Source organism: Lawsonibacter sp. LCP25S3_E2 (genome assembly GCF_052117285.1).
In the GTDB taxonomy this organism is placed as follows: domain Bacteria; phylum Bacillota; class Clostridia; order Oscillospirales; family Oscillospiraceae; genus Lawsonibacter.
On record NZ_JBQKJL010000021.1, the window covers coordinates 1 to 47,001 of the forward strand.

Below are 47,001 nucleotides of genomic sequence, written 5' to 3' on the forward strand. Positions count from 1 at the left end.
ACGAAATGATGCTTTTGTCAAGCCCTGTTTTGAATTATTACGAAAAAAATCCTCCTACCCTCTCATTTCTGAGGGTAGGAGGATTTGTCAGCTTAACTTACTGACATTGGGTCCAGGCCGCGGGTATTTTTTTAAAATTCATAGACAAGACAGGAATTGTTGTTATAATATAAATTGGGTTTGTATGGAAGCGGCCTGGCCGCTTTTTGATTCGGGGCCGCGCCTGGCGAATGGCGTTGATAGTTGATTGGGAGGCCTTGGATCACCGGTTTTACAGAAAGAAAGGATCGATCAACATGGAAATCAACGGACAGACCGTTGGCGAGAGCGCCCGCTATGATGAAATGGGCCTCTCCCCCGAGCTTCTGCGTGCCATCGGAGAGAAAGGCTATGTCACCGCCACCGCCGTTCAGACGGGGGCCATCCCCTATTTTATGGACTGGAAAGATGTCATTGCAAAGGCTCCCACCGGCACGGGGAAAACCTTTGCCTTTGGCATCCCCATGGTAGAGCACATTGACCCCCAGGATGACAGTGTCCAGGCTCTGGTACTGGCCCCCACACGGGAGCTGGCCATCCAGATTCAGGACGAGCTGCGGGACCTGTGTACCTTTAAAGAGGGTGTGCGGGTGGTGTGCCTCTATGGGGGACAGCCCATTGAAAAGCAGATCACCCAGCTGAAAAAGCGCCCTCAGATCGTGGTGGCCACCCCTGGGCGGCTGATGGACCACATGAAACGGCGCACTGTCCGCCTGGATAAGGTTCAGACCGTGGTACTGGACGAGGCCGACCGGATGCTGGACATGGGCTTTGTCCGGGATGTCACCCATATTTTGGATAAAATGCCCCAGCGTCGGAATCTGGGCATGTTTTCTGCCACCATCTCCCGTGAGGTGCTGGATATCTCCTGGGTCTACCAGCGCGACCCGGTGGAGATCACCGTCCAGGCCGATCAGGAAAACCGTCCCGACATTGCCCAGTATCGGCTGGATGTGGAGCGCAACGAGAAAGCAGACACCATGGCCCGGCTGCTGGAAATGGGGGGCTATGAGCGTGTCATTGCCTTCTGCAACACCAAGAACATGACCGACCGTCTCACCGGACTTCTGTCCATGCGGGGCATTCCTTGCCAGGCCATCCACGGAGACATTCCACAATCCTCCCGTGAGAAAACCCTGCAAAAATTCCGGGATGGCAAGCTCCGGGTTCTGGTGGCCACAGATGTAGCCGCCCGCGGACTGGATATTGACGACGTGGATGCCGTCTTTAACTATGACGTCCCCGATGAAAACGAATATTATATCCACCGCATCGGCCGCACTGGCCGGGCAAAGCGCCACGGGGTGGCCTTCTCCCTGGTGTCCACCGTTACCGAGGGGATTCGTCTGGATGACATTCAGAAAAATACCGGCAGCGACATCCGCACGGTCTACTTCAACGACAAAGGCGATCTGGTGTCAGCGGTGAAGAAATGAGACGGATTTCTCTCAAGGGCGGCTTCTGGCTAAACCTCTTCTCCTGTCTGCTCATCCCTGGGTATACCCTGTGGTTTGCCGGGAGCGTGGCATGGTTTCGCACCAACTTCTCCGTCATCGCCGTCACCGGTGTGGATAACTATCGCGGTTTTATTTACTGGGGCATTCTTTTGGGCGGCTACTTCTGCATTATGCTCACCCGGCTGTCTCTGGTCCTGCCCCGCTTTTGGCAAAGGGTGGCTCTGCGGCTCATCACGCTGGGCGCTTGCCTGTCCCTTGCCTATGCTCTGGCTATTCCCTACCTCCCGGCCTACTTCCCCAAATATGCCACTCTGCACGTGGTGTTGGCCGCCCTGGCCAGCGTACTTTTGATGGTGGCCCTTCTGCTGTGCCTGCTTTCCCTCCGGCGGGGGGAACGCGAAAAATACCGGGGACTGCTGCGGGCATGGGTCCTGATCGCCATATTCAGCGCAATTCTCTTCTGCATCCCGCAAATGGTCTCCTCGGCCCTGGAGGTATTCTTCTCCATCTCCTCTGTCCTCTTGACCCGAAAGCTTTGGATTACCTGCAATGCGGATCACCGACCTCACTCCCATTAAAATTTTTATCAATCTTTCATCTTCTCCCCATGGATTTTTTAACCCGGAAGGCGTATCCTGTTAGCAGAGGGAGCAAACGCTCCCTCTGTATACACGACATTTCATAAAGGAGTGATTTATATGGGAGGCAAGCGGCTCTACCGGACCGAATATCAATATAAAATGCTGTGCGGTGTATGCGGCGGGATTGCCGAATATTTTGATATCGACCCCACCCTGGTGCGGGTAGGCTGGGTCATTGCGGCGTTTATGGGCTCTCTGGGAATCTGGGCCTATATCATCTGCGCCATCATTATGCCAAAGAAAAGCGACATCTACCCCGGCTGCTAAGAGAAAGGAGGCCCTTTTATGCTCCTCACCCGTCCTTCCGTTCCCGATGACGTCCCTGCCCAGCGCCACCTGTGGCAGCTGGCCTTTGGCGATGGGGATGCCTATGTGGACAACTTCTATTCCTCCTATTACCGTCCCGAGCGGGTACTGGTTCTGGAGGAGGATGGACAGGTCCGCTCCATGACCGCTTGGTTTGACACCACCTTCGTGGTGCCGGGGAAAGGGGCATACCGGGCTGCCTACCTCTATGCGGTGGCCACCCATCCGGATTGCCGGGGACGGGGACTGGCTGGAAAGCTGCTCTCTGACGCCGACGCTTATTTTCAAACCCTGGACATTCCAGCCGTAACCACTGTCCCGGCTGAGCCATCCCTTCACCATTTTTTTGCCGCCAACGGCTTTGGGGAGTGCTTCCGCCATTTCGAAGGAACACTATCCCCCTCAGAACTCCCCCCGCCTCCCCAGACTGCTCTTCTTTGTGCGGCTTCCCCCATGGAATACGCTGCCACACGGGAACCTCTTCTGGCCGCAATTGCTCATATTGCCTATCCCGAAGATGCGCTGCGGTATCAGGTGGGCTGCTGCACCCTGGACGGAGGCGGACTGTTTTGTGCCTCCACCAGCGCCGGGCCGGTCTGTCTGTGCGCAGAGGGGGCAGGAGATGGAACCGTGATGGTCAAAGAGCTGCTGGGCAGCCCCGCTGCCTGCCGTCTGGCATTGGCAGACCTGCCTCGGGTCGCCCCGGCACAGCGCTGGCTGGTGCGCACCCCCCGGCTTCCAGAGGAGAGCGCCGCCAACTGCTCCAAGGGACAATTTGGAATGCTCAAGTGGCTTGATTCGTCGCTCCATAGGGCCTGGGATTGGTCCACCACCGGTTATCTTGGCTTAGCCTTTGACTGATTTCTTGCATATTGTCTAAAAACGGCTGTTTCTTTTTGTGGATTCAGCCGTTTTTTATGTTCCTCCCCCTCTGTTCCACAGCTTTTTCGTTGTGGTAACCTCCACAAAATAAATGCTTTACTCTGGGGCATTTTATGATATGATATACATATCAAAGCACAACAGAAGCTTTTCTGCTTGATTTACATCGGAAATATCAATTATGAAAGGTTTCTGTCAAAAAACCACCGAAATTATATTTAGGAGGAATGCTGCTATGAATCAGTACATCGAGAGAGTTCTGAACGACACCAAGACCAAGAATGCCAACGAGCCCGAGTTCCTGCAGACCGTTGAGGAGGTCCTCAGCTCCCTGGAGCCCGTTATCAACGCCCACCCCGAGTATGAGAAGGCCGCTCTGCTGGAGCGTATGGTCGAGCCCGAGCGCACCATCGAGTTCCGCGTGACTTGGGAAGATGACAACCACGTCTGGCACGTCAACCGTGGCTACCGCGTTCAGTACAACGCGGCCCTCGGCCCCTACAAGGGCGGCATCCGCTTTGACCCTTCCGTTAACCTGTCCATCATCAAGTTCCTGGGCTTCGAGCAGGTCTTTAAGGACGCTATGACCGGCCTGCCCATCGGCGGCGCCAAGGGCGGCTCCGACTTCGATCCTCGCGGCAAGAGCGACGCCGAGGTCATGCGTTTCTGCCAGGCCTTCATCAGCGAGCTGTATCGCCACATCGGCCAGGACATCGACTGCCCCGCCGGCGACCTGGGCTGCGGCGGCCGTGAGATCGGCTATATGTATGGTCAGTACCGCCGTCTGGTGGGCGCTGCTGAGTTCGGCGCTCTGTCCGGCAAGGCTGTCTGCACCGGCGGTTCCATCCTGCGTCCCGAGGCCACCGGCTACGGCGCTGTCTACTACCTGGTAGAGGCCCTGAAGCACGACGGCGAGTCCATCGAGGGCAAGCGGATCGCTATCTCCGGCTACGGCAACGTGGGCTGGGGCATCATGAAGAAGGCTGCTGAGCTGGGCGCCAAGGTCACCTACTTTGCCGGCCCCGACGGCTACATCCACGATCCCGACGGCGTGGACACCGAGGAGAAGCTCAACTACATCCTGGAGATGCGCGCCAAGGATCCTATGCACTGCCAGCCCTACGCCGAGAAGTTCGGCTGCGAGTTCGTGCCTGGCCAGAAGTGCTGGGGCGTCAAGGACGTGGACATCTACATGCCCGCCGCCACTCAGAACGACGTCAACATGGAGTGGGCCGAGAAGATCGCTGCTTCCGGCGTGAAGTACTACATCGAGGTCGCTAACATGCCCACCACCAACGAGGCTCTGGAGTTCCTGAAGAGCCAGAAGCACATCGTTGTCGCTCCCTCCAAGGCTGTTAACGCCGGCGGCGTGTCCGTGTCCGAGCTGGAGATGGCTCAGAACGCCGAGCGTCTGTACTGGTCCGCTGAGGAAGTCGACGCCAAGCTGCAGGGCATCATGAAGAACATCTATCACTCCTCCGTGGAGGTCGCCGAGCGCTATGGCCTGGGCTACGATCTGGTGGCCGGTGCCAACATCGTGGGCTTCCAGAAGGTTGCTGACGCCATGATGGCTCAGGGTATCTTCTAATTTCTCCCTCTTCTATACAACATAATGTCGGGGAGCTCTTCGGAGCTCCCCGACATTATTTTATCCTTTCGGCCATATGATTTTTCCGTCCTTAAAGGTAGCCGCCACCTGGATCTCCCGCAGCTTCTCTTTGGGGATATCCAATGGATTTTCGCTCAGCAGAACAAAGTCCGCCTGCTTGCCCGGCTCGATGGTTCCCAACCGATCTTCCCAGAAATACTGGTAGGCCGCACCTGCCGTTACAGCACGAAGTCCTTCCTGGACTGAGACACACTCCTGCGCGCCCAAGTGCACCCCCTGCCGGGTCATGCGGTTGGCGGCGCACCACACGGTCTCCAGCATGTCAGGCTGTATCACAGGAGCATCCTGATGGAATGTCACAGGAATTCCCCATTGCAGCGCACTGTGTACCGGGCTGATCTGCGCTGCCCGTTCCAGCCCGAAGTTGCGGATGTGAGTATCACCCCAGTGGTATACATGGGCTACAAAGAAGGACACGACCGCTCCCAGCTTTTTGACGCGCTCCAGCTGATCCAGCCCCAGCAGCTGTCCGTGAATGATCACCGGCCGAAGCTGGGCCAGCTCCGGGTGCTTGTTCTCCGCCTGTTCCAGACAGCGCAGAAACTGCTCCGCAGCACCGTCTCCGTTGCAGTGGCACAGCAGCTGTGTCTTGTGTGCCCAGGCAAACTCCATCGCTTCCAGCACCTGCTCGTCCGACATGGTACCGTACCCACAGTACTCTCTCTCCCCCATATAGGGTGTGCGCATCCAGGCAGTGCGTCCCTGGGGTGAGCCATCCAGAAAGATTTTGACCCCCCCGATTCTAAGATGTGCCTGGGGCGGCAGGCAGCCAAATTCCTCCATCGCCTTTTCATAGCAATCCGGAGAAGGATAGGCCACCAAGTCCAGTTTCAGCAGCTTCTGCTCCAACAGCATGTGGTACAGAGGAAACATCTCTTTTACCACCATCCCATCCTGCATGGTGGTAATACCGTGGGCGGCGTATTTTTCCTGTGCCTTACCGAATACCTCTAAAAGGTCCTTGGGATCTGGAGAAGGGATCTGCTTTAAACAGGCAATGAAGGCGTTTTCTTCCAAATAGCCGGTTAACTTTCCTTCTTTTACCTCGATTCTTCCCCCCTCCGGCACAGGGGTCTCCGGCGTAATCCCCAGCGCCTCCAGGGCCATCGTATTCATCAGCCCCATGTGTCCCGACTTATGGTGGATCACCAACGGGTACCCCGGCGCCATGGCATCCAACTGTTCCAACGTGGGATGCTTTCCTCCCGGAAGCTGGTTATGGTCATAATCCCGTGCCTGTACCCATGTGCCGGGCGCAGGCTTTGTCTCCAGCAGGAATTCCTTCACGCGCTGGCAAATTTCCTCTACGCTCTGGGTGCCGTTCAAGGACGCCTGAAGGCAGGCATATGCCATTTGAGAAAAGTGGCTGTGGGCGTCGATAAATCCCGGCATGAGCGTCCCCTGAAATTGGATTTCCTTACAGCCTCCGCCCATTTTTTTCAGCTCTGCCCCGCGCCCCACCGCGCGGATCACACCATCCTCCACCAGCACAGCCTCGGCATACATGGGTTCAGCCATGGTCAACACCTGGCCCAGATACAGCTCTCTCACGTTCATTCCTCCATTCTGTTAAATTGTCCGTTCCTTTTAGTCTCTTCCAGCTTGTTTTTTCTATACCATCCATATAAAACAGCAGAACCGCCCCCACAAGGGCGGTTCCTTTGTCAGTTCGTCTCCAGAGGCAGCAGCTTCTTTCTCTGGAACAGGAACAGCGTCAGTGTGGTGGACGAGGCCAGAATATCCGCCACTGGCTCTGCAATATAGATTCCCAACACATTGCCCATAGCCCAGGGCAGCAGCAGCGCCAGCGGGATCAGCAGGATCACTTTCCGCAGCAAGGCCAAAAAGAGGCTGGTTTTCGCCTGTCCCATGGCCATAAAAGCGGACTGGCAGGCCATCTGGGCACCAAAGGCCCAGATTCCGCCAAAGAAGATGGGCATCATCGTTCCGGTCAGTTCCACCAGCTCCGGATCATCACTAAAGATGAGGGCCAGCTGCTCGGGGATGAGGGAAACCACCAGAAACGCACAGACCGTCACTGTGAGGGTGACTTTCAGCAGCAATTTGAACGTCTTGCGCACCCGCTGGTAGTTTTGAGCCCCGTAGTTATAGCTCATCAGAGGCTGCACACCCTGGGTAATTCCCTGAGTAGGCATGACCACCATCTGCATAACGCTCTGCATAATGGTAAGGGTGCCCACATACAGGTCACCTCCATAGCGCTGAAGGCCCGTATTGAGTACCACGGTGACCAAACTCTCTGTAGACTGCATGATAAACGGCGCAACTCCCAAAGCTGCAATTTTGCTGATCACGCTCCAGTTGGGGCGCAGATTGGCTCTGCGGATGCGCAGTCCCGACCGTCCGGAACATAGGAAACCTACCACCCAGCAGGCACTGATCCCCTGAGAAATCACGGTGGCAATGGCCGCTCCGCGTACCCCCATGTTGAACGCAAAGATAAACACCGGGTCCAGAATAATATTCAGCACCGCGCCGATAAGCACGGAGCACATAGCCACCATAGCCTTTCCCTGGGCGCTGATAAAGGTATTGAGTCCCAGGGCATACTGGACAAAAATCGTGCCCAGCAGGTAGATGGAGATATAGTCCACCGCATAGCCGATGGTATCCGCAGATGCTCCAAAGGCCATGAGGACAGGTTCCTTAATGATGGAAAATAGCACCGTCAGCACCACTGAGGTGCACAAAAGCATGGTGGTGGAGCTGCCCAGAATCTTCTCCGCTCCATCCCGGTCCCCTGCTCCCAATCGGATGGATGCCAACGGCGCGCCGCCCATACCGGCAAAGGCCGCAAAAGCGGAAATCAGCATAATAATGGGAAAGGTGATTCCCAAACCAGTAAGGGCGGTCCGCCCCACCTCAGGAATATGCCCAATGTAGATCCGGTCTACAATGTTATAGAGCATATTGATAACCTGTGCCGCCACCGCCGGTACCGCCAGTTTTAGCATCAACATACCAATGGGAGCGCTGGCAAGGGCTTCCTCACTGCTGCGATTGATACGCGCCAACTTAGGTCCTTCCTCTCGTCAATTTTTGTGGTAAAAGGTAGTATATCACAGTTTCCCAAGTAAGAAAAGCGGAATTGTGTGAACACAATTCCGCTTACTCTTAAAATTTTGCGCCACCGAACTCCGCCAGCTTCAGACCCTTGTTCCGGTCCTGTACCCACTGGATGGACCACTGGGACGCAAACAGCAGCAGCTGGTTGCCCTTGTAGTCCTCCACCAGCTTTGCATCGTTGGGAAGAAGCAGGTCCTCTTCCTTCAGAAGAGGCGCGTCCTCATCCTCCCGCACGATCCACCGCAGGTACTCAAAGGGCAGGCCCTCCTTGTAGAGCTCCACATTGTATTCGCTGCGCAGGCGGTACTCCAGCACGTCAAATTGCAGGGTACCCACCACGCCTACAATGACCTCCTCCATGCCGGTGTAGGGGGTCTTGAAGATCTGGATGGCGCCCTCCTGGGCGATCTGTTCCACACCCTTCAAAAACTGCTTGCGCTTCATGGTGTCAATGGAGCGGATGCGTTCAAAGTGTTCCGGGGCAAAGGTGGGGATGGGGTCAAAGGCAAACTTTTTCCCTGGTGCGCACAGCGTATCTCCGATGGAGAAGATGCCCGGATCAAAGACACCAATGATGTCTCCGGCATAGGCCTCCTCAATGATCTCCCGCTCGGCAGCCATCAGCTGCTGGGGCCGGGACAGGCGGATCTTCTTGCCGCCCTGCATGTGGTAGACTTCCTTGTCCGCCTCAAACTTGCCGGAAACCACCCGCATAAAGGCGATCCGGTCCCGGTGGGCCTTGTTCATGTTGGCCTGAATTTTAAACACAAAGGCGGAAAAGTTTTCATCAAAGGAATCGATGACCTCATCCCCTGCCTTTCGGGGCAGCGGAGCGGTGGTCATGCGCAAAAACTCCTCAAGGAAGGGTTCCACACCAAAGTTGGTCAGCGCAGAACCAAAGAACACGGGAGACAGCTTCCCGTGGCGCACCCGGTCCAGGTCAAAATCACAGGAAGCTCCGTCCAGAAGCTCAATTTCGTCCACCAGCTGGTCCCGCTTGGATTGGCCGATCAGGTCGGCCAGGGCGGGGTCGTCGGGCTCAATCACCGTGGCAGTGGCCGCCTTGGCGTTGGTGTTGGAGGTGAAGTGGATGACCTTCCGGTTCTGCCGGTCGTAGACACCCTTAAATTCCTTGCCGCAGCCAATAGGCCAGTTCATGGCATAGGTGTCGATGCCCAGCTCATATTCCAACTCCTCACACAGCTCAAAGGGATCCCGTGCCTCCCGGTCCATCTTATTGATGAAGGTGAAGATAGGGATGTCCCGCATGGCACAAACCTTAAAAAGCTTTCGGGTCTGGGCCTCCACGCCCTTGGCCGCATCGATGACCATGACGGCGGAGTCGGCAGCCATAAGGGTGCGGTAGGTGTCCTCCGAGAAGTCCTGGTGGCCGGGGGTGTCCAGAATGTTGATGCAAAAGCCCTCATACTGGAACTGCATAACAGAAGAAGTGACCGAGATACCACGCTGCTTCTCGATCTCCATCCAGTCAGAGGTGGCTGCCCGTGTATTCTTCTTTCCCTTCACCTGTCCAGCCTGCGCAATGGCTCCGCCATAGAGGAGGAATTTCTCCGTCAGAGTCGTCTTACCGGCGTCCGGGTGGGAGATAATGGCAAAGGTTCTTCTGCGTTTGATTTCCGCTTCATAATTCGACAAAAGGGTCCACTCCCTTACATAGATTCAAATATAAGCATATTATTTTACCATAATAGCCCACCTTATCGCAAGTAAAACCGCAAAAAGAAAGACGGAAATCCGAAGATTTCCGTCTTTGTGTCAGAAAATCAATTAGGCCAGCTTGGCGCCGTTGACCTTGACGCCGGGGCCCATGGTGGCAGCCACGGTGCAGCTCTTGATGTACTGACCCTTGGCAGCAGCGGGCTTAGCCTTGATGATCGCGCCCATGATGGCGTTGAAGTTCTCGCTGAGCTTCTCAGCGCCGAAGGAGACCTTGCCGATGGGGCAGTGGATGATGTTGGTCTTGTCCAGACGGTACTCCACCTTACCGGCCTTGATCTCGTGGACGGCCTTGGTCACATCCATGGTGACGGTGCCGGCCTTGGGGGAGGGCATCAGGCCCTTGGGGCCCAGAACCTTACCCAGACGGCCCACAACACCCATCATGTCGGGAGTGGCAACCACAACGTCAAAGTCGAACCAGTTCTCCTTCTGGATCTTCTCCACCAGATCCATCTCGCCCACATAGTCGGCGCCGGCCTCACGGGCCTCGTCGGCCTTGGCGGCCTTGGCAAACACCAGCACGCGCTGGGTCTTGCCGGTGCCGTGGGGCAGCACGATGGCGCCACGGACCTGCTGGTCAGCGTGACGGGAGTCAACGCCCAGCTTCACGTGCAGCTCGACGGTCTCGTCGAACTTAGCGGTGGCGGTGTCCACCACCAGCTTCATAGCCTCGTCAGTGTCATACAGCGCGTTCTTGTCGATCTTCTTGGCGCTGTCCTGATATTTCTTACCTCTAAACATCTTCTACCCTCCTTACTCGCCCACCAGGATACCCATGGAGCGGGCAGTGCCGGCGATCATGCTCATAGCGGCCTCGATGCTGGCGGCGTTCAGGTCGGGCATCTTGGTCTCGGCAATCTTGCGGACGTCTTCCTTGCTGATGGTGGCAACCTTGTTCTTGTTGGGCACACCGGAAGCCTTCTCCAGGCCACAGGCCTTCTTGATCAGCACGGGAGCGGGGGGAGTCTTGGTGATAAAGGTGAAGGAGCGGTCAGCGTAGACGGTGATGATGACAGGAATGATCATGCCCACGTCATTCTTGGTCCGCTCGTTGAACTCCTTGGTGAAAGCGGCAATGTTCACGCCGTGCTGGCCCAGAGCGGGACCAACAGGGGGAGCGGGGGTTGCCTTGCCGGCGGGGATCTGCAGTTTTACATATCCAGTTACTTTCTGTGCCACGAAAGAGCACCTCCATTTGAAAAATGTGGTCGTTTGGCGGGACCTCTCCGGTCCCTCCCACGTTCATGCGGCAAACGCCGCAAGAGTTTTTTCGGTTGTCGCGCCGTTATCTTCCCTGCTCGGGAATTCGGCACTTCTGGTTGTCATGCCTCGCCTGTTCGCCACACGCGGCTCCCCTTCGCCTCGAGACATAAACATTCGGGCTTTGCCCTCTTTGGTTTATATCCCTCGCTCCGGTCCATCCGCGCTGCTCACAACAGCTCGGGCACTTCTTATTCATTAGCGGGCTCCACCTGGTCCAGCTCCAGCTCCACGGGGGTTTCCCGTCCAAACATGGACACCACCACGCGGACCTTGTTGTGATCCAGGTCGATCTCCTCCACAGTGCCCAGGAAGGATTCCAGGGCGCCGTCGGTGATGCGTACGGTGTCGCCCAGCTGATAGCTGACTACGATCTCCCGCTTCTCCACCCCAAGGGCGGCCACGTCGGCATCGGAGAGGGGGATGGCCTTGTTGCCCTCGCCCAAAAATCCGGTGACGCCGCGGATATTGCGCACCACATGCCAGGTCTCGTCGTTCATCACCATCTTCACCAGCACATAGCCGGGGAACACCTTGCGCTCCACTTCCTTGGGGCCATTGTCGGTGATCTCGGTGACGGTCTCCAGGGGGATACTGATCTCATGGATCAGCTCCTGCATGCCGCGGTTCTCAACGTACTTTTCAATGGTGGCCTTCACCGTATTCTCATAGCCGGAATAGGTGTGTACCACATACCAATTCGCATTGTCAGCCATCTGCTTCACCTTAGCCCAGCTTTGTGAGGATCAGCTCGATAGCCTGTCCAGCCACAAAGTCAAACAGCCAGATAAACACACCCACAATAACGACGCAGGCAATGACGATCAGGGTATTGTTGATGGTCTGCTTGCGGGTGGGCCACTGAACCTTCTTCAGCTCGCTCTTCATGTCTTTGAACCACTTAGCGGCGCGGGCGAAGAAACCGGGCTTTGACTTTTTCTCGGCCTTCTTGTCCTTTTTAGCCTGGACGGCCTGCTCTACCTTTTCGTTCTCAGCCATTATTACCCTTCTTTCATGTCAGCCTTCTGGGACAAATTACTTCGTCTCATTGTGAACAGTGTGCTTTCTGCAGAAGGGACAATACTTGTTCAGCTCCAGACGGTCGGGGGTATTCTTCTTGTTCTTCATGGTGTTGTAGTTTCTCTGCTTGCACTCAGAGCACCGGAGGGTGATCTTAATGCGAGCGCCGGCCTTACCTGCCATTTGTCGGCACCTCCTTTTTAATTTCCACAGGGTCTCCGAACGAATCTTTACCAAAAAGAAAACGCCGGACACGGCCTGCCTTTTGCCGAATCCAGCGCCCGCGGGCGCACTGGGACGCCCAGGGTCACGGTGAAGATTCGGCTTTTGTTTGCCTCCCTGTGTTCCAAGATTTGGTCCAGGGGATCGTGCGTCAAACACCGTAAAAATGCGCACGACAAATAAGCCCCTTTTCACAGGTATAGATACTATACCACTTCTTCCCTGCCGCGTCAAGCATTTTCTTTTTATATTTGTTAGATTTCCGTTAAAAGACAGAAAATAGATTTGCATTCCGCTCTGTGGTATGTTATACTCCTGACTAAAATACACATATCTCATGTAGTATTTTCCAGTTTTGCCCAAAAATATTTAAAAAATGGAGTTGATCGTTTCCTTATGGATCTTGACAGTGCCAGTATCGGAATGTTAGTTGCCCTTGTTATTTTGGTGGCCATGTCCGCCTATTTTTCCGCTACTGAAACCGCATTCACCTCTCTCAACCGCATCCGTCTGAAAAACAAAGCCGACAACGGCAGCCGCCGGGCCGCGAAAACCCTGGCCCTGGCGGAAGAATATGACAAGCTTCTCTCCACCATCCTGATCGGCAACAACATTGTCAACAACGTGGCCACCACCGTGGGCGCGGTGCTGTTTATCAAGCTGGTGGGCGAGCAGCGGGGGCCCGCGGTCTCCGCCACAGTGCTGACCATCGTGATTCTGATTTTCGGCGAGGTCTCCCCCAAGAGCCTGGCCAAGGAGCACCCGGAGCAGTTTGCCATGTTCTCCGCTCCCCTGCTGAAGCTCTTTATGATTTTGCTCACCCCGGCGAATTTCCTCTTTGGTCAGTGGAAGAAACTGCTGAGCATTGTGTTCCGCAACAGTGAGGATGATGGCATCACCGAGGAAGAGCTGGTGGGCATGGTGGACCAGGCGGAAACCGAGGGCGGTCTGGACGAGCACGAAAGCGACCTGATCCGCAACGCCATTGAATTTACCGACCTGGAAGTATCCGAGATCCTCACCCCCCGAGTGGATCTGGTGGCCGCCGAGGAAGACAGCTCCATGGAGGAAGTGGCCGCCCTGTTTGCTGAGAGCGGCTACTCCCGGATCCCCATCTATCACGAGACCATTGACAACATTGTGGGTGTCATCCACGAAAAGGACTTTTACGCCGCCCGCTACCGTGGGGAGACCATGGTGAAAAACCTGAAGTCCCCCGTCTTTTACACCACGGGCAACACCCAGGTATCGGAGCTTTTGCGTATCCTTCAAAAGAATAAAGCCCACATGGCCGTGGTGGTGGATGAGTACGGCGGTACCCAGGGTATCGCCACCCTGGAAGACATTCTGGAGGAGCTGGTGGGCGAAATCTGGGATGAGCACGACGAGGTCATTGAGACCTTCCAGAAGCAGTCTGACGGCAGCTACCTCATCGCCTGCTCTGCCGACCTGGACGATATGTACGACCTGTTCCAGGTAAAGGGAGAATGCGATGCCGCCACCGTCTCCGGCTGGGTGATGGAGCAGGTGGGCCGGGTCCCCGAGGTAGGCGACCACTTCCAGGCCGAGGGCCTGGATGTCACCGTTACAAAGGTGGAGCACCGCCGGGTGCTGGAGATCCAGGTGCGCACTCTGGAGGAGCCGGAAACCTGATTTTCCCATAAACATAAGGTCTGGGACCATACAATTTGTATGGTCCCAGATTTTTTATACCTTTTGTATTCACTCATTCCCCATTTACCGGGATATCCACCCCGCACACAGTCACATAGTCCACCTGGCTGGGGTCAATGATCCGGTCGGGCATGCCGTAAACCGGAATGGGCTCATACTCCATCCGCCGCTCCACATAGCACTCCCCGGCGTAGGCGTGGTCCTCGGTCTCAAAGCCGTCCTGGCATCTGGACAGCACTGCCGTCCGGGGCACAATGACCGTCCCGTCCTTCATGTGGAGCTCCACCTCCAAGGCGCCCCAGCAGTCCATCTCCCCATAGGCCGACCGCAGACCCTCCCGGATGGTTTTTCCCGCCTGAAGGTCCGCCTCTGTTGCCTCTACCCAGTGGTGCTGGTAGCAGGACCCCCCCTCCACTCGGGCAAGGGCCCGGAAGGGAGAGATCTCCAGCTGGGTCAGGGTGGTCGTGCCGTCCAGATAGGGAAGCTCCAGATCAGGGGTCAGGCGGATGGTCTCATTGGGATAGTTCAGCTCCACATCCTCAAATACCACATTCCCCTCCCAAAGAGGGAGCTTCACCCATTCCTCCTTTTCCCAGTTCCAGCCGTCCCATTGGAGCGGTTTCAGAACAATGTCCGCCGTCTCGCCCACCACCGAATTGAGGATAGGCCAGCCGGAGCAGTAGGTGATGGTCCTTGTCTGCTCATCCCAGGTGAATTTCGATGTGCCGCTGCCGTATATTCCCTCACCGTTCTCCGCCTCCAGGTCCCACTCGGTGTATAAATCAAGATACTCCTCCGGTGGCTCATAGACAAAGTCTTTGGGCGCCCTTATCTCTACCCAAATATAGAGCATCCTGTCGTCTCCCGCGCACCGGCTCAGGGTGACCTCCCAGCCATCCACGGTTTTGGTCTGCCCAATCTCACAGGTCAGCTTTTCCAGCAGCTCTTGTTCCTCTGAGGATTGGAAAGAAAAGAGTCCTCCCCAGGTTCCGTTCATCGCCGCAGCCAGGGCTCCCATCGTCAAAATCAGAGCGGCCGCAATGCCGATCACCACGCCCCGGCTTACTTTCTTTACCTTCCCCTTGGCTCCTTCTGTCATCGTTCCCTCCTGTTCCGCCGCCCGGCACAGCCGCTGGGCCAGCTCCGCCTGTTCCTCCTGGGTAAACCGGATGTTCGCAAAGCCCTCTTTGATTCCTTTCATCGTCCCACCTCCAGTTCTTTGGCCAGCAGCTTCCGGCTTCGGCTCAGCCGTTTTCGGGCCGCTGCCGGGGTGCAGGAGCACAACTTGGCAATCTCGTCCAGGCTGTATCCCTCATAATAAAAGAGGTACACCGCCGCCCCGTAGTGCTCCGGCAGGGCACGGATGAGCTCCATCAGCTCACCGCCCTCCTCCTCCGGGGCAGGTAAGCACTCCGCCTCGTCCATTGGGACCACCCGCCGCCGCCCCGCGCTCTTCAGCAGATTTTTACAGGCGTTGATGGCCATTCTTAAAATGTAGGCTTTTTCATGCTCCCGGTCTGCAAATGCCCTGTTCTGTTCCAACAGCTTGAGAAAAATCTCCTGGCAGATATCCTGGGCGTCCTCCCGTGTGAGGGAATAGGTTAGGCACAGACGCAAAATAGGGTTGGCGTAGTCCGCAACAAACCGCTGGGCCTCTGCCGGTGAATTCCACTCCATCTGTCCCTCGACCTCCTTTCACCCATAACACAACTGAGCACGGCTCATTGTGACCGTACCGTTTCGAATCACTTATTGAATAAGCCGGGACCATACATTTTGTATAGTCCCGGCTTATAATACGTTTTGTATCTGTTTTTTCGCCTGTTTATGCCAAATGACACTCCAGATAGGTGCCTTCCGGTGTCTCCAGATACACAGGGCCGTCCCAGCCCTCTCCGGCGATCCACAGCTGGCTGCCCAAAAACACATCGCCGTCGGTATAGGGGGCGTCCTCCCCCTGGGCATAAGTGCCCACCTGGCCCAGGCTGCGGCAGCCCTCGGGCAGGGTGTCCAGTACCTGGTCCTCCTCATAGCGGTGCTGGTAGGAATAGACCTCGTCCCCCGCCGGCACCATCAGGATGAGCACCTCACCACGCAAGCCGGAGGAAGCATTCCCGCTCCCCGCTTCTTCGGGGGCCGTAGCCGTCTCAGAGGAGGCCGGTGCATCGCCGCCGGTGTTTCCGGCCCAGTCCTCGGTGGCCGCACCCGCACTGGAACTTCCCGAGGAGCTGTTGGCACTCCACCATCCGTTCTGGACTACGCCATAACCGATGGTCAGCATAATGGCCAGGCAGGCCGCCAGAGAGATCCAGGCATCCCGGTTCCACTTTTTCCGGCTCACCGGCTCCTCTGCCTCTTTGATCAGGTCGTCATCTAACAGTCCCATAGCCTCCAGCAGATGTTCCCGTGTCATACAGCCACCCCCTCCCGCTCCAACTCCGCCTTCAGCTTTTTCCGCAGGCGGTGAAGCCTGGACTTCACCTGTCCCTCCGTCATAAAAAATTCCCCTCTCAGCTCCTCCAGGCTCTCCAAGTGGAAGTACCGGCGGATAAAGAGCTTCCGGTCCAGCTCCTCCTGGCGGCGGAGAAAGGCCGAAATGATGGCTGCCGTCTCCCTGGCCTCCAGGGCCTCATCCGGGCCGTGCCGGTCCGGCAGACAGTCCTCCAGCTCGTGCAGGGCGATCTCCACCTGGTTTCCGCCCCGTTTGGCCGCTCGGACCCGGCGCCACCGGTCCAGGGAGAGGTTGCGGGTGAGTTTTCCGAAGAAGGCAGATAACATGTTGGGCCGCTGGGGGGGCATGGCATTCCAGGCATGGAGCCAGGTGTCGTTGACGCACTCCTCCGCATCCTCCTCCTGCTCCAGAATCCGCCGGGCTATGGTGTGGCAGTAGGCCCCGTATTTCTCCTGACTGGCCTCAATGGCCTGTTGGGACCGGGCCCAATAGAGGTCGATGATCTTGCCGTCCTCCACCGCAAGCCCTCCTTTCCCTGTGTTTTTCTTCATTTTAATTCATTCCGAAATGCAATACAATCCCGCTCATCCACATAGACGCAAAAAAGCGCCGGAGGTTGCTCCTCCGGCGCTTAACATTTGCGCTTACTTCAGCAGCTCAAAATCGGAAGCGGGGTGCTTGCACAGGGGGCAGATGAAGTCGGCAGGCAGCTCCTCCCCCTCATACACATAGCCGCAGACGGTACAAACCCAGCGCTTCTTGCTGCTCTCTGCGGCAGGAGCGGCGGGCTTGGGCTTGATGTGGCTCTGATAATAGGAATAGGTGGCACTGGGGGCCTGGGAGAGCACCCCGCCGTCCAGCACGTCGGCTACAAACAGGGTGTGGGTACCCAGGTCCATGGTGGAGACCACCTGGCAGGAGATCCAGGCGTTGGTGCCCTGAGTCACATAGACCACACCATTTCCGTCCCGTGCAATGTGCTCCTGAAAATCCACCAGCTTATCCACATCCCGGCCGGACTGGAAGCCAAAGCGCTGGAACAGGTCGAACTTGGCCTCCTCCGACAGCACGGACAGGGTAAACTTCCCCGTCTCCAGCACCATGTCGTGGGTATAATTGGCCTTGTTGACGGCAATGGCAATGCGGTTAGGCTCAGCAGTCACCTGGATGGCCGTGTTGGTGATGCAGCCGTTGTCCTTCTCTCCCCGGCGGGCGGACAGCACGAACAGCCCATAGCTCAGCGTGTACATAACCTTCTGGTCCATAGTCTTTCCTCCGTAAATTTGATGTGTAGGGATAGTTTTCCCAAAAAACGCCCAATTTTTTCGGTGTTTTCTCTGTTTCTTTCTGCTTTGTGAAATTGACATCCCATGGTTTTCCGCTTATACTATATCATGAATTTTTGTGTTCAGCAACTGGAGGTTTCTCTTATGTGCGGCATTACCGGTTTTGTTTCCCGCTCCGTTCCTGACCAGGGGGCCCTGAAGGCCATGGCGGACAAGATCCGCCACCGCGGTCCTGACGACGAGGGATTTTTTGTGGACGAGCATTGCGCCATCGCCCACCGCCGTCTTTCCATCATCGACCTTGCCAATGGTCACCAGCCCATGGTCAGCCAGGACGGAAATCTGGTCCTGGCCTACAACGGCGAGGTCTACAATTTTCAGCAGCTCCGGGAGGAGCTCATCGCCGCTGGGCGTACGTTCCTCACCAACTCCGACACCGAAGTCATCCTCCAGGGCTATGAGCAGTTTGGCCCGGAGTTTACCAAGCGCCTGCGGGGCATGTTTGCCTTTGTCATCTGGGACAAGGAGAAGCAGGAGCTCTACGGAGCCCGAGACCCCTTTGGCATCAAGCCCTTCTACTACGCCCAGATGGGGGACACCTTCTTCTTCGGCTCTGAGCTGAAGAGTTTCCTGCCCCATCCCGACTTCAAGAAGGAGCTGAACACCGAAGCGCTGAAGTTCTACCTCACCTTCCAGTACTCTGCCCTGGACGAGTCCTTCCTCAAAGGCGTGTTCCGCCTGCTCCCCGGCCACCAGCTTTTCTACCGGAATGGCACCGTGGAGATTTCCGCCTACCACACCTTCTCCTTCGAGCCGGAGAATGTGCCCCTGGAGAAGCGGGCTGAACAGATCCGCCAGGTGGTCACCGAGTCGGTGGACGCCCACCAGATCAGTGACGTGGAGGTGGGCGCCTTCCTGTCCGGCGGCATCGACTCCAGCGTCATCGCCTGCCTGTCCCGCCCGGACAAGACCTACTCCGTGGGCTTTGACCGGGAGGGTTTTGACGAGACGGGGGAGGCCAAAGCCCTGTGCAAGGAACTGGGGCTCAAGAACATCTCCAAGTCCATTTCCGCCCAGGAATTTTTTGACATTCTGCCCACCATCCAGTACTACGCAGACGAGCCCAACGCCAACCTGTCCACCGTCCCCCTGTACTTTCTCTCCAAGCTGGCGGCCCAGGACGTAAAGGTGGTCCTCTCCGGCGAGGGCTCTGACGAGCTCTTCGGCGGCTATATCACCTACCACACCACCAAGCCCTACCGGGCATACCGCAAGCTCCCCATGCCCATCCGCAAGGCGGTGGCCGCCGGAGTGTCCAAGCTCCCCTATTTCCATGGCCAGGGCTTCCTCACTTCCGCTGCCCAGCGGGTGGAGGACACCTTCGTGGGCCAGGCCTTCATCTTTAATAATGAGGAGGCCCAGCGGGTTCTCAAGCCCAAGTACCGCAGCAACCGCACTTTCCGGGACATTACCGCCCCCTACTACGCCAAGGTGAAAAATCAGGATGACCTCATTAAGAAGCAGTACCTGGACCTCCACCTGTGGCAGCCCCTGGACATCCTCCGCAAGGCTGACCGGATGACTATGGCCAACTCCCTGGAACTGCGGGTGCCCTACCTGGACCGTGAAGTATGGAAGGTGGCACGGGCCATCCCCAGCGACCAGAAGATGCGGGGCAAGTCCACCACCAAGTACCCCCTCCGGGTGGCCGCCGAGCCCATGCTCCCCGACGAGTGGATACGCCGCCCCAAGGTGGGCTTCCCCGTCCCCTTCATCCAGTGGCTGCGGGAGGAGAAGTACTACAACTGGGCCAAGGACCTGCTGAGCCAGGACTATGTGTCTGAGTTCTTCGATCAGAAGTACCTGCTGGACCTGCTGGAGCAGCACTACACCGGCAAGGCCAAGACCCACCGCAAGCTCTACACGGTGCTGTCCTTCCTCATCTGGTATCAGGTGTACTTCCCCGAGCAGTGCGGCGTGGAGCCCTTCCAGCCCAACTGATTTTTACGGCCCTCTCCCAGCGGAGAGGGCCGTTCTTTTTGCTCTTTGGTTGACATTGTAGACCTTTCATGTTATATTAGGTCTACAAGATAGACCTTTTGGGAGGTGAATTGGCATGGAAGAGAAAGTGCTGACCAACAGTGAGTGGTATGTGATGGACTGCCTCTGGGCCCAGGCCCCCATGACCGTGATGGAGCTGGCAGCGGCCCTGGAACAGCGCATCGGTTGGGCCAAAAGCACCACCATCACCACCCTCCACCGCATGGAGGAAAAGGGGCTCATTCGCTGTGAGATTGTGGGGCGCACCCGCCGCTATTATCCCACATTGGAGCAAAAGCTTGCCCGGCGGCAGGAGACCCGCTCCTTTCTGGAGCGGGTCTATCAGGGCAGCGTGGGTCTGATGGTATCGGCCATGACCCAGGACCGGGCCCTGAGCCGGGAGGAAATTGACGAGCTCTACGCCATCCTCCGCCGGGCGAAAGAGGAGGGATCGTGATGGAGGTTCTGATTCGTTGGGCGCTGGGTTCCTCCCTGCTGATCCTGCTGGTGCTGGCCCTGCGCTTGCTGCTCCGGGAGCGGCTGTCCGCCCGCATTCGGTACGCCCTGTGGGCGGTAGTGCTGCTGCGGCTGCTCATCCCCGTTCAGGTCCCCATGCCCCAGGCTCCCTCCCCCGTTCTTTCCCAGCGGCTGAACGACTATGTGCAGCGTGAAGACCTATACGCCTTTCGGACGGGACCGGTGGACATTCCCCAGGAATCGGAGGAGTCTATGCTCCACTCTCTCCAGCCATGGGACGTGGTCTCCTCCTCCGTCAGCTACACCAGCATTCTGGGGATTCCCTATTATCCCGGCTGTAATGTCATCACCCCCCAGGGGCTCTTCCACTACGCCTTTTACCTCCCCCTGTCCCAGGCCCTGATGCTCCTCTACGTCCTGGGGGTGGGGGTACTGGGGGCAGTGCTGCTCTGGTCCAACCGCCGTTTTTCTCGCACCCTTCGCCTGGACCGGAGGCTGGATGCCAACTGTCCGCTCCCGGTCTATGTGGTGCCCGGCCTCTCCTCCCCCTGTCTCTTTGGCCTTTGGCGGCCCAACATCTACCTTCCCCCGGAGGTAGCCCAGGATGAAACGGTCCTCCGCCACGCCCTGGCCCACGAGTACACCCACTTCCGCCACTGGGATCACATCTGGTCTGCCCTGCGCTGCCTGGTGCTGGTGCTGCACTGGTACAATCCCCTGGTCTGGGCGGCTGCCTACCTGTCCCGGCAGGACGGGGAGCTGGCCTGTGACGAGGGGGCCATCCGCCATTTGGGAGAGGACGAGCGCATCCCCTATGGCCGCACGCTTGTCTCCCTGGTCGCCCAGCGGGGTCCCCGCCCCCGTGACGTGCTCACCTGCTCCACCACCATGGCCCAGGGGAGCTGGGGCATCCGCCAGCGGGTCATCCGGCTGGTGAAGCGGCCCCACACCGTGAAAACCGCCCTGTTTCTGGCCGCGTCCGCCCTGGCCATGGTCACATTGGTGTCCTTTGTGAAGCCGCCGGAGATCCACAGCTACCAAGCCTTTCTCCAGGCTCTGGACCACTCGGACAACATTCAGAATTTCCGGCAGCCCCTGCCTGTCTACCGCCCTGACCGGGTAGAGGAAATTCGTGCCCTGCTTGCCTCCGGCCAGGAGGCCTCCGATTCCCTCCAGCCCTCCCCGGACCACGCCGGGGCATGTCCCCTGTACTGGCTGATGGTGAAGGATTGGAAAGAGACGCCTTCCTTCTACCTGTGTGACTGTGCCGGGGAGGATCGGCTGTGGATCAGCACCGGGCCGGTATCCTGGCAGTCCCTGGCCGTCTATCCCCACGGCACGGCCCAGCGCCTGACGGAGCTCACCGCTGTCCGCTTCCTCACCCTGGAGGACATCCAGCAGCAGCTGCGCCAGGCGGACACCGTCTATCTGGCCGCCAGCCCCCTGTCCAGCGACACTCCCGGTGCTGCCCTCACCGACCCGCAGCTTCTGGAGGAACTGAGAGTCCTTTTCGCCCAGGGGGAACCCTCTTCCCGTGCCTATATCTATAACCACGAAGTTCACCTCCCTGCCTGGAGCGCCCGCCTCTCCCTTCTCCCACCCCAGCAGTGGGGTGAGGAGCCCTGGGACCAGCTGCTGTTTTTGGAAGAGGAGGACGGCTGTCATGTACTCACCCTGATGCGGTGGAAGGACCAGTGGTACGACAGCATGGCCGTCCTGCCCTCCGGCGCCTCTCAGACCATTGCCGACCTCATTGCCCGCCAGACCGCCCGAGGTTGAGGGCAGGTCAAAGGGAACTTTCCCGGAAAACCACAGGCATAAGGATTGCCAAGGCGCCGCCCTTTGTGGTAAGATACCCTTGCAATTTGCCTGAGAGGTGTATGAATTCCAATGAGAATGAGAAAAAAGCCCAACCTGGTCCCCCGCATGGAGCGGTGTGCCCGGTATTTGATTGCTGACCCGGCCCAGTACCGGGGCCACTGGCGGGATCTGAAGCCCGATGCCCGTGAGCTGCGCCTGGAGATCGGCTGCGGCAAGGGCCGCTTTTCCGCGGAAACTGCCCAGCAGAACCCCGATGTGCTGTACATCGCCCTGGAGCGGGTACCCGATGCCATGGTCATTGCCATGGAGCGCTCTATGGAAAAGGGCCTGGATAATATTTTCTTTATTGACGGCGATGCCGCCCTGCTCCGGGACTACTTCGCCCCGGACGAGGTAGATCTGCTGTACATCAACTTCTGTGACCCCTGGCCCGGTCTGAAGCATGCCCGCCGCCGCCTGACCCACCCCCAGTTTTTGGTCCTCTACCGGGGCATCCTCCGGGAGGGGGGACAGATCCACTTCAAGTCGGACAACCACGACCTGTTTGAGTGGTCCCTGTTCCAGTTCCCCAAGGCGGGCTATGCCCTGTCGGAGGTCACCCGCGACCTCCACGGCAGCGGGATCTGTGGGGTCATGACCGACTATGAGGAGAAATTCCATCTCCTAGGAACCCACATCAACCGCTGTGTGGGCACCAAGGAAAAGATGGACCCGGAGCCGGAGTTTCACCCCATCGTAGGCCCCGACCCCACCCGCCGAGAAGCGTAACCATGAACAAGCGCCCGAACCAAACTGGTTCGGGCGCTTGTTTTTTTATTCCTCTGTAATTCCCAGCCGCTCATCCCGCTGGTAGAGCACCTTCAGGAGAATGGGGGTCACGATGGCGGAAATCAGGATCAGCATAATGACACTGGTAAAGAACATAGAGTTCAAAAGCCCCAGGGCCAAACCCTTCTGGGCCACGATCAGGGCCACCTCACCCCGGTTCATCATGCCAACGCCGATTTTCAGAGATTCGCTCCCGTTAAATCCGCACAGGCGGGCCATACCGCCGCAGCCCACGATTTTCGCCAGCAGCGCCACCACCACAAAGACCAGGGTGAAGAGCATGAGCTTGCTGTCCATATCTCCCACATCCGTACTCAGGCCGATGGAAGCAAAGAACAGCGGGCCAAAGATAATATAGGCGTTGATGTCCATCTTCCGCTCGATGTAAGGGGCATCGTGAAGATTGGAGAGCACCAGACCGGCCAGATAGGCACCGGTAATATCGGCAATTCCAAAGTAGGCCTCCGCCACATAGGACATGGCCATACAGAAGGCCAGGGCCAGAATGGGCACCCGGCGGGTATGGGGATATTTGGCGTCCATCCACTTAAAGCAGCGGAAGATGATATATCCAACCACGGCCGAGAACACAAAAAATGCAAGCGTATTGACCCCTACCATCAAAATGGAGGTGTTGGGGTCCTTCAGGCCGCTGATGAGGGTCAGCACAATGATGCCCAGCACATCGTCAATGATGGCGGCGGACATGATGGTCGTGCCGACCTTTCCCTTTAAATGTCCCAGTTCCCGCAGGGCCTCCACCGTAATGGACACAGAGGTTGCCGTCAGAATACAGCCAATAAACAGTGCCTCATAAAAGAGGTTTCGCTGGGTATCGGCCTGGCCATAGAACAGCAGAAAGAGCGCTGTTCCTGCCACCAGGGGAACGATCACACCGGAAGCAGCCACCGCCAGGGCCTTCGGGCCGCTGCGGATGATCTCTTTGGTGTCAGACTCCAGACCCGCTGTAAACATCAGCAGTACCACGCCGATTTCCGCCATCTGGCTCAGGAAGTCAGAGGGCTGCACAAAATTCAGCACACAGGGTCCGATCAGCAATCCGGCAATGATATTGCCTACCACGCTGGGCATATGCAGCTGCCTGGCTGCCAGCCCGCAAAACTTTGCCGCCACCAGAATGATGGCAATGTCACGAAAAATTACATACGTTTCCATAAGAGCACCTCCTATCCGATCAGCGGCGAAACACCCGCTTCTCGGAACCGTTACAGAATAGAACTGCAGCGGAAAAAAATCAAGCTTCTTTTCGTTAACATTTCGTTTAGATTTTTTCGTTTTTAGAAAAGACCCAGTGAAGATTTGCTCAAACAAAGAGCAGCCGCCAAAAGGCGGCTGCTCTTGCCGTAGTTATTGGGGGATTTCTACTGTCTGGTTATCACCGTGTTATTTCTTCTTTTTCTTCTTTTCAAAAAAGCTTTTGATGCCGCCCTCTTCCGGCACCTTTTCTCCCATGGCCGCTCCAAAGGCGTTGAGAGCCTCTTTCTGCTCGGCATTCAGGGAGGTAGGCACCTGGACCCGCACGGTCACATACTGGTCGCCCCGGCCTCTTCCCCGCAGCTCCGGAATTCCCTTCCCACGCAGGCGGAAGGTAGTCCCAGGCTGGGTTCCGGCGGGCAGGGTCCACTTGACCTTGCCGTCGATGGTGGGGATCTCCAGCTCGGCTCCCATAGCCGCCTGATAGAAGGACACCGGGTGCTCATAGAGCACCGTGGTACCGTCCCGCTGGAACAGGCTGTGGGGTTTAATCCGGATGCCCACCAGCAGATCTCCGGAGGGGCCGCCGTTCACACCGGCGTTGCCCTGGCCCCGCAGGGAGACCGCCTGACCATCATCAATACCGGCGGGGATGGTCACAGAAACACGCTTTTTCTTGCGCACACTGCCCGCGCCGCCGCAGGCCTTACAGGGACTATGGATGATCTTGCCCGTACCCCGGCACTTGGGGCAGGTGGTAGTAGTGGAGAACGCAAAGCCGCCGCCGCCACGCTGTACCCGCACCGCGCCGGTGCCCCGGCAATCGGGACAGGTCTCCGCGGTGGTGCCCGCCTCACAGCCGGAACCATGGCAGGCCTCACAGGTCTCCGTACGGTTCAGGTCGATCTCCTTGGTGCAGCCGAAGGCCGCCTCCTCAAAGGTAATGGTAATGTTGGCCCGCAGGCTCTCCCCCTTCTGGGGGCCGTTGCGCCGGGCAGAGCCGCCAAAGCCGCCGCCAAACCCGCCGAAGCCGCCAAAGCCGCCAAAGCCGCCGCCCAGAATATCTCCAAGGATGTCACCCAGATCCCCAAAATCTCCGCTGAAGCCGCCGCCCCCGGCACCAAAGTTGGGGTCTACACCGGCGTGGCCAAACTGGTCATAGCGGGATTTCTTCTCCGGGTCCGAGAGAATGCCATAGGCCTCGTTGATCTCCTTAAAGCGTTCCTCCGCCTCTTTGTCTCCTGGATGCAGATCCGGGTGGTACTGCTTAGCAAGCTTGCGGTAAGCTTTTTTAATTTCTTCCTCCGAAGCCCCTTTGGAGACGCCCAGGACCTCGTAGTAATCTCGTTTCTGTTCTGGCATATGGTTCACCAACTTTACAAATTAGGAATGGGGCCTTCGAACCATGCTCTCATCTGTCCTTGCAGAAGCAATCCCGCTTCCCGGCACCGCCAGGAGGGAGGTGGCTTCCCATCCCTAAATTTAACTTTCTTCGATTTAAAATAGACGCCACACAGGCGGGGCAGAGCCCCGCCTATGCTTATTTTGTTATCTTACTTTTTATCGTCGTCCACGACTTCATAGTCAGCGTCCACCACATCAGGACCGGCGTTTCCGCCGCCCTGCTGGCCGCCGCCGAAGTTGGCGCCGCCCATATCGGGGCCCGCGCCGCCGGCAGCCTGGCCGGCCTGGCCATAGAGCTTCTCGCTGACGGCGTAGAACTCCTTGGTCAAAGCCTCGGTAGCGTCCTTGATCGCCTGGCTGTCGTTGCCCTTCAGGGTCTCCTTCAGGTGGTTCAGGGCACTCTCCACTTTGCTCTTGTCCTCAGCGGGGATCTTGTCGCCCATATCCTCCAGGGTCTTCTCGGTCTGGTAGACCATCTGGTCACCGTTGTTGCGAATGTCAACCTCTTCCTTGCGCTTGGCGTCCTCGGCAGCAAACTGCTCGGCCTCCTTGACGGCCTTGTCGATGTCCTCCTTGGACATGTTGGTGGAGGAGGTGATGGTGATGTGCTGCTCCTTGCCGGTGCCCAGGTCCTTGGCGGACACGTTCACAATGCCGTTGGCGTCGATGTCGAAGGTGACCTCGATCTGAGGCACGCCGCGGCGGGCGGGAGCAATGCCGTCCAGGTGGAAGCGGCCCAGGGTCTTGTTGTACTGGGCCATCTCACGCTCGCCCTGGAGCACGTGGACCTCAACAGAGGTCTGATTGTCGGCCGCGGTGGTGAAGATCTGGCTGGCCCGCTTGGGGATGGTGGTGTTGCGCTCCACCAGCTTGGTCATCACGCCGCCCATGGTCTCAATGCCCAGGGACAGGGGGGTGACGTCCAGCAGCAGCAGGTCCTTCACGTCGCCGGTGAACACGCCGCCCTGGAGGGCAGCACCCAGCGCCACGCACTCGTCGGGGTTGATGCCCTTGAAGCCTTCCTTGCCGGTAAGCTTCTTCACCATCTCCTGCACGGCGGGGATACGGCTGGAGCCGCCCACCATCAGGACCTTGGACAGCTGGCTGCCGGTGAGACCGGCGTCAGACAGAGCCTGCTTCACGGGGCCGCTGGTGGCCTCCACCAGGTGGGCAGTGAGCTGATCGAACTTCGCACGGGTGAGGGTCAGGTCCAGGTGCTTGGGGCCGGTGGCGTCGGCCGTGATATAGGGCAGGTTGATGGCGGTGGAAGTGACGCCGGACAGCTCGATCTTGGCCTTCTCGGCGGCCTCCTTCAGACGCTGCATAGCCACCTTGTCGCCGCTGAGGTCCACACCCTCGGCCTTCTTGAACTCAGCAACCATCCAGTCCATGACGCACTTATCAAAGTCGTCGCCGCCCAGACGGTTGTTGCCGGCGGTAGCCAGAACCTCGATGACGCCCTCGTCGATGTCCAGGATGGACACATCGAAGGTGCCGCCGCCCAGGTCATACACCATGATCTTCTGGGCGTCTTCCTTATCCACACCGTAAGCCAGAGCGGCGGCGGTGGGCTCGTTGATGATACGCTTCACGTCCAGACCGGCGATCTTACCGGCGTCCTTGGTGGCCTGGCGCTGGGCATCGGTGAAGTAAGCGGGAACGGTGATGACGGCCTCGGAGACGGTCTGGCCCAGATAGGCCTCGGCGTCCGCCTTCAGCTTCTGAAGGATCATGGCGCTGATCTCCTGGGGAGTGTACTTCTTGCCGTCGATCTCCACCTTGTAATCGGTGCCCATCTCACGCTTGATGGAGCTGATGGTCCGGTCGGGGTTGGTGATGGCCTGGCGCTTGGCCACCTGGCCCACCATACGCTCGCCGTCCTTGGAGAAGGCCACCACAGAAGGGGTAGTACGGTTGCCCTCGGCGTTGGCGATGACGACGGCGTCGCCGCCCTCCATAACGGCTACACAGCTATTGGTTGTACCTAAGTCGATACCAATGATCTTAGACATAATGTTTTCCTCCTAAATATATGAAAGATTGTTGTTAACGAATTTATATGGTCACGCTGCAGCGGCTGTAAAATGCACGCCTCCGCGCTTCGGATCAGTTTGCTACCTTTACCATGGCGAACCGGATGACCTTTTCTCCCAGCTGGAAGCCGGCCTGAAATACCTCGGCCACCACATTCTCGCCCAGGGTCTCGTCCTCCACATGCATAACTGCGTTGTGGAGATTGGGGTCAAAATTCTCACCCAGCGCGGGAATCTCGGTAATGCCCAGCTTGGAGAAAATCTCCTTCAGCTGATTCATGGTCATCTCCACGCCCTTCTTATAGGCCTCATCGGCGGTGGGCTGCTTGAGTGCCCGCTCCAGATTGTCATAGACCGGCAGGAACGCAATGGCGGTATCCGCCTTTGCCTCGTTCCACAGGGCCTCTTTCTCCTTGGCGGTGCGCTTGCGGTAGTTATCATATTCAGCAGCCAGGCGGAGGAAGCGGTCCTCCTGGGCAGCCAGCTGTTTCTGAATGGGGTCCTCCTGGGCAGCCTGCGCTTCCTGCTGGGGCTGCTCGGTGGTCTCTGCCTGAGCGGCTTCGGCCTCAGCGGTCTCAGTCTGAACAGCTTCGGTCTCGGGCTGTTCCTGAGAGGGGATCTCGTTCTTTTTTTCCTTTTTACTCACGATGCTGTGCTCCTTCGCTGTTCAATATTTTTTCCTCATGCTCACTCAGGATTCTTCCTTGTCTTCCTGTTCCCCAGAGGGCAGCTCTTTGCCAAACATCCGGGTCAGGCTATCGGCAAAATAGGACAGCCGGGCGGTCACCTTGGCATAATCCATCCGGGTGGGGCCTACCACACCGATGATCCCCTTCATATTATCTCCGATATCGTAGCTGGCCATGACCACGCTGGTATCTTTCAGGGCATCGTTGACATTTTCCGGACCGATGAGGATATTCATGCTCTTCCCGTTGTTCAGGTTCATGGGAAGGCGGGAGGTTTCATTTTCCTCGCTGAGATAATTCATCAGGGGTTTTGCCTTATCCAGACTGCGGTATTCCGGGTGCTCCAACAGGTGGGTGATACCTGCGGTGCGGAACTTCTGCCGCCCCTGGTCATCCAGCACCTCAATGGCAAATTCTACGACCAGGGAAATGAGCTCAAACGCACCCGGCGCGGTGTGGGTCTCCATCTTGTCCAGGGCCTCTTCCATCTCCTCACGGGACAGCCCCACAAAGGAGGTATTGAGCACCGCGGACAAAAGCTGAAGCTGGGTATCGGACAGCTGGTCGGGAAGATGAATGAGCTTGTTCTTCACCACACTGTTGTCCGTCATGACCACGGCGATAAAGGCGTTCTCCTCTACCATCAGCAGATCAAAACGCTTGACTGTAACCCGCTGCTTGGCCGCCGCCACCGTAAAAACGGGGTAATCGCTCAGCTGGGAGAGCACCTTGCCCGCCCGGTCGATGACCCGGTCCAGCTCCTCCATTTTCAGGTTCAGCGCCTCGTTAATGCGCTGGGTCTCCTGAATGGTCAGCTGTTGGCGGTCCATCAGCTCGTTGACATACAGCCGGTAGCCCGCCGCGGAGGGAATCCGTCCTGCAGAGGTGTGGGGCTGCTCCAGCAGGCCCAGCTCCGTCAGGTCGGCCATCTCATTGCGGATGGTGGCAGTGGAGACATCCAGTCCCGCCAGCTCCGCCACCGCCTTCGAGCCAACGGGCTCGGCAGTGGCGATATAGGTTTCAACAATGGCGCGCAGAATACGCTTTTTCCGTTCTGTCAATTCCAATCGTACCGCCGCCTTTCCGTTTCGTTTCTTTAGCACTCATATTCCCCGAGTGCTAAAGATAATGTACCACTCCCCCTGAGAATTGTCAATAGCCACTTTATGAATTTATTTTAAACAAATAGCAGGTATATTTCTTTTGCACAGGCGCAGGAACGGTGCTAAAAAATCACCGTCCGGAGATACCGGACGGTGATTTCAAAACAGCACCAAACTGGTTTGCCATTATCCTTTTGTCAGGTCACGCACCCACTTGCCGGAGCGCAGGCGCCACACGCCCAGCACAAATTTGACCACCTGCTCCACACCAAAGGCCAGGTAAACCCAGAACACCGAGGTACGCAGCACCACACCGCAGAAAATGGCATAGGGAATGGCACACACCCAAATGGGGGATACATCAATCAAGGTAGCCGCTCTCACATCGCCTCCACCCCGGAGTACACCGATGATATTGACACTGTTGAAATTGCGCAGGGGCATCAACAATCCCATAACGGTAATCATCATCGCCGCCACCGAGCTGGCTCCTGGGGACAGCTTGAACAGGGGGAACACCCACAGGGGTGCCACTTCCCGTGCAAAGAATACCAGGAACACCGACAGCAGTACGCCGCACACCACTGCCAGGGTATTCATGGCCAGGCCTACATTTTTAATGTGGGCCGTTCTGCCCGCTCCGATCTCCCGGCCGATGATAATGGCAGCGGTGGCCGCCAGGCCGAAGGAGAACACGGTACAAATTTTTTCCACATTGCCCGCCAGGGTGTAGGCCGCCAAAATCTCGGTGCTGCCCTCCATGTGGCCCATGATGGTGGGGAAAATGGAGGTTCCCAGACCCCACATAGTCTCATTGCACACCACCAGGCCGCCATAGCGCAGGAACCGCTGGAGCATGGGCAGTCCCGGTCTCAGCAAAAGCCCGCCCCGAATCCGGAAAAAGGTATTGCGGGCCATGTGTGTCACCACAATGGTCACTTCCAGCCCACGGGCAATGAGGGTTGCCAGGGCCGCGCCCCGCACCCCCATGGCGGGGGCCCCCAGATTGCCGAAAATAAATACCCAGTTTAAAAAGGTATTGACGGTCATGGAAGCGGCCAGGATGTACATGCCCAGCTGGGGCCGCTCCATACTCCGGTAGGCGGCCACATACATCATAGTAAAGGCATTGAGCACATAAGATATACCGGCAATGCTGCCGTACTGGGCCGCCATCTCCACCACTTCGGGCTGATTGCCGAAGAGGCTGAGGAATTGTACCGGGCAAACCAGCAAAATCCCCGCAAATACCGAGGAGACCAGCAGCACTACCCAAATGGCCACGCCCATCACCCGGTTGATGGCCTCCATGTCCTGTTTGCCCCAATATTGGCTAATAAGGACGGACGAGCCGCTCTGGACTCCGAAGATAAACAGCTGCACTACAAACAGGGGGATATTGGCCAGCGTCACCGCTGCCATGGGGGCTTCCCCCAACATTCCAACCATAAACGTATCCGCCATACTCAGCGTGCTGGTGATCAAGTTTTGCAGCACAATGGGCGCAGCCAACGCCGCCACCTGGCGGTAGAAGCCAGGCTTTTGCTTCATATAAGCGAGCACAAACATTCTCCTTTTCGTAAAATTTAAGACATCGTGGGAAACAGCTCTTGTTTTGCCGCAGCCAGCGCCTGAACCAGGGCATCTACGTCCTCCTGGCTGGTATCTGCGGAAAAGCTGATGCGCAGGGCTCCGTCCAGCTCGGGCTTTGGCAGCTTCAGCGCCGCAAACACATGACTGGGCTTTCCCTTGTGACAGGCCGAGCCGGAGGAGAGGAACACGCCCCGGTCGCTGAGGTAGCGCACCACCACCTCGCTCTTATACCCCGGCATGGTCACCGGCAGGATGTGGGGCGCGCCATGCTCCACCAGCACCTTAAGTCCCGGCACCTGCTGCGTCAAGCGGGCAGCCGTCTCCTCCCGCAGGCGGGCCATGTGCTTCAAATCCGCCTCCATGGTCGCTCTGCCCAGACGGGCAGCGGCAGCCAGGGCGGCAATCTGTCCCGTAGCCTCCGTACCCGAACGCAGCCCGGACTCCTGTCCGCCGCCTCGGATCAGGGGTGGAAGCTTGAGTCCCTTTTTGATGTACAGCGCGCCAATCCCCTTGGGCGCATGGATTTTATGCCCGCTGATGGACAGCAGATCCACTCCAAGTTCCTTTGGCGTAAACGGTACCTTTAAAAACCCCTGCACCCCATCGCAGTGAAGCAGCGCGGGACAGCCGGATTTTTGAATGGCTCGAGCCGTCTCCTTCACAGGCAGAATGGTCCCCAGCTCATTGTTGACCAGCATCATGGATACCAGCACCGTGTCCTCCCGCAATGCTGCCTCCACTTGGGCGGGATCGATCTGCCCCTGTTTGTCCGGGGTCAAATAGGTGACCTCCCACCCCTGGCGTTCCAGCTCCCGGCACGGCTCCAGCACAGCGGCATGCTCGATGGCCGTAGTAATGATGTGCCTTCCTTTTCTCCGGTTCAGCTCGACCCCGGAACGAATGGCCCAGTTGTCGCTCTCCGTTCCACAGGAGGTAAAGTAGACCTCCTCCGGCTGGCAGCCCAACGCCTGGGCCACATCCCGCCGGCAATCCTTCACCAAGGCCGCCGCCCTGCCTCCGAACTGATACACGGAGGACGGATTGCCCCACTGCTGTGTCATGGCTTCCAGAGCGGCCTGAGCGGCCTCGGGCCGAACCTGTGTAGTGGCCGCATTGTCGAAGTAATGAAACACACTCATCCCTCCAAACACTCATCTGTGCGTAGTAGACCTATTCTATTCTGCCGCGCCTGGAAAGTCAAGGATAAGCGACACAAATAGACACATTCTGCCCCTGCCCCCTTGCAAATAAAATGAGGGCTGTATATAATGAAACTACCCTATCCAAGGAAGTGCTGCTCTATGGACAATTTATCCGGGATTTGCTATATCGTAGGTGCCATGTCTCTGACGCCCAATCTCCGGCCCTATCCCGCTCCGGGGGACTATGTGATTGCCGCTGACCGGGGGTTTGACTCTCTGCTGGCCTACGGGGTCATGCCCGACCTGGCGGTGGGGGATTTCGATTCCCTGGGCCACCGGCCCAACCACCCCAATGTCATCCAGCTCCCCGCCGAAAAGGACGACACCGACATGGTCTACGCCCTGCGCAAGGGGCTGGAAATGGGTTACCGCCGCTTTATTCTCCTGGGCGGCGTAGGCGGACGGCTGGAACACACTCTGGGCAATCTCCAGCTGTTGGATTGGCTGACGCTGCACGGAGCCCAGGGATTCCTGGCAGGGGAAAAGACCATCGTCACCTGCGTGCGGGACGGCGCTTGCCTCACCTTCCCCTCCACCATGTCCGGATATCTGTCTGTATTTTGCAACAGCGGCTGTGCTCAGGGCGTCACCCTGGCCAACCTGAAATACCCGCTGCAGGACTACACGCTCACCGGTTCCTTCCCCCTGGGCGTCAGCAATCAATTTTTAGACGCGCCCGCCCAGGTGTCTGTACGGGAGGGAAGCCTCCTGCTCATCTGGGAGGATAAGGGAGACTTCTATTCTCTTATGCCAAAGCTGTGGGTCAAATAAGTCCTCGCGGTCTTACCCCTTGCCTTTTTGGGTATCCTATGGTATAGTTGACCCCTAAAGTCCCGGAGAGGAGGTGTCCGCCATGGGTGAGGCGGTCAAAGTTATCGCCAAAAACAGCAAAGCCTACCACGACTATTTTATTGAAGAAAAATACGAGGCCGGCATTGAGCTGGCGGGCACTGAGGTCAAGTCCATCCGCCTGGGCAATGTGAATTTAAAGGATTCCTTTTGTATTATTAAGGATGGCCAGCTCTCTGTGCTGGGGATGCATATCAGTCCCTATGAAAAGGGCAATATATTCAATAAAGATCCCCGCCGTCCCCGCCGGCTTCTCATGCACAAGCGGGAGATCATGCGCTTGTTTGGCCGCATTAAACAAGACGGCTATTCCCTGATCCCCTTGACCATATATTTCAAAGGTCCCCGTGTCAAAATAGAGCTGGGTCTTGCCAAAGGCAAAAAACTCTACGACAAGCGGGAGTCCTCTGCCAAGCGGGATGCAAAGCGGGAGATCGACCGGGCTATGAAGACCCGGAACCGGTAATGAAACATAGGAAAGGATGATACCCATGGCTCAGAATCCCATCGTCACCATTGAAATGGAAAACGGCGGCATCATCAAGGCGGAGCTTTACCCCGATGTGGCGCCCAACAGTGTGAATAACTTTATCAGCCTCATCCAGAAGGGCTTTTACGACGGCCTGATCTTCCACCGCTGCATCCCTGGCTTTATGATCCAGGGCGGCTGCCCCCAGGGCACCGGTATGGGCGGCCCCGGCTACTCCATCAAGGGTGAGTTTGCTCAGAACGGCGTCAAGAACGACCTGCTTCACGACCGGGGTGTGCTGTCCATGGCCCGTGCCATGAACCCTAACTCCGCTGGCAGCCAGTTCTTCATCATGGTGGAAAAGGCCCCCCACCTGGACGGCCAGTATGCCGCCTTCGGCAAGGTGATCGAGGGCATGGAGGTGGCTGATGCCATCGTCTCTGCCAAAACGGATTGGAACGACCGTCCCCGTGAGGAGCAGAAGATGAAGAAGGTCACCGTGGACACCTTCGGTGTGGACTACCCCGAACCCGAGAAGGTCTAATCACATGATGGAAACTTCTCCTCTCCGACGGGGAGGAGAAGTTCCCACTTCATTTTCTCACATAGTAGCCTGACGGTTATAAAAAGTCCGTTGAAATACGCTGCAATGTTCCTCTCGCACCCAAACCAAATCGAAGCCCAGCGCAGCGGGTTCGATTTGGAGAGGAGAGGCAAGGGAGCGGCGTTAGGAATATCCGCCTTTGGCGGATGTTGCGAACAGAGCGGACTTTGCCTCGACGAGGGGGCGTACCGGTTTCGACGGGGACGCTGCAGTGGGAATAGCGGGCGGTGGCGCCTGGCCACCTTAAAACGGGCATTCTTTATAAATTAAAGAACAACAACGAATACGCTTACGCTGCCTAATTAAAGGCGGCCGTCTGACCGGGAAGGGCCACGAGCCCGGATCAGGCGTCGATTAGTGGCGGACGTGCGCCGGCAAAGCTTTGAGCCGGCCATGCATCATGAAGCTTACCTGACCCCCAGGCGTGACGGCTTGCCTGGGGTGAGGGGAACGGGAAGAGCAAGACTTCCGCAATAACCGTCTGCGCCCGGAGAAGTTCCCATGAATACGTTTTCGGACGGGAGTTCAACTCTCCCCGCCTCCACCACGTCGCCGCGGACGTCATATCGTTCGCGGCGACTTTTTTACAAAAGTCACCTCTCACTCATTTTGTCGCGGCTCCTCTCCAAACCGGACCCACTGCGTTGGGCTCCGGTTCGGTTTTGGGGCACCGCCGGAAGGTGAAGCATCTTTTCGGCAACAAAACATACATTGTCGCGGACGTCATATCGTTCGCGGCGACTTTTTTACAAAAGTCACCTCTCACTCATTTTGTCGCGGCTCCTCTCCAAACCGGACCCACTGCGTTGGGCTCCGGTTTGGTTTTGGGACAGCGCCGGAAGCTGAAGCATCTTTTGGGCAACAAAACACACGTCGTCGCGGACGTCATATCGTTCGCGGCGACTTTTTTACAAAAGTCACCTCTCACTCATTTTGTCGCGGCTCCTCTCCAAACCGGACCCACTGTCGCTGGGCTCCGGTTCGGTTTTGGGGCATCGCCGGAAGGTGAAGCATCTTTTCGGCAACAAAACACACGTCGTCGCGGACGTCATATCGTTCGCGGCGACTTTTTTACAAAAGTCACCTCTCACTCATTTTGTCGCGGCGCCTCTCCAAACCGGACCCACTACGTTGGGCTCCGGTTTGGTTTTGGGTGTAAACCTGGCATCTGCGCCATCTATACTGTTTCAACCTTTTAAGAAAAAAGACAGGCTGCCAAAAGGCAGTCTGTCTTCTTTATCGCATTCAAGGAAAAAGGTTTCGTGCCTGGATGAAAGAATCCGTATAAAATCGTTCAATCTCATCTTGACAAACGGGAAAGGAAGAAGTATATTATAGTTAATAAAAAGAATCATTACTGATTTTAACGGAGGTATCGCATCATGGATTTTAAGGGATCTCGTACCGAGCAGAATCTACAGGCCGCATTCAGCGGAGAATCAATGGCACGCAATAAATATCTTTTCTTTGCCGAGAAGGCCAGACAAGAACAGCATCCCGAGGTGGCCGAACTTTTTGAACAGATGGCCCAGAATGAGGGCGTTCACGGCCGCCTGCTCTATCATCATTTAAAGGGAGTCGGGAGCAGTTCCGCCAATCTCCAGGAGGCTATTCAGGGTGAGTATGGCGAGTGGAGCAGTATGTATCCCTCCTTTGCGCAGATCGCACGGGAAGAGGGATTTGAAGATATTGGCCTGCTCTTTGAGCAGATCTCCAAGATCGAAAAGGACCATGAATTCCGTTTCTTAGCCGCTCTGGCCAAGTTGAACAGCGCCGGCGGAGAAAAAGCAGCTGTATCGGCTGCCTCCACACCCGAGGCTGCTGCTCCTGCCGCACCTCAGATGGTAACGGTGCAGGGATACCGCTGCATGTTTTGCGGAGCCACCTATGAGAGCCGTCCTGATGTGTGCCACGTCTGTCAGGCGATCGGCTCCTTCGAGCCCACCACCATTCAGAAACGTGTGGATAACTAAGGAAAAATAGTGCAGAGTGCACACCACCACAGGCTCCCTATTGCTCCCGGCAGATTTTCGCCAAGGTTTTTTGTCACGCAATTTGTTGCGACCTCTTGTTAAATCACAACCGCCTGTTCTGGGTTGAGATTTGATTTTAAACGCAAACCTAAGTGTTGGCCTAAAAAGGGCGCATCGACTTCAAAAAGGAAAGCACGCTTTTCGCGTGCTTTCCTTTTTGGGCTTTTCCACCCTTAATCAAATTTAAATCTCTGGAAACGGCTTCTCCACAGCCTTCCCTCCGCAGTAGCGCTGTACAATCTCTCCGCCGTCATAGAGGAACTGCTCCAGCCGCTCATAAGGACTGCGTTCCATCAGCGCATCCAGGGCTGTGGGACGAATCACCAGGGCATCAAACTGGAAGCCAGGCAAAAATGCTCCCACATCCCCCAAAAATTCCCCGCTTCCCCGCGTGGCCAGATAGAACGCTTCCCCCAGGGACAGGGGAGTTTCCTTCGGCCGCTGCATCCAGCGCACCTTAGAAAGCTGCACCGTTGCCGTCACGGTCCGGGCCATCTGCGCAGTGTTTCCACCCGCCACATCACTAGCCACACAGCAGCGAAGCCCCCGTTCCAGATCATCTCGCAAGGGCATAATACCGCTGGACAAGTTCAAATTGGACAAGGGGCAGTGGGCCAAGATTACCTCTTTTTCTCTCAGCAGCTCTTTTTCCTGTTGGGTCAAATGGATGGCGTGGGCCATAATGGTCCGGCCTTGGGGCAGCAGTCCAAAGTGTTCATATACCTGGGTGTAAGTGGGAATGTCCGGATGGAGCTTGGCCACCCATTCCACCTCCCCCCGGTTTTCCGAGAGATGGGACTGCACAGGCAGCTGATACCGCTGTGCCAACTGCCCCAGACCATCCATCATCTGCTCTGTAGTGGAGGGCACAAACCGAGGTGTTAAAATATACTTTGTACGCTTCAGCTCCTCCCGGCTGCGGCAAATCAGCTCCTCTGTATCCGCCAGCGAAGCCTGCGTATCCTCCCGCAGGCAATCCGGAGCATTTCGGTCCATATTCACCTTCCCCACGAGCCCCCGCAAACCTGAGGCCTCTGTCAGCTCCATCAGCCGCCAGGCCGCCTGCTTATGAACGGTGGCGAAGGCTGCAAACCCCATGGTGCCGCTCTCCCAAAGCCGGTTTAAAAATGCCTTCCAAACCCGTGTGGCAAAACCCAGGTCTGAAAACCTGGCCTCCGTTGGAAACGTATACTGTTCCAGCCACGGCAGCAGCTGTTCATCATATCCAATTCCCCGGTTCACAATTTGGGGGGCATGAATATGAAGATCATGGAAGGCCGGAATAATGAGGCTGTCTCCCCAGTCCATTACCGGCTGGTCCCTATATTCCTCCGGCAGGGCATCGTAAAGCCCTACGACCCGTTCTCCCTGGGTCACCAACCATCCCCCGCGATGGACCTCCACCGTTCCAAACGTAGGTGTGTGGAGAAAATTCCCCTTTAAAATCATTGTGTTCTCCTTTCTGGAAGCTGCATATTTTGTGCCTTCGTCAACCCCTGCAAACGCACTTCCGTCTGTGCAGGAACACATCTTTTCGTTTTGCCTGCAAAAGGAAGGTATATTTTCCACGAATTCTCCTTTTTCTGCATTTTCTTGGAACGTTTGTTTGACATTTTGATGAAAGTATGATATACTTTTTCCACAAAAGCTGTCAATATCCCCTCTCGCTTGGAAAGGAGCTGCTCTCATGGCCAATTTAACCCGAAAACAGCAGCAAATTTATGATTATATCCTGTCCTTCACCTCAGAGCATGGATACCCTCCCTCTGTCCGGGAAATCGGCTCGGCCATGGGGCTCAAATCCCCCTCCACCGTCCACTTCCACATGAAGGGGCTGGAGGAGGCAGGTGTTATTGTCAAAGCCGAGGGCAAGACCCGAGCTATTTCCCTGCCCGGCGTGTCACTGGGCCCGGTGGCAGAGGAGCAGGATCCCCACGCCAACCAGATCCCTGTGGTGGGCAATGTGGCCGCTGGCTCCCCCATTCTGGCTCAGGAGTGTATCGAAGACTACCTCACCTTTGACACCCAGGGGTTGTCCGGAGAGCACTTTGCCCTGCGTGTGCGGGGCGAGTCTATGTTAAACGCCGGCATTCTTCCCGGTGACCTGGTGGTGGTTCACCGCCAGCAGGAGGCTCACAACGGTGAAATTGTCGTAGCCCTCTTTGAAGACGAGGCCACCGTCAAAACCTATCAGCTTCGGGATGGTCACGTGTGGCTCATGCCCGAAAACCCGGAGTATCTGCCCATCGACGGTGCCACTGCCGAGATCATTGGAAAAGTGGTGGCCGTGGTGCGCCGCTATTAACGTATGTCATAAAAACCGCCTGTTCCAATGGAACAGGCGGTTTTTTTAAAATTGAAATACTACGCCCACCACAGCCGCCATGGCAATAAACGCCACAGGGTGTATTTTCTTCAGCTTCTTATGCTGCATAGCCAGAAAAATCACAACCGACAGTAACATAACCGGCCAGTGGAAGGAAATCTCATGCTGGGACGTACTGCCCACCGTCCAGAACACCGTCATGGCCACCGACAGACCCGCAGAAGCGATCAGGGCCGTGGAGGCCGGGCGCAAGCCGTAGAACACCGCATCCACCGTTTTGGACTGGCGGAATTTCTGCAAAAATCCCGCAATGATAATAATGACCACAATCGAGGGCGTGATGAGACCCAGTGTTGCAATCACAGCCCCTGGAATCCCGGAGATGGAATAGCCCACAAAGGTGGCCATATTCACGCCCATGGGGCCGGGGGTGGATTCCGATACCGCGATCATGGTGGACAGCTGTGCATTGGTAAACCATCCAGTCTTTTCCCCCATACTCTGGAGGAAGGGCACGGTGGCCAGTCCTCCTCCTACGGAGAACAGCCCCACCTTCGCAAATTCATAAAACAGCAGCAGCAGTTTGATCATTTGCCCTCCCCTCCCTTCGCCAGGCTGTACAGGCGGCGGGCCGTGTAGCCCACTACGCCGGACAGGATAATGAGTCCGGCGGGAGAAAGGATGAAGCTGAACACCATCCCCAGAGGAGTACCGCTGTCAATGGAAATCAGGCCGCTTCCCTGTGCCAGAAGCAGCACGCCCACAAAAATGCCTACCGACACAAAATCCTTCAGGTTGGTCTTCCCCAGCTTTACAACGCTGGAGGCAATGAGTGCCACTACCGCAGCGTTGATGCCCACCAGAGCGTGCTGAACCACCGGATATTGGTCAAATTGGGAAAGAAAAGCGGCAATGATGGTGATGATCACCACAGAAGGAAATACAACGCCCAGAGTGGCGATGATCCCACCTAAGATTCCCTTATATTTAAAGCCGATAAATGTGGCGGTGTTCACCGCAATAATACCAGGGGTACACTGCCCCACAGCGTAGTAATCCGTGAGTTCCTCGTCCGTGGCCCAGTTCTTCTTCTCCACCACTTCCCGCTGGAGGATGGGCAGCATGGCATAGCCACCGCCGAAAGTGCAGGCTCCCATTTTGGCAAAGGTCAGAAACAAGTCCAAATAAATATTCAAGAAAACGCCCTCTTATACGTTGAACCGGAACAGGATGATATCTCCATCCTGCACTACATATTCCTTACCCTCAGAGCGAATCAGCCCCTTCTCTCTGGCCCCGTTCATAGAACCGCAGGCCATCAGGTCCTCATAAGAGACCACCTCGGCCCGGATAAAGCCCCGCTCAAAATCAGAGTGGATCTTACCCGCCGCCTGGGGAGCTTTGGTGCCCTTCTTGATGGTCCAGGCCCGGCACTCATCCTCTCCGGAAGTCAGGTAGGAGATAAGCCCCAGCAGCGTATAGCTGGCCTTCACCAGCCGGTCCAGGCCAGATTCCGCCACCCCCAGATCGTCCAGGAACATCTTCTTCTCTTCCCCGTCCAGTTCAGCGATTTCTGCCTCCAGCTTCGCGCACACAGGGATGACCTGTGCCCCCTGCTCAGCGGCCCGCTCCTCCACCTGGCGGTAGTAGGCCACCGACTCCGGATCCGAGAAGCCAGCCTCGTCCAGGTTGGCCGCGTAGATGACAGGCTTCAGGGACAGCAGCTCACAGTCGGGATACTCCCCGGCGATGTCCGCTCCCTCATAGGACCGGGCAGACTTGCCATCGTTGAGCCACTCCCGCAGCCCCTCAAAGTCTTCCACTTCCTGGAGGAACTTCTTGTCCCCCTTGGCCGCCTTCTTGGCCTTGTCAATGCGCCGCTCCACCATCTCCAGGTCGGCCATCACCAGCTCCAGATCAATGGTGTCAATGTCCCGGATGGGATCGGTAGACCCCTCCACATGGATCACATTGTCATCGTCAAAGCAGCGCACCACATGGACAATGGCGTCAGTCATACGGATGTTGCCCAAAAACTTGTTGCCCAGGCCCTCTCCCCGTGAGGCGCCCTTTACCAGCCCGGCAATGTCCACAAACTCAATGACAGCTGGGGTGGTCTTCTTGGGGTGGTACATTTCGCTCAGTTTATCAAGGCGGTAGTCGGGCACCGCCACCATGCCCACATTGGGATCAATGGTGCAGAAGGGGTAGTTGGCACTCTCGGCCCCGGCGTTGGTAATGGCGTTAAACAGGGTACTCTTGCCTACATTGGGCAGACCCACGATACCTAATTTCATAATTGTTTATACCTATCCGAAAAGCCTTGATTTATAAGGCTTTTCGCCTTTCCTTAAATTTCTTGTACGCCCTTTTTACGCCCTTTTTTTGAAATTGGCGGCGTAGCCTGTTGAAATTGGCGTATGGCGTTTACCAGTGATTCGTCCGTAACATGAACATATCTGTCCATTGTTGTTTTAATGCTTGCGTGTCCTAAAAGCTGTTGCAGCACTTTAGGCTGTACGCCGCGCTCAATGGCGCGTGTGGCATAAGTATGTCGCAAGGCGTGCATACAAAAGCGTTTAATACCTGCTTCATCACACAATTTGTATAAGTGTGTGTCATAGGAACTGTTTTTTGCGGGTTCTCCTGTTCTCCAGTTGACAAAAACCAAATCTCGCATAACAAGGCATTTATTTTCGCCTGTCCTGCTGTCGATATACTCTAAAACCTGTGACAATGTTTCAGACTGTTTTCGTTGGTCTTTTTCATCATAGCAGCTTTTGAGAATGGAATATGCCTTATCTGTGAGAGGAATGGTACGATAACTTTTTTGCGTCTTAGGTGGTCCCGCACGCCAATATCCCTGGCTGTGTCGATACTCTAAACTTTTGTTTACTGTCAATGTCCGCTTTTTCCAATCAATAGCGTCCCAAGTCAGACCAATCAATTCAGCCGTTCTCAATCCTGTTTCCAGTAACAAGGCGTATTGCCTGTAATTATGAGAGCGTTCCGCTGCTTCCAAGAACTTCTCCTGTTCCTCAACGGTTAAGTATTTAATATCATCTACCGCACGAACGGGTTTTGTGTAGCGGACACCATTCATCGGGTGCTTTGCGATAATATCATTCATAACTGCTGATTTCAGCATGGTTCCCATTGTGATATAAGCCTGTCGAATGGTCGAGCCTGCATAGGTAGTTTCCATTCGGTTCAGAACAGCTTTACAGTGCATGGGCTTTACATCAGCTATGCACATGGCTCCAATTACGGGTTGGATATTCCATTTGTAACGCTCTTTATAATTTCTTATGGTATTCGGAGCAAGGTCACAAACGATATTTTCAATCCAGTAAGTAAACCACTTGTCTACCGTCATATCGGGAGAAGTGACGATAAGGTTATGCCGTTCCTCATATCTTGCGTCAGCAAGCCAGTTTTTCGCTTCCGGCAATGTTTCAAAATACTTCTCTTTGCGTTTGCCGTCTTTTGCGTAGTATCTTGCGGAGAATAAACCGTCCTTTCTTTGGTAAATGCCTTTGCCGCACTCTTTACCTTTTAGATTTTTTCCCATATATCGGACTCCTTTCGTATCTCAAAAGAGAGTCCAATGCAAGCATATATTATAGCATAAAGACTCTGTTTTTTCAATCTCAATAACAAGAATTGTCGATTAGATATTCATATTGTCAGCTCACGCCGGATATATTCTTCAAATTCACGACGTTTGACTAATTTTCTTGTCCCCACATATAGTGCAAATGGACAATTAGGTTGCTTTAGCATGGTGTCAATCTTGTTAATTCCAATATTGCTATATTCGGCAGCTTCTTTTATGGTCAATGTCAGTTTAAGATGTATCGGTACTCTTTGTTCGCTGCCAGTTGTAACTGCTCCTTTAGTGCCTATCGCACAAGGGGCGTTCATTTTTTCTTCATTCATAAGAACATTTCCCCTTTCAATGGTTGAAACAATTAAAAACATCAGTAAAGGGGCTTTAATCAGACGATCGATTCGCTTCTCAACCTCACGGGAATTGCACCCCTGCGCGGTTCTCGCGCAGCCCTACCCATTGCCTGCGACGCTTTGAACGCTCGGACTATGGCGATAAGGGAGTATCATTATGTATTTTGCGCTTCGTCGCCGACAGGCTGCTATGCCTGTTTTCCGGCGTCGGTGTTGGTCGCTCGGTTATCCCGGGCGGGAAAGTCCCGCCGGGATAACGTCATGGCGCACCCGCCGCATGGCTCGGCACAAAAGGAACGTATCTGATTTGCCCTATGCTGCGCCGCCGTTATCTTGCGTCGCTTTCTTTGTCAAGGTACAAAAGACAGGAATACGCAAAGCGGAAAGGGGTGGAACACTTCGCGTTTTTACTTATCTGTCTTAAAGGATAGGACAGCCCGCATGAGCTTTGCTTGCAGCCGTTCCCGCAAGTCCTCGTCTACGCCGTAATAGGTATTGCCGCTTTCGTCGCGGATTTTCTTCATAGACAAATGGGCTATGTAGCTTTGGTAGTGCTGCATTACAATTTTCATGGCGTCGGGGTCGCCCTTTGTCGCGGCTAAAATGACCGGGTAGGGTAACAAGCCGCGCTCATTTTCATTACAATTCGTTCCATTCATCAGCGCGTTCCTCCAAATATCGTTTTAGCAGTTCAAAAGAGCTTGTCCGTCTATACTGTACTGTGCTGCGGGGGGCTTTCATAAGCTCCGCGATTTCAGTGTCGGTCATGCTGAAAAAGTAGTACAGTAAAACGGCTTGCCGCTTTTCTTCCGGCAGGGAGCGCATTGCTTCGGCAAGCAGCTTCGCCGTAATCTTCAAACCGCCTGCACAAAAAGCGTCCTCGTCCTCATTGACAAAATATCTGTCAACGGTATAAAGCTGCTTTTCCTCATGCGGGGCAAGGTCTGAAAAGTTGACTTCGTGCTTTTGCCGACTTCTGCTTTCCCGGCAGGCGTCAATCAGTTCGTTGCGTAGCGTGCGTTTGCAGTACGCATTAAACTCACATCTTGTCTGCCATTCCAACCGATTAGGGTAATCCATGTTCTCACCCCCTTTCGTCCCGGGGGCGGGTTATTTATCCCCTTTCGGCTGCCTTCCACGGACGCACCGCAGATTTGCCAAACGGAATAGAAAAGTTTTTCAAAAAAGTTTTGAAAAACACAAAATGCGCCCGTCCGCAAGACGCGGACGGGCGCAAAGGAAATGTATGCAGTATTTAGGTGATTTGACAGTTCATATTCGTAGCCGGAATACCCCGACGGCGGGTGATAGCTTTTTTTGACCGTAGATTATTCGGTGGGTTAGTGTAAATAAAAATGGACACGACGCTACCTCCATAGATACCGCCGTATCCTAAAAAAGGGCGACTTTAATACCCCCTCCGTAACTCAATTTTTCAAAAAAGGAAACGGCGGTCTTGTTTGTTATTTCAAAACCGCCGTACTGCTGCCCTTAATGTTCGGCAGTTTCGCTTTCGTTTTCAAAACGCATTTTCAATTTTTTATAATAGTTCTTAACACTTTTATCACCGTCATTATCGAGAAACAGGCAATAAGGCAAGCTGTCTGTTTCTCTATGCTTAATCACGCAAGCACAACATCGCCCATTATTCGGGCAAGTTTTTTTAGGACAAGCGCACTCTTTTACATTCGGACAACTCATGCCGGGAACCTCCCCTTTGTTTTGTTTGCAATCCTTACAAGCAAGAGCATAACGGGTACTTCCGTTAATACTCCTACCGTTGTTGCAAGGGCGGCGGGCGAAGTCGTACCAAATAGCGCGATTGCAACCGCTACGGCTAACTCAAAGAAGTTTGACGCACCTATCATTCCTGCGGGAGCCGCGATTTTATAGGGTAGCTTTAAGACCCGGCAAGCGACATAGGCGATTGCAAAAATCAAGAAAGTTTAGATACTTTTGAAATACGTTTATTGCACTTTTCTCTTTGCTCATGAGAGCCACCCCCTTTAGAACCCCAATTTGTGCAGCAGCTTTTCAACATCAGCAGCTTTAAGTACCTTACCCATTGCAACTACTTTTTCATTAACGACGAGGGCGGGCATACTCATTGCACCGTACCCCACGACCTTTTGCAAATCAGTTATATACTCCACTTCTACATCAAGTCCCATGCTTTTAACCGCCGCCTTTGCCTGTTCGTATTGTTCATGGCAGGAAGCGCAACCCACGCCAAGAACTTTGACGCTCATTGCCCCATCCTCAATTTTTACCTTGTTTGCGTCCTCTTCTGTCGCTTCAAAAGTCGCACAATCACTTTGACAAGCGCAAGCGGGAATGTTTTTTTCTTCGTCTTTCTTCTTACCAAAACCAAATAATGCCATTTTCTTTACCTCCAAATATTATTTTTGTTAAAATGCAAGCCAAAACATATAAAATCCAATGAGTAAAATAGCCGTACCCATTATCACTTTTAAGACCGTCTCGGCTTTATTGTAGCGTGTGTTTCCGCTAATCCTTTGCACAAAGCCTACGGAAGTCCCCGCAACCATGACAAGCGCACTATGACCGATTGAGTATAGCAGCATAAGCAGAATACCCCATAGCAGATTTCCGTTTCCCGCAACAATGGCAAGTAGTGCAATTAAAACAGGAGTGGAACAGGGCGAGGAAAATATACCGCCTAATATTCCGGCGAGAAATGCGCCTACAAATCCCCTTTTTTTGCTTTTCGACAGTAGATTAGCCGACGGAATGAGGTTAAATACTCCCCACAAGTCAAAATGTCAATTACAGGATACCAATTCTTTGCCATGTTCTTATACCTCCCTCACACAATTAGATATTGTATTGCATTAAAGAAATATCCCACAATGATAATGCCAACGGTACATATTGCAATGAAGATACCGAGCAACTTCGGCTTAACTGCCTTTCGCAACATGATTACGGACGGGAGCGAAAGCGTGGTAACGCCCATCATAAAGGACAGGACAACGCCAAGCTGTGCGCCCTTTGCAAGTAGGGCTTCTGCAATCGGAATTGTGCCGAAAATATCCGCATACATGGGAACGCCCGCAATCGTCGCAAGGATTACGCCAAAGGGATTACCCGTACCAAGCACTTTGACAATAAAATCTTCGGGTATCCAATCATGGATAAATGCACCGATACCTACGCCAATCAGTACATAGGGGGCAACCTTTTTTGCTGTTGCTAAAACCTGCTCCCATGCGTATTTGATACGGTCTTTGAAGTGTAGTTCTTCCTGCGGAACATCAAGGGTATTTGCATTGCGGATAAAACCCTCAACGTAGTTTTCAAGATGTAATTTCTCAATCAACGTGCCGCCCACAACGGCAATCACTAATCCAAGCACTACATAAAGGACAGCGACTTTCCAACCGAAAATGCTCATAAGAAGCACAAGAGAGCCGAGGTCTACCATAGGGGAAGAAATCAGAAATGAGAACGTAACCCCAAGCGGCAATCCCGCGCTTGTAAATCCGATAAATAGCGGAATGGAAGAACAGGAACAAAACGGCGTTACTGTTCCGAGCAGCGCGGCGATACAGTTTGCACCCACACCATGAAATCTACCAAGTATCTTTTTTGTTCTTTCCGGCGGGAAGTAGCTTTGTATGTAGGATATAATCAAAATCAGCACGCCGAGCAGCACCATGATTTTGATTGTGTCGTAGATGAAAAACTGAACGCTGCCGCCGACTTTCCCGGCGGTATCTAATCCGCAAGCATTCAATAAATCACCTATCAAACGATTGAGCCAACTCATACCCAAAAGTTCGGTTTGGAAGAAATCCCAAATTGACTTTACAGTTTGCATAAACATAGACCTCCTTAAAATCGACACATTGCAATTTGTCGATATATTAGTTTTTGTATAAGCCGCTTGCTGCCTACAAGCGGCTTATTGTTTACAGGAACAATTATCCGAACAACCGGGAGAGAACTCCGTTATTTCGTCCAACAACTCTTTTGCTTTTTGTACTCCTTGCGGGTCAAAGGAATAATGCGTCCATTTGCCCTCTTTACGTCCCCGGACAATTCCTGCGTCGCAAAGTATTTTCATGTGATGTGATAGCGTCGGCTGCCCTATATGCAACTCGTCAAGCAATTCGCAAGCGCATTTTTCCCCGCCTTTGAGTAGCCCTAAAATCGTTAATCTATTCGCATCGCAAAAGGACTTGAAAATCCTTGCGCGTTTCTCATTCTCTGTCAAGCAATTCACCTCCTTGCTCTTGTATTATACCCATCATATCGAAGTTTGTCAATGCGTTTTTGGAAAGTTTACAACCGCTTTTGTATAATCGGCATTATTTAAGCTAACACTATGAACTGTGTAGACATATTCAAAAAGAAAGGGGAACAGTAAAATGTAAGAGGGTGAATGAAAATGGCTAAACGACCAGTACCACTATATGACTTTAAGGCGTTCGGGGCAGCCATAAAAGCCGCGAGAAAAGAATACGGAGAGAGCCGCAAAACGGTATGTTATGAGACAATAAGATATCCCTGAAAATGCCAACGCAAAATCCTTGAAATTGCCAAAAAAATTCCCTGGTCTTGCCACAAGAAAATCCCTGTAAAGGGAAAAGGCAG

The 47,001-nt window shown here is 55.3% G+C and carries 48 protein-coding genes, 1 other RNA gene and 2 pseudogenes; 17 read left to right on the forward strand and 34 right to left on the reverse strand.

Features of this window, described 5'->3' with window-relative positions:
- Nucleotides 1-296 precede the first annotated feature (296 nt).
- The 5 genes from ACTQ3R_RS14055 to gdhA all read left to right on the forward strand — a co-directional run bounded on the left by ACTQ3R_RS14055 (nt 297) and on the right by gdhA (nt 4,913).
- On the forward strand, nt 297-1,475 hold the full coding sequence (locus ACTQ3R_RS14055; RefSeq protein ID WP_441779927.1) for a DEAD/DEAH box helicase: 1,179 nt from the start codon (nt 297-299) through the stop codon (nt 1,473-1,475).
- Nucleotides 1,472-2,074, forward strand: a complete 603-nt coding sequence (locus tag ACTQ3R_RS14060) for a hypothetical protein (protein WP_441779928.1) — start codon at nt 1,472-1,474, stop codon at nt 2,072-2,074. The genes ACTQ3R_RS14055 and ACTQ3R_RS14060 overlap by 4 nt, the downstream gene beginning before the upstream one ends.
- A gap of 120 nt (nt 2,075-2,194) precedes the next feature.
- Nucleotides 2,195-2,404: a PspC domain-containing protein gene (locus ACTQ3R_RS14065; protein ID WP_441779929.1), complete on the forward strand. Its 210-nt coding sequence runs from the start codon at nt 2,195-2,197 to the stop codon at nt 2,402-2,404.
- An 18-nt stretch (nt 2,405-2,422) separates the two neighbouring features.
- Nucleotides 2,423-3,304 carry a GNAT family N-acetyltransferase gene (locus tag ACTQ3R_RS14070; RefSeq protein ID WP_441779930.1) on the forward strand — a complete coding sequence of 294 codons (882 nt, stop codon included), beginning with the start codon at nt 2,423-2,425 and terminating at the stop codon, nt 3,302-3,304.
- Nucleotides 3,305-3,560: 256 nt separating this feature from the next.
- Entirely contained in the window at nt 3,561-4,913 is a 1,353-nt protein-coding gene (gene gdhA, locus ACTQ3R_RS14075; protein ID WP_441779931.1) for an NADP-specific glutamate dehydrogenase, read from the forward strand.
- 60 nt (nt 4,914-4,973) lie between these two features.
- Here gdhA and ACTQ3R_RS14080 read toward each other — a convergent pair whose 3' ends face one another.
- The 8 genes from ACTQ3R_RS14080 to rpmG all read right to left on the reverse strand — a co-directional run bounded on the left by ACTQ3R_RS14080 (nt 4,974) and on the right by rpmG (nt 12,284).
- A complete protein-coding gene (locus ACTQ3R_RS14080; RefSeq protein WP_441779932.1) occupies nt 4,974-6,551 on the reverse strand; it encodes an amidohydrolase in 1,578 nt (525 codons plus the stop codon).
- A gap of 107 nt (nt 6,552-6,658) precedes the next feature.
- The gene (locus ACTQ3R_RS14085) at nt 6,659-7,975 is read right to left on the reverse strand and encodes an MATE family efflux transporter (protein ID WP_441779969.1); all 1,317 of its coding nucleotides are present in this window, start codon (nt 7,973-7,975) and stop codon (nt 6,659-6,661) included.
- A 154-nt stretch (nt 7,976-8,129) separates the two neighbouring features.
- A complete protein-coding gene (locus tag ACTQ3R_RS14090) occupies nt 8,130-9,737 on the reverse strand; it encodes a peptide chain release factor 3 (protein WP_441779933.1) in 1,608 nt (535 codons plus the stop codon).
- A 132-nt stretch (nt 9,738-9,869) separates the two neighbouring features.
- Nucleotides 9,870-10,562: a 50S ribosomal protein L1 gene (rplA, locus tag ACTQ3R_RS14095; RefSeq protein ID WP_441779934.1), complete on the reverse strand. Its 693-nt coding sequence runs from the start codon at nt 10,560-10,562 to the stop codon at nt 9,870-9,872.
- Between the two features lie 12 nt (nt 10,563-10,574).
- On the reverse strand, nt 10,575-11,000 hold the full coding sequence (rplK, locus tag ACTQ3R_RS14100) for a 50S ribosomal protein L11 (protein WP_441779935.1): 426 nt from the start codon (nt 10,998-11,000) through the stop codon (nt 10,575-10,577).
- 272 nt (nt 11,001-11,272) lie between these two features.
- On the reverse strand, nt 11,273-11,797 hold the full coding sequence (gene nusG / locus ACTQ3R_RS14105; protein ID WP_441779936.1) for a transcription termination/antitermination protein NusG: 525 nt from the start codon (nt 11,795-11,797) through the stop codon (nt 11,273-11,275).
- Between the two features lie 10 nt (nt 11,798-11,807).
- The gene (gene secE, locus ACTQ3R_RS14110) at nt 11,808-12,080 is read right to left on the reverse strand and encodes a preprotein translocase subunit SecE (RefSeq protein WP_441779937.1); all 273 of its coding nucleotides are present in this window, start codon (nt 12,078-12,080) and stop codon (nt 11,808-11,810) included.
- A gap of 36 nt (nt 12,081-12,116) precedes the next feature.
- Nucleotides 12,117-12,284 (reverse strand): 50S ribosomal protein L33, encoded by a 168-nt coding sequence (rpmG, locus tag ACTQ3R_RS14115; protein ID WP_441779938.1) that lies wholly within the window; start codon nt 12,282-12,284, stop codon nt 12,117-12,119.
- 435 nt (nt 12,285-12,719) lie between these two features.
- Between rpmG and ACTQ3R_RS14120 the strand changes: the two genes are divergently transcribed.
- Complete coding sequence (locus ACTQ3R_RS14120; protein ID WP_441779939.1) at nt 12,720-13,976, forward strand: HlyC/CorC family transporter; 1,257 nt, start codon at nt 12,720-12,722, stop codon at nt 13,974-13,976.
- A 73-nt stretch (nt 13,977-14,049) separates the two neighbouring features.
- Here ACTQ3R_RS14120 and ACTQ3R_RS14125 read toward each other — a convergent pair whose 3' ends face one another.
- The 5 genes from ACTQ3R_RS14125 to ACTQ3R_RS14145 all read right to left on the reverse strand — a co-directional run bounded on the left by ACTQ3R_RS14125 (nt 14,050) and on the right by ACTQ3R_RS14145 (nt 17,714).
- On the reverse strand, nt 14,050-15,198 hold the full coding sequence (locus ACTQ3R_RS14125) for a DUF4179 domain-containing protein (RefSeq protein ID WP_441779940.1): 1,149 nt from the start codon (nt 15,196-15,198) through the stop codon (nt 14,050-14,052).
- Nucleotides 15,195-15,674: an RNA polymerase sigma factor gene (locus tag ACTQ3R_RS14130; RefSeq protein WP_441779941.1), complete on the reverse strand. Its 480-nt coding sequence runs from the start codon at nt 15,672-15,674 to the stop codon at nt 15,195-15,197. The genes ACTQ3R_RS14125 and ACTQ3R_RS14130 overlap by 4 nt, the downstream gene beginning before the upstream one ends.
- Before the next feature lie 148 nt (nt 15,675-15,822).
- Nucleotides 15,823-16,410, reverse strand: coding sequence for a hypothetical protein (locus ACTQ3R_RS14135; RefSeq protein ID WP_441779942.1), 588 nt, complete (start codon nt 16,408-16,410; stop codon nt 15,823-15,825).
- Entirely contained in the window at nt 16,407-17,000 is a 594-nt protein-coding gene (locus tag ACTQ3R_RS14140; RefSeq protein ID WP_441779943.1) for an RNA polymerase sigma factor, read from the reverse strand. Before ACTQ3R_RS14140 ends, ACTQ3R_RS14135 begins: the two co-directional genes overlap by 4 nt.
- A 93-nt stretch (nt 17,001-17,093) precedes the next feature.
- Nucleotides 17,094-17,714 (reverse strand): flavin reductase, encoded by a 621-nt coding sequence (locus ACTQ3R_RS14145; protein ID WP_441779944.1) that lies wholly within the window; start codon nt 17,712-17,714, stop codon nt 17,094-17,096.
- Nucleotides 17,715-17,879: 165 nt separating this feature from the next.
- Here ACTQ3R_RS14145 and asnB point away from each other — a divergent pair, with 165 nt between their 5' ends.
- From asnB to trmB, 4 genes are all read left to right on the forward strand, one after another.
- Nucleotides 17,880-19,736 carry an asparagine synthase (glutamine-hydrolyzing) gene (asnB, locus tag ACTQ3R_RS14150; RefSeq protein WP_441779945.1) on the forward strand — a complete coding sequence of 619 codons (1,857 nt, stop codon included), beginning with the start codon at nt 17,880-17,882 and terminating at the stop codon, nt 19,734-19,736.
- Between the two features lie 115 nt (nt 19,737-19,851).
- Nucleotides 19,852-20,232 (forward strand): BlaI/MecI/CopY family transcriptional regulator, encoded by a 381-nt coding sequence (locus ACTQ3R_RS14155; protein ID WP_441779946.1) that lies wholly within the window; start codon nt 19,852-19,854, stop codon nt 20,230-20,232.
- Entirely contained in the window at nt 20,232-22,031 is a 1,800-nt protein-coding gene (locus ACTQ3R_RS14160; protein WP_441779947.1) for a M56 family metallopeptidase, read from the forward strand. The genes ACTQ3R_RS14155 and ACTQ3R_RS14160 overlap by 1 nt, the downstream gene beginning before the upstream one ends.
- Before the next feature lie 111 nt (nt 22,032-22,142).
- A complete protein-coding gene (trmB, locus tag ACTQ3R_RS14165; protein WP_441779948.1) occupies nt 22,143-22,841 on the forward strand; it encodes a tRNA (guanosine(46)-N7)-methyltransferase TrmB in 699 nt (232 codons plus the stop codon).
- Nucleotides 22,842-22,886: 45 nt separating this feature from the next.
- Here the strand turns inward: trmB and ACTQ3R_RS14170 are convergent, their stop codons facing one another.
- The 7 genes from ACTQ3R_RS14170 to ACTQ3R_RS14200 form a co-directional block, all read right to left on the reverse strand.
- The gene (locus tag ACTQ3R_RS14170) at nt 22,887-24,077 is read right to left on the reverse strand and encodes a cation:proton antiporter (protein ID WP_441779949.1); all 1,191 of its coding nucleotides are present in this window, start codon (nt 24,075-24,077) and stop codon (nt 22,887-22,889) included.
- 228 nt (nt 24,078-24,305) lie between these two features.
- Nucleotides 24,306-25,478: a molecular chaperone DnaJ gene (gene dnaJ, locus ACTQ3R_RS14175; RefSeq protein ID WP_441779950.1), complete on the reverse strand. Its 1,173-nt coding sequence runs from the start codon at nt 25,476-25,478 to the stop codon at nt 24,306-24,308.
- A gap of 191 nt (nt 25,479-25,669) precedes the next feature.
- Complete coding sequence (dnaK, locus tag ACTQ3R_RS14180) at nt 25,670-27,532, reverse strand: molecular chaperone DnaK (protein ID WP_441779951.1); 1,863 nt, start codon at nt 27,530-27,532, stop codon at nt 25,670-25,672.
- A gap of 94 nt (nt 27,533-27,626) precedes the next feature.
- Nucleotides 27,627-28,199, reverse strand: a complete 573-nt coding sequence (gene grpE, locus ACTQ3R_RS14185) for a nucleotide exchange factor GrpE (protein ID WP_441779952.1) — start codon at nt 28,197-28,199, stop codon at nt 27,627-27,629.
- Nucleotides 28,200-28,244: 45 nt separating this feature from the next.
- Nucleotides 28,245-29,345 carry a heat-inducible transcriptional repressor HrcA gene (gene hrcA / locus ACTQ3R_RS14190; RefSeq protein WP_441779953.1) on the reverse strand — a complete coding sequence of 367 codons (1,101 nt, stop codon included), beginning with the start codon at nt 29,343-29,345 and terminating at the stop codon, nt 28,245-28,247.
- Nucleotides 29,346-29,531: 186 nt separating this feature from the next.
- On the reverse strand, nt 29,532-30,908 hold the full coding sequence (locus ACTQ3R_RS14195) for an MATE family efflux transporter (protein ID WP_441779954.1): 1,377 nt from the start codon (nt 30,906-30,908) through the stop codon (nt 29,532-29,534).
- A 23-nt stretch (nt 30,909-30,931) separates the two neighbouring features.
- Entirely contained in the window at nt 30,932-32,071 is a 1,140-nt protein-coding gene (locus tag ACTQ3R_RS14200) for a cysteine desulfurase family protein (protein WP_441779955.1), read from the reverse strand.
- A gap of 168 nt (nt 32,072-32,239) precedes the next feature.
- Between ACTQ3R_RS14200 and ACTQ3R_RS14205 the strand changes: the two genes are divergently transcribed.
- The 5 genes from ACTQ3R_RS14205 to ACTQ3R_RS14225 all read left to right on the forward strand — a co-directional run bounded on the left by ACTQ3R_RS14205 (nt 32,240) and on the right by ACTQ3R_RS14225 (nt 36,035).
- Nucleotides 32,240-32,911 (forward strand): thiamine diphosphokinase, encoded by a 672-nt coding sequence (locus tag ACTQ3R_RS14205; RefSeq protein ID WP_441779956.1) that lies wholly within the window; start codon nt 32,240-32,242, stop codon nt 32,909-32,911.
- 82 nt (nt 32,912-32,993) lie between these two features.
- Entirely contained in the window at nt 32,994-33,455 is a 462-nt protein-coding gene (gene smpB, locus ACTQ3R_RS14210; RefSeq protein ID WP_441779957.1) for an SsrA-binding protein SmpB, read from the forward strand.
- Nucleotides 33,456-33,480: 25 nt separating this feature from the next.
- Complete coding sequence (locus ACTQ3R_RS14215) at nt 33,481-34,002, forward strand: peptidylprolyl isomerase (RefSeq protein WP_441779958.1); 522 nt, start codon at nt 33,481-33,483, stop codon at nt 34,000-34,002.
- Nucleotides 34,003-34,241: 239 nt separating this feature from the next.
- Nucleotides 34,242-34,609, forward strand: a transfer-messenger RNA (tmRNA) gene (ssrA, locus tag ACTQ3R_RS14220).
- Between the two features lie 835 nt (nt 34,610-35,444).
- Entirely contained in the window at nt 35,445-36,035 is a 591-nt protein-coding gene (locus tag ACTQ3R_RS14225; protein WP_441779959.1) for a rubrerythrin family protein, read from the forward strand.
- Between the two features lie 243 nt (nt 36,036-36,278).
- Here ACTQ3R_RS14225 and ACTQ3R_RS14230 read toward each other — a convergent pair whose 3' ends face one another.
- The gene (locus tag ACTQ3R_RS14230) at nt 36,279-37,544 is read right to left on the reverse strand and encodes an amidohydrolase family protein (protein ID WP_441779960.1); all 1,266 of its coding nucleotides are present in this window, start codon (nt 37,542-37,544) and stop codon (nt 36,279-36,281) included.
- Between the two features lie 238 nt (nt 37,545-37,782).
- On the opposite strand from ACTQ3R_RS14230, the gene lexA reads away from it, so the two are divergent.
- Nucleotides 37,783-38,400, forward strand: a complete 618-nt coding sequence (gene lexA, locus ACTQ3R_RS14235; protein WP_441779961.1) for a transcriptional repressor LexA — start codon at nt 37,783-37,785, stop codon at nt 38,398-38,400.
- Nucleotides 38,401-38,445: 45 nt separating this feature from the next.
- Here lexA and ACTQ3R_RS14240 read toward each other — a convergent pair whose 3' ends face one another.
- The 13 genes and pseudogenes from ACTQ3R_RS14240 to ACTQ3R_RS14300 all read right to left on the reverse strand — a co-directional run bounded on the left by ACTQ3R_RS14240 (nt 38,446) and on the right by ACTQ3R_RS14300 (nt 46,621).
- Nucleotides 38,446-39,012 (reverse strand): chromate transporter, encoded by a 567-nt coding sequence (locus tag ACTQ3R_RS14240; protein WP_441779962.1) that lies wholly within the window; start codon nt 39,010-39,012, stop codon nt 38,446-38,448.
- Nucleotides 39,009-39,617: a chromate transporter gene (locus ACTQ3R_RS14245; RefSeq protein ID WP_441779963.1), complete on the reverse strand. Its 609-nt coding sequence runs from the start codon at nt 39,615-39,617 to the stop codon at nt 39,009-39,011. The genes ACTQ3R_RS14240 and ACTQ3R_RS14245 overlap by 4 nt, the downstream gene beginning before the upstream one ends.
- 12 nt (nt 39,618-39,629) lie before the next feature.
- Nucleotides 39,630-40,718 carry a redox-regulated ATPase YchF gene (gene ychF / locus ACTQ3R_RS14250; RefSeq protein ID WP_441779964.1) on the reverse strand — a complete coding sequence of 363 codons (1,089 nt, stop codon included), beginning with the start codon at nt 40,716-40,718 and terminating at the stop codon, nt 39,630-39,632.
- A 53-nt stretch (nt 40,719-40,771) separates the two neighbouring features.
- Nucleotides 40,772-41,992, reverse strand: a complete 1,221-nt coding sequence (locus ACTQ3R_RS14255; protein WP_069986862.1) for a tyrosine-type recombinase/integrase — start codon at nt 41,990-41,992, stop codon at nt 40,772-40,774.
- 107 nt (nt 41,993-42,099) lie between these two features.
- Nucleotides 42,100-42,360 carry an excisionase gene (locus ACTQ3R_RS14260; RefSeq protein ID WP_441779965.1) on the reverse strand — a complete coding sequence of 87 codons (261 nt, stop codon included), beginning with the start codon at nt 42,358-42,360 and terminating at the stop codon, nt 42,100-42,102.
- Between the two features lie 431 nt (nt 42,361-42,791).
- A complete protein-coding gene (locus ACTQ3R_RS14265; protein WP_069986861.1) occupies nt 42,792-43,043 on the reverse strand; it encodes a helix-turn-helix domain-containing protein in 252 nt (83 codons plus the stop codon).
- On the reverse strand, nt 43,024-43,464 hold the full coding sequence (locus ACTQ3R_RS14270) for an RNA polymerase sigma factor (protein WP_441779966.1): 441 nt from the start codon (nt 43,462-43,464) through the stop codon (nt 43,024-43,026). Before ACTQ3R_RS14270 ends, ACTQ3R_RS14265 begins: the two co-directional genes overlap by 20 nt.
- Before the next feature lie 411 nt (nt 43,465-43,875).
- Nucleotides 43,876-44,085, reverse strand: a complete 210-nt coding sequence (locus ACTQ3R_RS14275; RefSeq protein ID WP_441779967.1) for a hypothetical protein — start codon at nt 44,083-44,085, stop codon at nt 43,876-43,878.
- Nucleotides 44,082-44,330: pseudogene (locus ACTQ3R_RS14280) on the reverse strand (arsenic resistance protein); the annotation flags it as partial. The pseudogene ACTQ3R_RS14280 and the gene ACTQ3R_RS14275, both read right to left, overlap by 4 nt.
- 60 nt (nt 44,331-44,390) lie before the next feature.
- A complete protein-coding gene (locus ACTQ3R_RS14285) occupies nt 44,391-44,765 on the reverse strand; it encodes a thioredoxin family protein (protein WP_069986858.1) in 375 nt (124 codons plus the stop codon).
- Nucleotides 44,766-44,792: 27 nt separating this feature from the next.
- On the reverse strand, nt 44,793-45,158 hold the full coding sequence (locus ACTQ3R_RS14290) for a cytochrome c biogenesis protein CcdA (RefSeq protein WP_177645534.1): 366 nt from the start codon (nt 45,156-45,158) through the stop codon (nt 44,793-44,795).
- 53 nt (nt 45,159-45,211) lie between these two features.
- On the reverse strand, nt 45,212-46,225 hold the full coding sequence (locus ACTQ3R_RS14295; RefSeq protein WP_441779968.1) for a permease: 1,014 nt from the start codon (nt 46,223-46,225) through the stop codon (nt 45,212-45,214).
- Between the two features lie 84 nt (nt 46,226-46,309).
- Nucleotides 46,310-46,621, reverse strand: coding sequence for an ArsR/SmtB family transcription factor (locus ACTQ3R_RS14300; protein ID WP_033120020.1), 312 nt, complete (start codon nt 46,619-46,621; stop codon nt 46,310-46,312).
- A 174-nt stretch (nt 46,622-46,795) separates the two neighbouring features.
- On the opposite strand from ACTQ3R_RS14300, the pseudogene ACTQ3R_RS14305 reads away from it, so the two are divergent.
- Nucleotides 46,796-46,891 (forward strand): annotated as a pseudogene (locus ACTQ3R_RS14305) (transcriptional regulator); the annotation flags it as partial.
- Nucleotides 46,892-47,001 lie beyond the last annotated feature (110 nt).

Bases quoted from the DNA above. Each gene is read 5' to 3' on its own strand.
- ACTQ3R_RS14065 (WP_441779929.1), top strand. From the start codon at position 2,195: ATGGGAGGCAAGCGGCTCTACCGGACCGAATATCAATATAAAATGCTG.
- ACTQ3R_RS14215 (WP_441779958.1), top strand. From the start codon at position 33,481: ATGGCTCAGAATCCCATCGTCACCATTGAAATGGAAAACGGCGGCATC.
- ACTQ3R_RS14080 (WP_441779932.1), bottom strand. From the start codon at position 6,551: ATGAACGTGAGAGAGCTGTATCTGGGCCAGGTGTTGACCATGGCTGAA.
- ychF (WP_441779964.1), bottom strand. From the start codon at position 40,718: ATGAAATTAGGTATCGTGGGTCTGCCCAATGTAGGCAAGAGTACCCTG.
- ACTQ3R_RS14265 (WP_069986861.1), bottom strand. From the start codon at position 43,043: ATGAATGGAACGAATTGTAATGAAAATGAGCGCGGCTTGTTACCCTAC.
- ACTQ3R_RS14170 (WP_441779949.1), bottom strand. From the start codon at position 24,077: ATGGAAACGTATGTAATTTTTCGTGACATTGCCATCATTCTGGTGGCG.
- rplA (WP_441779934.1), bottom strand. From the start codon at position 10,562: ATGTTTAGAGGTAAGAAATATCAGGACAGCGCCAAGAAGATCGACAAG.
- rpmG (WP_441779938.1), bottom strand. From the start codon at position 12,284: ATGGCAGGTAAGGCCGGCGCTCGCATTAAGATCACCCTCCGGTGCTCT.
- ACTQ3R_RS14155 (WP_441779946.1), top strand. From the start codon at position 19,852: ATGGAAGAGAAAGTGCTGACCAACAGTGAGTGGTATGTGATGGACTGC.
- ACTQ3R_RS14240 (WP_441779962.1), bottom strand. From the start codon at position 39,012: ATGATCAAACTGCTGCTGCTGTTTTATGAATTTGCGAAGGTGGGGCTG.
- ACTQ3R_RS14060 (WP_441779928.1), top strand. From the start codon at position 1,472: ATGAGACGGATTTCTCTCAAGGGCGGCTTCTGGCTAAACCTCTTCTCC.
- ACTQ3R_RS14275 (WP_441779967.1), bottom strand. From the start codon at position 44,085: ATGAGTTGTCCGAATGTAAAAGAGTGCGCTTGTCCTAAAAAAACTTGC.
- ACTQ3R_RS14140 (WP_441779943.1), bottom strand. From the start codon at position 17,000: ATGAAGAAAAACACAGGGAAAGGAGGGCTTGCGGTGGAGGACGGCAAG.
- ACTQ3R_RS14255 (WP_069986862.1), bottom strand. From the start codon at position 41,992: ATGGGAAAAAATCTAAAAGGTAAAGAGTGCGGCAAAGGCATTTACCAA.
- ACTQ3R_RS14125 (WP_441779940.1), bottom strand. From the start codon at position 15,198: ATGAAAGGAATCAAAGAGGGCTTTGCGAACATCCGGTTTACCCAGGAG.
- ACTQ3R_RS14160 (WP_441779947.1), top strand. From the start codon at position 20,232: ATGGAGGTTCTGATTCGTTGGGCGCTGGGTTCCTCCCTGCTGATCCTG.
- ACTQ3R_RS14130 (WP_441779941.1), bottom strand. From the start codon at position 15,674: ATGGAGTGGAATTCACCGGCAGAGGCCCAGCGGTTTGTTGCGGACTAC.
- ACTQ3R_RS14225 (WP_441779959.1), top strand. From the start codon at position 35,445: ATGGATTTTAAGGGATCTCGTACCGAGCAGAATCTACAGGCCGCATTC.
- ACTQ3R_RS14205 (WP_441779956.1), top strand. From the start codon at position 32,240: ATGGACAATTTATCCGGGATTTGCTATATCGTAGGTGCCATGTCTCTG.
- ACTQ3R_RS14230 (WP_441779960.1), bottom strand. From the start codon at position 37,544: ATGATTTTAAAGGGGAATTTTCTCCACACACCTACGTTTGGAACGGTG.
- ACTQ3R_RS14145 (WP_441779944.1), bottom strand. From the start codon at position 17,714: ATGGACCAGAAGGTTATGTACACGCTGAGCTATGGGCTGTTCGTGCTG.
- ACTQ3R_RS14270 (WP_441779966.1), bottom strand. From the start codon at position 43,464: ATGGATTACCCTAATCGGTTGGAATGGCAGACAAGATGTGAGTTTAAT.
- ACTQ3R_RS14120 (WP_441779939.1), top strand. From the start codon at position 12,720: ATGGATCTTGACAGTGCCAGTATCGGAATGTTAGTTGCCCTTGTTATT.
- ACTQ3R_RS14260 (WP_441779965.1), bottom strand. From the start codon at position 42,360: ATGAATGAAGAAAAAATGAACGCCCCTTGTGCGATAGGCACTAAAGGA.
- dnaJ (WP_441779950.1), bottom strand. From the start codon at position 25,478: ATGCCAGAACAGAAACGAGATTACTACGAGGTCCTGGGCGTCTCCAAA.
- trmB (WP_441779948.1), top strand. From the start codon at position 22,143: ATGAGAATGAGAAAAAAGCCCAACCTGGTCCCCCGCATGGAGCGGTGT.
- secE (WP_441779937.1), bottom strand. From the start codon at position 12,080: ATGGCTGAGAACGAAAAGGTAGAGCAGGCCGTCCAGGCTAAAAAGGAC.
- nusG (WP_441779936.1), bottom strand. From the start codon at position 11,797: ATGGCTGACAATGCGAATTGGTATGTGGTACACACCTATTCCGGCTAT.
- ACTQ3R_RS14055 (WP_441779927.1), top strand. From the start codon at position 297: ATGGAAATCAACGGACAGACCGTTGGCGAGAGCGCCCGCTATGATGAA.
- ACTQ3R_RS14295 (WP_441779968.1), bottom strand. From the start codon at position 46,225: ATGCAAACTGTAAAGTCAATTTGGGATTTCTTCCAAACCGAACTTTTG.
- ACTQ3R_RS14070 (WP_441779930.1), top strand. From the start codon at position 2,423: ATGCTCCTCACCCGTCCTTCCGTTCCCGATGACGTCCCTGCCCAGCGC.
- ACTQ3R_RS14285 (WP_069986858.1), bottom strand. From the start codon at position 44,765: ATGGCATTATTTGGTTTTGGTAAGAAGAAAGACGAAGAAAAAAACATT.
- lexA (WP_441779961.1), top strand. From the start codon at position 37,783: ATGGCCAATTTAACCCGAAAACAGCAGCAAATTTATGATTATATCCTG.
- gdhA (WP_441779931.1), top strand. From the start codon at position 3,561: ATGAATCAGTACATCGAGAGAGTTCTGAACGACACCAAGACCAAGAAT.
- dnaK (WP_441779951.1), bottom strand. From the start codon at position 27,532: ATGTCTAAGATCATTGGTATCGACTTAGGTACAACCAATAGCTGTGTA.
- asnB (WP_441779945.1), top strand. From the start codon at position 17,880: ATGTGCGGCATTACCGGTTTTGTTTCCCGCTCCGTTCCTGACCAGGGG.
- smpB (WP_441779957.1), top strand. From the start codon at position 32,994: ATGGGTGAGGCGGTCAAAGTTATCGCCAAAAACAGCAAAGCCTACCAC.
- ACTQ3R_RS14085 (WP_441779969.1), bottom strand. From the start codon at position 7,975: ATGTTGATGCTAAAACTGGCGGTACCGGCGGTGGCGGCACAGGTTATC.
- ACTQ3R_RS14135 (WP_441779942.1), bottom strand. From the start codon at position 16,410: ATGACACGGGAACATCTGCTGGAGGCTATGGGACTGTTAGATGACGAC.